Genomic DNA, 56,663 nt, shown 5'->3' on the forward strand with positions numbered 1-56,663 from the left:
GCTCTCGCTGGTCTCCGTCAAGAACTCCCGCAACAGATCATCCATGGGGTACGCCTTACTGAGCTGAACTTCGACGCCTGTGCCACGTCTGGAATCGGCGGAAGTCTTCGCTTTGGATCGTTAGACAACCCCTTTCACGGTCCCGTTAATTTCATCCTCCGTGCTAATACGGATATTGAAGAGAAGTTTGCGGTTCGACGGCATGCGCGAGCGCTTTTCGGCAAAACCCGCGCCGAGCCGTGACGGGAACGAGCGTTAGGTAAACGCGCCGATAACGGCAGGTCGATGCAAACGAAAAAAGTGCGTCCCTGAAGGGCGATACGCGCGGCCCGCGTGAAATCGAAGCCAATCACCCGCAATCGGATCGGCTCTCGCGACCACAACTTCGTGCACGGCCAGAAGCCGCACGGTCCGCATTTGCGGTAAACGAACGCTTACCTCGCCGCTGCTGCGGCCGGCGCCGCGCTAACCCATGCGCGAGGCCGCGGCAATGTCGTCGGGACGGTGCTCCGCGAGGCAATCGTTGATGGCGGCAAGAAGCGCGTGCGGCGTAAACGGCTTGCGCAGGCAGCGCGCCGCACCGAGCTCCAGTGCCATCCGCAGGAAATCGGGCGCAGGCGAATTCAGATTTGCAAAGGCGTAGCCGGACATAGCGACCAGCGGAATGGCGGGTGCCCTCTCGTGGAAGATCCTGATCGATTCGAACCCGCGCATGTGCGGCATGAAGATATCGATGATCATCAAATCGAACTGCCCGTGCTCGAGAGCGCGCAATCCTGCTTCACCTCCTTCGGCAATCGTCACTTGAAAATGGTTTCGCTGCAAATAGACATCGATGGCCATGCACACCATCGGGTCGTCGTCGACAACGAGAATATGGCGCAGATTTTCTGTCCCCGTTTGAGTTTCCCGTTTCGGCGATTCAATAATTGAATCGTGGGGCAAGCCTTTCTCCTCTGGTTGGGATCGAAGAATTGACGGTCGCGAGGGTCGGCGGGGGAACCAGCAAGGCGAAGGTGATGGACGCGAACTCTGCGGCCATGCGGCGCCATGGTTCGGAGCAATGACCGATCGCCGTAACCGCTCGTCCAACGAACGAGACTGCGCGACGTCCGATTGAGGCGCGGATCCAATGGTTCCGGCTCACGAGGCCCCCTTGCCACGTTTTCCCGCAAGCCTGTTGCAGGAGCGGCGCGCGAGTTCAGGAACGAATCGGCGCGCCGTTCTTAATTCCGCCGTAAATGCGACCGGCTGTCTGCCTCCCAACGGGTATATGGACGACACCACAACCTTTGAAATATAATTCTGCCGCCGTGCAACTGGATGACGAACCGGGCGCGGCGTCGATCATACGTCGCACATTTCGGATTGAGCCTGCATGACCGCGAGCGGCCACCCGTCCAACCAGCTGCTGCGAATGCTCGACGCGGCTGATCTCGATCTGCTGCGGCCTCATCTGGCGACGGTGGAAATGGTCAGGGAATCTGTCTTGGGCGAGGCCGGCACCCCGCTGAGATACGTCTACTTCCCGCACGGTGGAACCGTGTCGATCACGGTCGGCCTCTCGGAAGGACAAATGATCGAGGTGGCGATGCTGGGCCGCGATAGTGTCGTCGGTGGCGGCGCCGCGCTTGCCGACGGCTTCGCGTTGGCGGACGCGATCGTGCTGTTCCCCGGGACTGCTTCCATGCTCGAAATAGCGGCTTTCCGTGCCGTCGCTGCCGCGAGCATCTCGTTTCGCAGTCTGATGATCCGCCACGAGCAGGTCCTGCTCGCGCATGCGCAGCAATCATTACTCTGCAATACGCTGCACCCGGTCGAGGCACGCCTCGCGCGCTGGCTCCTGCGTGCTCGTGACCTGTCCGACAGCGATATCCTCCCGCTCACGCAGGAGGCGCTGGCGGAGATGATGGGCGTACGGCGCAACGCCATTTCCCTCGTCGCACATGCGCTCCAGCGCGGCGGCATCATCCATTACACCCGCGGGCAGATCGAAATCGTCGACCTGCCAGCGCTGCAGGCGACGTCCTGTGATTGCTATGCAGCAGTGAAGACCCACCACGCTGCGATACTCGGAATCCGGCAATGATGCCGACGCCAATGCGATGGGCTGCATGCCGCCATGCACACAATGCGGCGTCTGACGTAGTTGCCCGGATTACAATGTACCAATTGCCAATATATCCCGATGTGAACATGATGAAACTTACCCGCGCAGGGAATGAATTCGCTCGCCGCGCTGGACTGGCGCAGGAGACGGGAGGCAATTTTGGAAACGATGGTGCGTCCATCCAACGGTTTCCTGTCCGCGCTGTCGGCGGACGATTATGAATTGATCCGCCCATATCTGCGCACGATCGATCTGCCGCATGAAGCGGTGCTGGTCGAAACCGGCGAGACGCTCAAGCGTGCCTATTTTCCGCAACGCGGCGTCATCTCGCTGGTGGTGAAGCTCGCCAAGGGCGAGCATGTGCAGGTCGCCATGATCGGGCGCGACAGCCTGCTCGGAACGCTCTCGACCATGGGCGATGCCTGCGCGCTGAACACGGCGACCGTGCTGGTTCCCGGCGTCGCCTCCGTGATGGACCTCGACCGGCTGCGCGGTGCGGCCGACCAGAGCAACACCTTGCGGACCTTGCTCACACGCCATGGACTCGCGGTCTACGCGCAGGTTCAGCAGACCGCGGGCTGCAACGCCGCACATCCGGTGGAATCGCGACTGTCGCGCTGTTTGCTGCACACCCATGATCTGTCCGGCGACTATCGGCTGCTGCTGACCCAGGAGGCGATGGCGCAGATGATCGGCGCGCGGCGCAACAGCGTGTCGCTGGTCGCCAACACCTTGCAGCAGGCCAATTTCATCCATTACAGCCGCGGGCACATCCAGATCCTGAACCTGGAAGGCCTGCGCCAGACGGCGTGCGAGTGCTACGCCACCGTGAAGGCCCAGTACGACCGGCTGCTCGGCCAACACTGACCGGCGAGGTCGCGTGGTAAACCTGCGGCTAATGCCGGCCTGCAAACACAGATCGTCCTGCTACCGGAACTGAAATTCAAATGCCGTAGACACGAACGTGCCTCGCGCCGGGCGGGCCGCGCGACCAACGAGCCGTGACCAGGACAGGCAAACCCATGTTTGAAGTGACCGTCGCACCTGCGCAGAAGGTGCTCGATGCCGAACCCGCGCGCGAGCCAGGCGCATATGCGGCGCTCGTGCGCGAGATCGGCGAAGACGGCGCCGGTGAGGTGCGCACCGTGTTCTGGAGCGAAACCCGCACGCGGCTGCAACTGTTCCGTAGGCTTTCGCTCGCGCAGCATAACGCCAAAATCGCGCGCGAAGCGCATTCGCTGAAGAGCGCGGCCGCAACGTTCGGCTATGCCAGGCTCGCGGCGCTGGCGCTGCAGTTGGAGAAGTCCGCGGAGACGCTTCGAGAGGCCAAATTCCACGATCTGCTGGACCGGATGGACGCGGCCTTTGAGGCCGCGCGTGCGCAGGAACCGCAGACCTGACGGAGAGTGCGTGCAAAACCCGCCGTACTTCTACGGTTGGCGATTTTCACGGATGGCTAATCATGGGAGGCGATAGTCGCCGGAAACCAGGAGGGTTTCCATGTTCACCTACGAGACTGCGGACCAGAAAGAAGTCCGTCGCTTCCGCATCGCTCAATTCAACGGCCGCATGGCGACGGTGACGTCTGGCGAGGCGACGGTGACTGGCTTCGTGCGCTCGGTGCTGGAGCAGGAATCGAGCACTCCCCCGCGCTGGACCATCACGATCGTCCCGAACACGCCGAAGGAAGAGATCAAGCCGCTGCGGCCTTCGTCGCGCGCGCGTCCCTTCGCTGAAGACTATTTCTGAGCACGATCGGGGCCCGGAGTCTTCCGGGGTCTTGGCCTTCTAAGGTTTTGGGCGCGCCGCCGGTCGGCGGCGCAACAGAACAGCCTCAATCGATCGAATGCAGCAACGCCGCGCGGACAAGGTCCGCCGTATTGCGGGCACCGAGCTTGCGCATCGCCTCGGCACGATGGCTCTCGAACGTGCGCGGGCTGATCTGCATGCGAAGCGCGCCCTGCTTGTTCGAATAACCCTCGCTGATCAGCCGGAGCACCTCGCGTTCGCGCTTGGTCAGCCGCTTCTGGCCCGACAGGCCAACGAGCTCGGCGCTCTGCACATGCTGAGTTTGCTGTACGCGCGCGGCCTTCAATTCTGCGTCCTCGGCCCTGGACGCGAACGGCAAGCCACCGTTCTGGGGACCGGCGAGCTGCTTGACCAAGCCGCAAACGCGCTCGGTCTGCGCCAGCGCATTTTCCACCACCCGCTGCAAATAGACCCGATCGCCTGAGACGGGCGCGAGCTGGTCGCTGTGGTGCTTGATTTCGCCCATGTAGAGCAGGAGCGCAGTCAGGGGTCCGTTGAGCTCGCGGGCGATGGCGGCGGCCATTTCGTCGGCCGCCTTGGCACGGACGGCGTTCAGGCGGACGAAATCGAGCTCTTCAGCTGGAGCGGTGCTGCTGTCGTACCATTCCGACGGCCGCGAATCGGTGGCCGTATCATTCTGTGACCCCATGTGACCTGTTTAGCGGAACCAGGGCCGATCTGTGGTTAACTTTTTGCTCCGTAAGACTACGGTGATTTTGGCGGTTTTACGCTAAAAAATCGACATCGGCACAATTTATGCTTGCGCGGCGCCTCCGAGGAGCCCGCGGAGGTTGATAAACCTGCCCGCGCGGCGGGCAGCGGGACAGCTGCCCGGTTAACGGTCCAGTTACCAGCCCCGCCGACCATCCCCGGATTTTACGGATAAATTAACAATGACTTGCTTCTCTCAATCACGATTGAGAGCGCGCAAATGCCTCCATGCATCAGGCCTATAGGTCTTGCGGGAAACGCTGCGGAAGATTGCGTGCCATGAACGACATCGATCAGCTATCGGAATTCCTGCAGAGGCTGACCCCGCTGTCGCGCAGCTGTCTGCTCAGCGAGCTCGAGCGGCTCGAACTGTGCGGCGTCGACATGCCGGGCTCGTCCGGCGTTCAGGCCAAGCTTCGCGCCGAGTTTCGCAAGGACGGATCGACCCAGGCACGTGCCACCAATCCCTCACGCTACTTCTTTGCCCCGCTCGAGCTGTTGCTGATCGACGGCGCGCCCGAGCATGCCAATATGGGGCGGATCTCGCGCAACACGCTCACCCCGATCTGGGAGTGGATCTGCCGCGACCTGCTGCCGACCATGGCGCGCGACTACATCAAGGCGATCAACGACCAGGTCAACGCCAACAACCCCAAGGAAGTGCTGAAGACCGCATCGATCTTCCAGACCAAGGTCGTCAAGGTGCTCGAGAATACGCTGGCTTCAGCCGAGAGCGCTGAATTCGCCCGCGGCAAGCTCGCGCAGTACACCGCTTCGCGCACGGCCTTCGACGATGTGAGAAAGATGCAGCATGTGCTACGTGCCGGTGACGCGCTGCCGAAGTTCAACGAAAAACTGCCTGAGAAGATCGCGAAATTCGAGGACGGGCAGGTTGCCCAGATCACTGCTCAGCTCGACGCCTTCAAGAAATCCCGTCCCGATGCGCTGCCCTTCGCGCTGGCGCTTGTGGCGCGGCGCCTGAAGACGTCATGGCAATTGGTGCGCCTCGCCACCAAGCCCGCTGCCAGCAAGAGCGCGGCGGACATCGCCGCCACACGCTATGCCTGCGTCGTTCCCATGGTGCTCGACCGGCTCGACGACAAGCGGCTGGCTCTGAGGATCGCGCTGCGCCACAACCGGATCCTCATCGCGCGCGACCTGCTCGCCGATATCTACGACACCGAATACGCGCTCAAGGTCCGCATCGACGGCATCGAAAGTTGCGAATGGGGTATCCGGCTCCAGCAATTGATGGATGCGATCGCGGCGCTGGTCTCGGCAGAGGTCAGCCGCTTCCCTTCCAATGTCGGACACATCCTCGGCTCGCGCCGGCTGCGCAGCCACGACACGCTCGGCGGCAAGCTTTCCTATCTGGCCTGGAAGGGACGTGACGTTGTGCAGGATGGCGCGGCGGCGTTTCGCAAATTGATCGGGCAAACCTGATCCGGCGCTAGCGCGGCAGGCACAGGAAGCGATCGAGAAATCGCCCTGACAGCACGAATCTGAACCACCAATGCATCATTCGCCGCATCGACATAGCTGCAATCCTAAACAGCCCACCACCGGCTATCCGGACCAATAGCGCAGGTGCAGCAATACGCATGTGATGTGCTTCACACTCGCGCCATTGGGCCCGCGCGCATTGTCGCAGAACCGTCACGAGCGAAGACGAAACATGCGCGTATCGCGCGAAAATGAGTTCTTCGGCGAGGCGCCCGTCCCCTATTCTCCGATCCATCGCATGAGCATTGGGAAGGAGTTCACGATGAGATCGAACCGAAAGACATTGACGGTGGCGGCCTTGCTTGCGGGCGCGCTGGCGCTCACGTCGACGACGATGGCACAGACCTCGCCGCCGCAGGGAAATGCGGCGCCGACCGCCGACAACGCAGTCCTGCTCACCGTGTTCTTCAAGCACGACCAGTCCCGTCCGCTGAACGAGCTGAACGCGCAGCTCGAGAAGCAGGGCTACTACAAATCCTTCCCGCCGCCCGGAATCGAGGTCGTGAGCTGGTACGTGATGATGGGCATCGGCCAGGTGATTACGCTGCGCCTGCCGGCCTCGCGCTTACGCGAAGTCAATCGCATCGTCGAGGATACCGCGTGGGGTCCCTACCGCACCGAATTCTATCCGACCTACGACTACAAGGCCGTCGGCATGGCCCAACACGACAAGGCCACGGCCAATTGAGGAGTCCATTATTCAATTGGGCGAAGCGCAAACGGCTTCGTCCAATTACAGGACACGGGCGTGCGCGCCGCCAATCTGCGCACTGCGAAAATCGGGCGTGATTGTCGCACGCGCGTGCGCAACGCGCTGGCAGACGTAAAAACTTCTCGAAGGAGATCCGTACAATTTTAGAAATGATGCGTGCTTTAACGTTACCGAGATAATTCAACAATCGGCTGAAGCCCTCCATATTTGAAACTGCTCACGTCGCTAACACACCGAGACGGAACGGGAGTGGTTTGCGATGGACGATGCAATTATTGAACTCGCCGGACGGAGGCCAAAGACCTTCGGACGGCGAAAGGTGACGCCGCGCGCATGCGTGGCCGACGGCAAACGCCACTTGCGCGCCTTCATGAGCGAAGTGCTGGAGGATCTCGGTTTCGTCACCAGCGAATGCGCGAGCGCCGACGAGCTGCAGGCGATGCTGCCCAATGAGCTGCCGGATCTGATCCTGCTCGGCATCGCCGCCGATGGCATCGAGCCGGGAAAATTTTTGGAGATCCTGGTGCGCGAGGCCTTCGACGGCAAGGTTCTCGCGGTCGGCGCCCGCGAGTCGATCATCGTCAAGGCGGTGCAGCAGGTCGGCGAAGAATACGGCCTTGCGATGCTGCCGCCGCTGACCACGCCCTTCGCCGCGGAGACGCTGCGCGAGCGCGTCGCGATGCTGCTGCCGGAGGAGCCGGCGCCGAGCCCGGCCGTGCATGTCGGCGAAGCCTTGCATGCCGGCTGGCTCGAGCTTTGGTACCAGCCCAAGATCGACGCGCGCACGCTGGTCCGCAGCGGTGCCGAGGCCTTGGTGCGGATGCGGCACCCGACCTGGGGCGTGGTGCCTCCCGCTTATTTCATTCCCGAGGCGCACGATCCGCACTTCCGCGATCTCTCGGAATTCGTGATCGAGCGAGCCTTGCAGGACTGGCATTATCTCTTGGAGCGGCAGAGCCAGGTCGATCTCTCGATCAATTTGCCGGCGTCGTATCTGAAGGACCCGCAAGCCGTACACGATCTCTGCCGCCGCATGCCGACGCATCCTGCGTTCGGCGGGTTGACGATCGAGATCGACAGCGAGGAAGCGATCCGCGACCTCGATCTCCTTGTCGAGGTCGCACGCGAAATGAGCCTGCACAATATCGGCCTGTCGATCGACAATCTCGGCGCCAACTGGCCGGAGCTGATGGATTTGGGCAAGATTCCCTTCATCAAGCTCAAGGCCGACCGGCACTTCGTCACCGGCAGCGGCACCGATCGCCTCAAGCGCACGGTGTGCCGCCACATCGTCGAGCTTTCACATGGCTATGGCGTACGCGCCGTCGCCGAAGGCGTCGAGAGCCGCGCCGACCTCGTCGCCGCGAACGAGCTCGGCTTCGACTTCGTGCAAGGCTTTCTGTTCGGCAAGCCGATGCCGCTGAAGAAGTTTGCGCGGAGCACGCTGACGCGAACGGTAATGGACCCGGCCTGAGGCGCGCCGCCTCAGGCAAATCGCCGTGCGAAGAACACACAGACGACGACCAGCGCGGTCGCGGCGATCATGCTCCATGCGACCGGCTCGTGCAGCAGGAAGCCGGCGAGCGCGAGGCCCAGGAACGGCTGGAGCTGTTGCAACTGACCGACGCGGGCGATGCCGCCGATCGCGAGCCCGCGATACCAGAAGATGAAGCCGACGAACATGCTGAAGATCGAGACATAAGCGAGCCCGATCCAGGCGGGCACGCCGACGCCGCTCCATGTCGGCGGCCATGTCAGGATCACGACCGGCACCATCAGCGGCAGCGCCAGCAACAGCGCCCAGGAGATCACCTGCCAGCCGCCGAGGCGGCGCGACAGTGCCGCGCCTTCGGCATAGCCGAGCCCGCACAGCACGACCGCGGCAACCATCAGCAGGTCGCCTGTGAGCGATGCCGAACCATCGTTGGACAGGGCGAAGCCTACGACCGTTGCGCTGCCGAGGATCGCGAACAGCCAGAACAGCGGCTGCGGCCGCTCGCCGCCACGCAGCACCGCGAAGATCGCCGTCGACAATGGCAGCAGTCCGATGAAGACGATCGAATGCGCGGAGGTGATGTGCTGGAGCGCGAGCGCGGTCAGCAACGGGAAGCCGACCACGACGCCGATGGAAACGATGGCGAGCGAGATGAGATCCTTTCGTTCGGGCCGCGCCTGACGGAGCAGGCCGAGCACGGCCACACCGATCAGCGCCGCGATCACCGCGCGCACGGACGTCAGGAACAGCGCGGAGAAGCCGCCGACGGCCACACGCGTCGCCGGCAACGAGCCGCTGAAGATGATGACGCCGAGAAGCCCGTTGCCCCAGCCGCTGCCCGCAGATTGCATGTCCATCTCACTTTTCCTGGGCGCGGATACTCGGCCTTCTCAGGTGGCGCGACCAGTGACAATCCAGTACAATCCGGCAAAACTGTATGGGTATGGATGGTCATACACCTTGGAGATCGAAGCGCAATCGAAGGGACGAGGCGGAACACGAACCATCGACGTGATGAGCGCGATCCGCGCCAAGGTCGCCGGCCGCGCGCTCAGTGCCGGCGACCGCCTGCCGTCGATCCGCAGCCTTGCCGCGACGATGGGCGTTTCGCCCTCCACCGTGGTCGAAGCCTATGATCGCCTCGCCGCCGAAGGCCTGATCCGCGCCCGCCGCGGCTCGGGCTTCTATGTCTCGCCGACGGTCACGCCGCCGCTGGCGTTGACCGAAGCCGAACCGAGACGTGATCGTGAGGTCGATCCGTTCTGGGTCTCCAGGCAATCTCTCGACACGGACGATGCCGTGCCAAAACCCGGCTGCGGCTGGTTGCCGCCGGAGTGGATGCCGGGAGCGGCGCTGCGACGCGCCACCCGTGCGCTGGCCCGCTCTGATGCCAGCGTGCTGACGAATTACGGCTCGACGTCCGGCTCCCCTGGGCTGCGCCGGCTCCTGCTGACGCGCCTCGCCGAAGACGGGATCGAAACCTCGATCAACCAGCTGATGCTGACGGGCTCGGGCACGCAGGCAACCGATCTCATTTGCCGCTTCCTGCTCCGGCCCGGCGACACCGTGCTGGTCGACGATCCCTGCTACTTCAATTTTCGCGCGCTGCTGCGGGCGCATCAGGCCAGGATCGTCAGCGTGCCCTATACGCCGTCAGGCCCCGATGTCACTCGCTTCGAGCAGATTCTTGGCAGCGAGCGTCCCAGGCTCTACATCACCAATTCAGCGCTGCATAATCCGACGGGCGCGACAATCTCGCTCCAGACCGCGCACCGGCTGTTGACCGCAGCCGCCGCCCACGACCTCACCATCGTCGAGGACGACATTTTTGGTGACTTCGAGCCGGAGCGCTCGCCGCGCCTGGCCGCGCTCGACGGATTGAACCGCGTGATCCGCATCGGCAGCTTCTCCAAGACGCTGTCGGCCTCGGTGCGCTGCGGCTACATCGCTGCGCGGGCCGACTGGATCGAGCACCTCGTCGACCTCCAGGTCGCAACCAGCTTTGGCGGCCCGAGTCCGGTCGCGACCGAAATCATCGCCAAGGTTTTGGCCGGCGGCAGCTATCGCAAGCACATGGACGAACTCCGGCAAAAGCTCACGCGCACCCGCCGCGACGTCGCACGAAAACTTCAGGCGCTGGGCATCGAGCCTTGGCTGATGCCGCGCGGCGGCTTCTTCCTCTGGTGCCGCCTCGCCGACGGACAAGACGCCACAGCCGTTGCGCGCGCTGCGCTCGAAGAGGATGTGGTGCTGGCGCCGGGCAACGTGTTCAGCGTCTCGCAGACGGCGTCGAGCTTCATGCGGTTCAACGTGGCGCATATGAACGATCCGCGGATGTGGGATGTATTGCGGCGGGCGTTGAAGGCGAAGCCGATTGAGCGCTAGTACAACGGCTCCTCATATACCGGCTCGCCGTCGAGCAGCAGCCGCTTGATGGCGGCGCGGCCCGAGGGGAGCACGGCGGCGACGACGCGCAGCTTCTGCTGGTTGCGGGCCTGCTCGAGCTTCTTGCCCTCGCCTTCGGGCACGAAATAGCTTTCGAGACCGTATTTGATCTGGAGCTTGTCGCAGAAGGTGCGGCTGGTCGAGCCGCAGGAATAGGTGACGCGGCCGCGGATCAGGATTTCGGGAGCCGTGACCGTGACAGGCTCGGCGGACACCGAGACGGCCTCGTAAAGCCCGTTGGCATTGGGCGCGAGTTTGACGAACACGACGGGATTGCGCGTCTCGGCCGTCTTGCCGGAGAGCGCTCCGGCCGGCAGCTGCGAGATGTCGTAGCGGAGCACGACGTAATCGCCGCGCAGGAGATCGCGGGGATCGACCGGCTGCGTCTGCAAGGTCACCTCACGTCCCTCGCGCAGGATCTGCATCCGGTCGGCGACCATCAGGACCAGCAGCACGCATTGAAGCAGGACGGCGACGCCGAACAGCACGGCTTTCGGAATGCGTTGCCAGAATTTTGTAATGGACTCGATCATCGCTCAGCCCTCGGCAGCGCGCGGTTGAGCACGGTTGCGAATACGACGGCGATGATGCCGGCCACCGCGAGGAAGGCCGAACGACGCAGCAGCGAGCCCTTCACCGCCCAGGTGATGCCCGCAATGACGCCGGCGATCCCGAGCCAGCCGGCCACGATGCGCGGACGCACGTCGTCGAGCACGCCGGAAACGACGAGACACAGCATGGCGCAGAGCAACGCGGCATAGGCGAACCAGGGCTCGCCGGCCGCGGATGCCGGCCAGATCGGCGCCGCGAGCAGCACGAGCCCGATCGCGCATGCGGCCAGGATTTCACCTGCGCGCCTGGTGATGCCGGCGGACGCGAGCGCGAGGATCACGCCCGCAGCTCCGCACAGGATTGCCCAGAGCGGCTGGGCTGGCGCGGTGCCGGTCCGGAAGTGAATGAGATCGTCAACCGTCGTCACCTCCAGGAAGGCAACGATGGCTAGCGAAAACGCGCCGTAGATCGACAGAACGCTCCCGAGCAGAACCGCCCGCGGCGAGCGCGTTGCGGCGGTCGCAAGTCCGGCGCCGAACAGCAGGGCCGCGCCGTTCGCGAGCACGAAGGACGGCTGAAGGCCACCGAGGTCGAAGCGAAGCGAGGTCGCAATCCACCACGGCAACACCGCGATTGCGACGAGGTGGGCAGCGACTCGGGAATTCCACGCAAGCGCGAGAGCGGCGGCGATCAGCCACACCGCCACGAACGGAAGATGCACGACATCGGGCGCGTCATAGCTGCGCATGCAGGTCCAGATGCAGGCGGCGACGAGACCGACCGCGAGCGCGCCGCGCGAGCCGGTCAGCAGCGCGGCGGCGAACGCACCGATCGACCACAGCAGCATGCCGCCGGCAAAGTCGTCGCCGAGATGATACATCTGGCCGACCAGCGCGATGCCCGCGCCGAAGATGATGGCGCCGATGCTGGCGCCAAGGTCGGCAAGAACAGTGCGGCCCGTTGTAGCGAACCACGCGCCGAGGCCGCCGGCGGCCACCATGCCGGCAAGCAGGATCGCGAACCGCAACAGCCGCGCGATCTCGGTCCAGTGCGCAGCGACGAAGGCAAGGAATGCGGCCGCGATCAACAGGCCGCCGACGATACCGACCACCACCGCGATGTTGATGCCGGGCGACAACGGCGGCAGCACATTGCGGATGGAGAGGGCCGCGGCCGGCGCGATCACGCCGTCGGCTTCCCATTGTGCAAGGTCGGCTTCTAGGCGCTGCCGGTAGGCTTTGTCGAACATTGTCTTGAATGACCTGATTCCGTGCCCGCCGGCGGGCTGTTGCTAGGTCGGCCCCCACCTCTAACAGGTTCAACCTAACACCGCCTGCTAGCCGACCAAACTTCGTTCACGGATCGCCTGCGCGCCCGCCAAAATGCCGCGCTGAAGCGCACGTGCGGCCGGCGAAAGGTCGCGGCCGATGCGCCAGAGCAAATAAAGCTCGCGCTCGATGACGGGATCGACCAGCTTGCGCCAGGTGAGAACGGGATGATCGGCCTCCGGCCAGGCAAGACTCGGCAGCGGCGCAACGCCGACGCCGGCCTCGACCAGCGCCAGCAAGGTCGCCGGATGCTCGGCTTCGTGGATCGGCGTGCCCTGATTGAGGTCCGCGACGCCGCGCTCGATCTCGAGCCGGATGCCGGTGCCTGACGCCATCACCACGAGGCCTGCCTTCGACGCCTCCGTCCAACTGACGGCGTCTCGCGCGCTGAGCGGATGATCGCGGCGCATCACCAGCGCGAAATTGTCGACCAGCAGGCGCGAGGCATCGAGTTCGGGATCGTCGCCAGGCACATTGGCGATCCCGAGATCGACATCGCCGCCGCGCAGTGCTGCAAAAATCTGGTGCCGCGAAATCTCCTTCAGCGTCACCGCCACCATCGGATGCTCGCGCTGGAATGCGGCGAGCACGCGCGGCATCAGCCGCAGCGCCACCGACGGCACGCAGGCCACCGTGACGTGACCGCGGCGATGTTCGCGCAGGTCGCGCAGATCCTGGAGCTGGTGATCGAGATCGGCGAGCAGGCGCTGGATGCCCGGCATGAAATCCGCGCCGACCTTGCTGAGCTGAAGCTTTCGCGTGGTGCGATCGAGCAGCCGCACCCGCAAGCCATCCTCGAGTTGGCGCACCGCCTGGCTGACGGCGGATTGCGACATCCCGAGCGCACGCGCCGCCGCACTGAAGCTGCCGGTCTCGACGACACGGACGAAGGCGCGGAGCTGTTTCAGGTCGAGCTGATCTATCATTCTAGCTTATAAATATATCTCTCTATTCCGGATTGTTAATGAAAACCTCCAGTGCAAGGATTTTGAGCGAAGACCGGGAATGACCATCAATTAGGCAGAATAGGCGTAACCTACTGTTCTAACAAGCCAAAGGACTGGGACGTGATCAACAGACGCGACCTCATGAAATATTCGCTGCTGGGCGCGGCGGCGGCGCCGCTGGCCGGCCTCAGCACCCCGGGCTTCGCGGCCGGCGCCAAGGTGGCGATCGCCGAGGCGCTGCGGCTTGGCATGTACAACTCGCTTTATGTCGCCGCGGACAAGGGGCTGTTCGCCAAGCACGCCCTGGACGCCGACCTCACCACGGCCGGCGGCATCGCGCTGCCGGTGCCGATCCTGCTTTCGGGGCGCAGCCAGATCGGCGTGACCAGCCCTGGCATGTCGGTCAACGCGGTGCGCGAGGGCGGCAAGATCAAGAACATCGCAAAGATCGTCGGCGGCGTGTCGATGTGGGGCATCGCCAGGCCCGACAGCAAGATCAGGACGATCGATGATCTGCGCGGCAAGACCATCGCGACGCTGAAATTCCCCTCCTCGACCATCCAAGTGCCGACCTACGCGATCAAGACCATCGGCAAGTTCGATCCGAAGGAGGCCGGCGTCATCTTCCTCGAACTGCCGCCGGGCGCGCAGGCCGCCGCGGTGAAGGACGGCCGCGCCGACATCGCCACCGCCTTCGAATGGGACGTCAGCATCGCCGCCGAGCAATTTGGTCTCGTTCCGGTGCTGTCCTTTGCGGACGCGCTGGGCTCACTTTGCTTCACTACGGCGATGGCGACGGAAGAGACCATCGCGACCAACCCGGCCGCGGTGCAGGGTTTTTGCAACGCGATTGCGGAAGCGCAGAAGCTGATGCACGAGGACAACGGGGTCTTCACCGAGGTTGCGGAAAAGTATTTCCCGAAGGTCACGCCGTCGGTGGTCGCGAGCGCGACCAAGAACTTCTTCGGGTCGAAGACCGCGATCCCGCGCAACCCCACCATCTCCGCGGACGAATGGGACCGCGCGATGCAGCTCGAGCAGGGCGGCGGCGCGGTGCAGAGCGCGCTTCCCTACGCGCAGATGGTCGACAACCGTTTTGCCGAGCAGGCCACCAAGCAGTTCGGTCTCGCGTCATGACAGTGAACACCTCTCCCGCGCGCGAACAGCGCTACGTCACGCTGCCGGCGCGGCCCGAACCGCTTCGCCTCGCGGTCGACGAGACTGCGGTCATCGTCGTCGACATGCAGAACGCCTATGCCTCACAGAGCGGCTATCTCGATCTCGCCGGCTTCGACATATCGGGCGCCAAGGCGGCGATCACGGCGATCCAGGATGTACTCAGTGTCGCGCGCGGCGCCGGCGTTCCCGTGATTTTCTTCCAGAACGGCTGGGACGCCGACTACGTCGAGGCCGGCGGCCCGGGCTCGCCGAACTGGCACAAATCGAACGCGCTGAAGACGATGCGCAAGCGGCCCGAGCTGCAAGGCAAGCTGCTCGCCAAGGGCGGCTGGGACTATGCGCTGGTCGACGATCTCCAGCCGAAGCCCGGCGACATCGTGGTGCCCAAGACGCGCTACAGCGGCTTCTTCAACAGCCAGTTCGACAGCATTTTGCGCGCCCGCGGCATCCGCAACCTCGTGTTCTGCGGTATCGCCACCAATGTCTGCGTGGAATCGACGCTGCGCGACGGCTTTCACCTCGAATATTTCGGCGTGATGCTGGAGGACGCGACGCACCAGGCGGGCCCCGACTACATCCAGAAGGCCTCCATCTTCAACATCGAGACATTCTTCGGCTGGGTCTCGTCCGCGAGCGACTTCCGCCGCGCCTTTGCCCAGACCGAAGCCATTCCCACAGAAGAGGACACGCCATGACCGACCGCGCCATCATTCCAGCAGGCACCCACGCGCCCATCGCCCCGTTCTCGCCGGGCATGATGGCCGACAACGTCATCTACGTCTCGGGCACGCTGGCGTTCGATGCCAACAACGACGTCGTCCATGAGGGCGACGCCGCCGGCCAGACCCGACACATTCTCGAGACCATCAAGCGCGTACTGGAGACCGCGGGATCAAGTCTTGCGGACGTCACCTTCAACTCGATCTTCGTCACCGACTGGGCCAACTACGCCGCGGTCAACAAGGTCTATGCCGAATATTTTCCGGGCGAGAAACCGGCGCGCTTCTGCATCCAGTGCGGCCTCGTGAAGCCCGCATGCCTCGTCGAGATCGCCTCGATCGCACACAAGAGGCCGTGAAATGGCCGTTCTCGATGCTGGCCAAGCCGCGGTGACGGGCGCCCGCTTCAGGCTGCCGTCCGCACTGCGCATCGCGCTGCTCCAGATCGCGCTGCTGGTCGCGCTACTTGCGGCTTGGGAGCTTGCGATCCGCTTCGGCCTGATCGCGGTCTATCTCTACGGCCAGCCGAGCGGCATCATCGCAAAAGGAGCCAAGCTGATCGGCAGCGGTGAGCTGCTGCGCGACGCAGCCCTGACGGCGTGGGAAGCCATCGCCGGCTTCCTGATTGGAACGGTACTCGGCAGCGCGGCCGGGCTCGCGCTCTGGCTGGTCCCGACCGGCGCCGCGGTGCTGCGGCCCTATCTCATCGCCCTCAACGGGTTGCCGAAGATTGCGTTGGCGCCGCTGATCATCGTCTGGTTCGGCATCGGCCTCTCCTCGAAGATCGCGATTGCCGCGATCATCACTTTCATCGTCGCTGTCATCACGGCGCTGCAAGGGGCGAAGGAGGTCGACGCCGATCTCGTCAAGCTGCTGCGTTCGCTTGGTGCCAGCCGCGTGAAGACCTGGCGCACCGTGATCGTGCCCGGCGCGATGCCGTGGATCGTCGCGGCCTTCCGCCTCAATGTCGGCTTCGCCCTGATCGGCGCAGTCGTCGGCGAGTACATCGCCTCCAAGGAGGGCCTCGGCTACATGATCTACTACGCCGGCGTGCTCTACGACCTCAACGCAGTCTGGGTCGGCATTGCGACGCTGATGGTGGTGGCTCTGTTGATGTACGGCGCGATCGATTTGATCGAACGGCGACTGCGCTCCCGATCCTGAACGACATCAATCCAACAGCTGGGATACCATGGCTTTTGCACGCGGCGAGAACGCCGACATCTACTACGAAGTTCACGGACGCGGCACGCCGATCATGCTCTCGGCCGGCATGGGCGGCAGCGGCTCGTTCTGGGCGCCGCAGCTCGATGCGCTCGCGCAGCGCCATCAAGTCATCCTCTACGATCACGTCGGCACCGGCCGCAGCGCAGCCGGTAGCCGCAGCATCGCCGGCATGGCCGACGACATCGCTGGCGTGCTCGACCATGCCGGCATCGACGCCGCCCATGTGGTTGGCCACGCCATCGGCGGCATCGTCGGCATCGAGCTGGCGCTGCGTCATCCAAAGCGCCTGCGCAGCCTTGCTGTCGTCAACGGCTGGGGCCGCGCCGATCCGTTCCTGCGGCGCTGCTTCGAAATCCGCAAGGCACTGCTCAATCAATCCGGTCCCCAGGCCTATGTGCGGGCGCAGCCGCTATTCCTTTACCCGCCGCAATGGATCTCCGAGAACATCGCGCATCTCGACGAAGAGGAAGAGAGAATCCTGAAGCACTTCCCCTCCGTCGCGACCATGAACCAGCGCATCGACATGTTTCTGGCGTTCGAGGGCGGCAGGCGCCTCGCTGAAATTAACGTGCCGACGCTGATGTCTTCCGCCAGGGACGACGCGCTGGTGCCGGCTTATCTCACCCGCGAGCTCGCCGCCGCGATTCCGGGTGCGCGGGTGCACGAGGTCGATTGGGGCGCGCACGCCTTCAGCGTGGTCACGCCAAAAATCTTCAACGACACGCTGCTCGACTTCTGCAGGGAGGTGGACCGATGAATGCGCTCGCGCAGAACCTCACCGAGACCGCGCCAATCGTGCTGCGCGCGGAAAATGTCGGCGTCACCTTCGATGGGACGGGGCGGCCAGTCGAGGCGATCCGCAAAGTGGATTTCGAGCTGCGACGCGGCGAGACGCTGGCGATCGTCGGCCCCTCCGGCTGCGGCAAGTCCACGCTGTTCAACGCCATTGCCGGCCTGCTGCGGCCAACCCGTGGCCATGTCGAAGTCGGCGGCAAGCGCGTCGACGATGCCGCCGGCCATGTCGGCTACATGCTGCAAAAGGACCTGCTGCTGCCGTGGCGCAGCGTGCTCGACAACGTCATGCTCGGGCTGGAGATCCGGAAAGTCCCGAAGCCGCGTGCGCGCGAGATCGCGCTGGAGCTGATCCGGACTTACGGCCTCTCAGGCTTCGAGCATGCCAAGCCTGCGGCGCTCTCCGGCGGCATGCGCCAGCGCGTCGCCATCATGCGCACGCTCGCCTTCGATCCCGAAGTGATCCTGCTCGACGAGCCGTTCTCGGCGCTCGATTTCCAGACCCGCCTGCTGATGCAGGCCGACGTCTCCCGCATCATCGCCGAGCGCGGCAAGAGCGCCATTCTCGTCACCCACGACATCGGCGAGGCCATCGCCATGGCCGATCGCGTGCTGGTGCTGAGCGCGCGTCCGGCCATGGTGCGCGCGTGGCACGTCATCGACCTGCCGCGCGCCGGCCGCGACCCCGCGGGTTTGCGGACCGATCCGCAGTTTCAGGACCATTTTGCGAAGATCTGGGCTGATCTGGAGAAGCCGGTGGGCGTGACATAACCGTCCACCAAAAGCATCAAAAATTTAAACAGATGCAATCGGCAGGTCACGTCATCAAGGTTTTTCTGAATCGCCCGATCTGGCCGGCGAAAAACGACATCGCGATTGGACAGGTTTTGGCAACCGCGACATAGTCGGGCTCGTGGTGATGAGCCAAGGGGAGCTGCCATGGACGTGCCTACCTCAGGGAACGAGACTCCAGGCACACCCGAGGCAGACAAACCACCCGAACATGCGCACTCGGCGACGCGCGTGCCTGCGATCATCGTCTGCGTTGTTGCGGCAATCGTCGTCGGGCTTTCGACCTTCTATCTGTTGCGACCGGAGCCGCTGCTCGTGCAGGGCGAGGTCGACGCAACGCGGCTCGACATCGCGGCGCGCGTCGATGGACGCGTCAAGGAAATACCGGCCGAACGTGGCCGGAACGTCGCCGCGAACGCCGTCCTCGTCCGGATCGACAATCCGGAGACAGTGGCGAAGCAGGAGCAAGTGAAGGCCGCAAAGACGGTCGCGGATGCCCAGCTCGCGAACATCATGGTTGGCACGCGAGTGGAGGTCGTCACGGCCCGCAAGGCAGAGATGGACCGCGCGCAGGCGGCTCTGGTCCTGGCGCAGAAGACCTTCGACCGCACCCATACCCTGGCCGAGCAGGGCAACGCACCGCAGGCCCGCCTCGACCAGGCCACCGATGCCCTGCACGAAACCGAGCGCGCGGTCGATCAGGCCAAATCCGCCCATGAGCAGGCGGTCAACGGCTACACTAGGGAAGAGCGGGCGATCGCCAAGGCCAATGTCGAGAAGGCCGAGGCCGATATCCAGAGCGTGCAATCGATCATCGATCAGCTTGTGGTCTACGCGCCCGTCGCTTCGCAGGTCTATCAGCGCAACGTCGAGCCGGGCGAATACGTCTCGCCGGGCGTGCCGCTCGTGACCCTGATCGATCTGGCCGACGTCTGGGTCCATTTCGATCTTCGTGAAGATCTCATCAAGAACCTGAAGGTCGGCGACCGCTTCGACGTTCGTATTCCTGCTCTCGGCGACCGCAGCGTCGCTGTCGAGGTCAAGCTCATCGCCACCAAGGGTGAGTATGCGAGCTGGCGGGCGACGCGCACGTCAGGCGATTTCGACTTGCGGACGTTTTCGATCCGCGCCTATCCGGTGCAGCCGGTGCCCGAGCTGCGACCGGGAATGAGCGCCTATCTCGACTGGCGATCACGGCAATGAGGCTCGGCGCCAAGCCCGGATTTTTTCTGGTCGCGCTGCGAGAGTGCCGCTGGCTGTTTCGCGATCGTGTGGCGCTGCTGCTGATCTTCGGCGTGCCACTGTTCGCATTCGCAGTGCTCACGACCGTCTTCAGTCATCCGGTCATCCGCGGGCTCGGCGTGACCGTCGTGGACGAAGACAAATCGGACGCATCGCGCGCCGTCGCCGAATATGTCGCGGCATCACCGAGCTTGCGGATAGCCGACCGCTCCGGCAACCTGTCGTCGGCAGTCCAGGACATCCGGTCGGGCCGGTCGATCTCGGCGATCTATATCCCGCCCGACTTCGAACGTGACCTCAAGGCGCAGCGCCGGCCGCAAATCGTCGGGTTCTATAACCAGCAATTTCTCACGGCGGCCGGCATCGCCTCCTCGGGCCTGAACGATGCGCTGTCCGCTGCGGCCAACGTCGCGGCCCCTGCGACGCGCGCCGCACCCGGGCCGGCGTCGACGGGAACGCTGACGGCGGAGACCATCGCGCTGGTCAATCCGCAGAAGAACTACGCACAATTCCTGCTGCGCGCGCTGCTGCCGACGATCATCCACGTCGTGATCACGCTGGCCGCGAGCTATTCGGTCGGCTCCGAATTCCGCCGCCGCGACGCGCGAGCCTGGCTGGAGAGCGCGGGAGGCGATCCGCTCGTCGCGCTGGCCGGCAAGCTTGCGCCACTGTTCTGCATCTTCGTCGTGATCATGCTGGCTGAACCGCTGGTCCTGGAGGGCGTGCTGGAGATTCCCTTCAAGGGTGATTTGCCATTGATGGTCGCGGCCGGCTCGCTCCTGATCATTGCGTATCTCTCGCTCGGCGCGCTGTTACAACTCCTCACTCGTGACCTCGCGTCGGGGCTCGGGCTTGCAGGCCTCATTGCATCTCCCGCGTTCGGCTATGCCGGCGTCGGCTTTCCGACCATCGGCATGAACGCTTTCGCCCAAGCCTGGGGCGCCATCCTGCCGCTGCGCTGGTACATGGCCGTTTTGCTGGGACAGGCGGCGCGGGGATTGCCCGTCTCTGCATCCGCCGTTCCCTTCGCCGCACTCGCCGCCCTGGCAATGCTGTTCGCAGGCCTCGCCTGGTGGCGGATGGCGAGCCTCAACCGCAGTGGATGGTTTGCGGCGGCGCGGCCTGACGAACCGACCGAGACGGCTTCCGCGCCGCGCGGCATCGGCGGCGCCTTCACCGCGGAATGGCGGCGCGTGCTTGGAATGAAGAGCGCCTTCAGTGTGATGTTCCTGGCGCCGCTGGTTTACGGCATCTATTATCCGCAACCCTATCTGAACCAGATCCTGCGCAAGCTTCCGATCGCGGTGGTTGACAATGATCTCAGCGAGCTCAGCCGGCGGATCGTCGAGAATCTGGATGCGAGCGGTGCGCTGAGTGTCGTGGTTCGCGCCCGCACCGTTGCGGAGGCGCGCACCGCCATCGATCAGGGCAAGGCCTTTGCGGCCGTCGAAATCCCGGCAGACACCGAGCGCGACGTGCTGAAGGGCATCAATGCACATCTCCCGATCTACGCAGATGCCACTTACCTGTTCATGTTCAGGTCGACGGCGAGCGGCGTCGCCACCGCGATCGGTGCGTTGACATCCGAGCTGGTTTCGCGCGGCGCGCGCTCGGACGGCAGTCTCGTCAAGGCAAAGCTCGCGAGCGCGAGCCCGGCCAACGTTCTGCTGCAACCGATCTTCAACCCGGTCGGCGGCTATGCCAGCTACATTGTGCCGGCGGCGTTCATGCTGATCCTCCAGCAGACGCTGCTGATTGGTGCTGCGATGTTGACCGGGACGGCGCTGGCATCATCAGGCGGCGCAGTCGCCGGCGTGCTTGGACGCGGTGTCGCTCATTTGACGATCTATCTCCCGGTGCTTGCGCTCTATCTCATCGTGCTGCCGCGCATCTATGGTTTCTCGACCCTCGGCCATCTGCCGCAGATTTTCGCGCTCGCGACCATCTTCCTGCTGGCGACAAGTTTCATGGGGCAAGCCGTCGGGGCCTGGTTCACGCGGCCGGAGAACGCGACACTCCTCCTGTTGGCAACGAGCCTGCCGCAGTTCTTCACCGCGGGCTTCGCGTGGCCGCGCGAGGCGATTCCCGAGGCTGCCCGTGCGCTGGGGCAGCTATTCCCCGCCGATCACGCCATCGACGGCCTCGTCCGCATCAACCAGCTCGGCGCCGGCATTTGGGAAGTCGCCCACGACTGGCTCGGCCTGTGGTGCCTGGCGATCGGCTATTTCGCGCTCGCGGTGATCTCGGCATTTGCGACCAGGAGAGGACAGAGACATGGCTAGGCGTGCCGCCATCATCGGGGTTGCGCTCGTGCTCGTCGCTGGCGCCGTGGTCGCCACGGCGCGTCGTCCGGCGGCGCCGCCGGCCATCGTCGGCGTCGTGCGCGCGACTGAGGTGAGGGTCGAGCCGGAGGTGAATGGCCAGCTCGTGTCGATTGCGGTCGCAAAAGGCGCCCATGTGAAGGCTGGCGACGTCCTGGCAAAACTGTCGGCGGTGGAATTGACGGCGCAAGCCGATCAGGCGCGAGCCGCGCTGGCCGCGACCATTGCAACCCGCAACAATGTCTATGCCGGCGTTCGCCGGGAGCAGGTCGACGTTCTCAACGCTGCGATTTCCAAGGCCGGCGCGCGCCTGGAATATGTCCAGGCCCAGCTCACGCGGACCAGCACGCTGGCTCGCCAGAGCTTTGAATCACAGCAGGCGCTCGACCAGGCAGAAAACGACGTCGCAGCCGCGCAGGCTGATCTGGCGCAAGCCCAGGCCAATTACGATGCCGCAGTCGCAGGCCCGACCCGGGAAGAGCGCGCCATCGCCGATGCGCAGGTACAGGCCGCCGCCACCGCGGTCACGGTGCTGGAGCGGCGCCTCGACAAGATGATCCTGCGAGCTCCGGCCGACGGCGTGGTCAGCGTCGTCGCCGCCGAGATCGGCGAGAACGTTCGCGCCGGCCAGCCGATCCTGATGGTCGAGGCGGCAGGCCAACAATGGCTCTCGTTCAACGTCCGCGAAGACCATCTCGGCGCGCTCGCGATGGGAAAGACGGTGAACGTGCTGCGGAACGGTGGCGCAGCCGCCGTCAAATCCGTCATCACCGAACTGCGGCCGATCGGCATTTTCGCAACCTGGCAGGCCGAGCGTGTGGTCGGCGACCATGATCGCAACACGCTTCGCCTGCGTCTCGATGAAGACGGCCAGCAGAAAAACCTCGAGCCCGGCACGACGGTCTGGATCGAGTAGCTGCCTGCGCATCGTTTAATTCGCCTTGATGCCGGCCTCGCTGATGAGCTTGCCCCATTTCGTGCTTTCGCTCTGAATGAAGCGGCCGAACTGTTCGGGTGACGTGGGCGCAGGCTCGGCGCCGAGCGTCCTGATCTTCTCTGCCACCGACGGATCCTTCAGCGCCTTCGTGAAGGCCTCGTTCAGCCTGCCGATGACATCCGCCGACGTGCCGGAGGGAGCAACGAGCCCGAACCAGCCCACCGATTCGAAACCCGCGATGCCACTCTCGGCAAGGGTCGGCACATCGGGCAGGGACGGAAGACGCCGCGCCGAGGAAACGCCGATCGCGTTAAGCTTGCCTTCGAGGATCAATTGCCGCGACGCCGGAATATCCAGCACCGCAAACGGGACATGGCCCGCGAGGACATCGACCGTCGCCGGTGCGGTCCCGCGATAGGGAACCAGCTCCATCGCGATCCCGGTCTTCTGCGTGAACAGCGCGGCCGTCAGATGCATCGCAGTCGAATTGCCGCCATGCCCGATCGACAGCGCGCCCGGCTTTGCCTTGGCGAGCGCGATCGTCTCGGCCGCATTGTGCGCAGGAATATCCGTCGAGGCGACGAGCACGAAAGGAATTTCCGCAAGCAGCGTGATCGGCGTGAGATCCTTCGGATCGAACGGCATCGATGAATTGAGGTGCGGGTTCACCGTCAGCGCACCGGCGGGCGCGACGCCGAGCGTGTAGCCGTCGGGCTTGGCCTGCGCGACCGCAGCCATACCGATATTCCCACCAGCGCCTGCGCGGTTCTCGATCACCAGGCTCTGCTTGAGCTCGGCTGTGACCAGCGGCTCGAGCGCGCGGATGACGGTATCGGCGCTACCGCCGGGCGGAAACGTCACGATGATCTTGATCAATTGCTCCGGATAGGCCGCTTTGCCTGCCTCCAGCGGCAGCGCGGCGAAAGTCGCGGCCGTCAGCACGGCCAGAATGCGGCGCCTCGCAACGTGAAACAATTTTTCCTCCCTGGTTTTGTTATGAGTTGCTTACGCCGCCGCGCCGCTGAGACGCGCCAACAAGGCTTGCGGATGTTCCGGCGCGGCCTGCCCGCGCCAGGCGATGTGCTGATCGGGGCGCACCAGCACGAGCTTCTCGGCATAGGCACCATTCGCTTCGTCCGGCGCGATGTCGATCAGCGCCAGCGGAATGCGACTCGCCTCTGCAGCGGACTGCAATTGCGCCACATCGATCGCCGGATCGAACCGCAGCAGGTTGTAGCCTGTCCCAAATATGTCGTAGAGCGACCGACCGTCGCGCAAAAACAGGTGCGGCGCGCGGGCGCCCGGCACGGTGGAGGGCGTGAAGCTGCCCATTGCATAAGCCGGCGGGGTTTCGCCGTCATAGGCGATGATCGGCGAGGCGTCGTAGTAGTAGCCGAAGTTCAATCCGGCGCAGCAATATTGCTGCACGTTGAGATCATAGGCCGCTCTCGCAAGCGTTGCGCGCGCCGCGTGGCCGCGCGGCGTGTCGTCCTCGATCTCCGCGGACACGCCGCCGCGCTGCGCCATCATCTTCATCGCGTGGTCCATCGCAAAGCGCGACACCTGGTCGGTGATGGGCTGACGCTCCGCCTCATAGGCATCGAGGATCGCAGCCGGCGCCCAGCCGTTCAGATGCGCGGCCAATTGCCAGCAGAGATCGACGGCGTCGGCAATGCCCGCATTCATGCCGTAGCCGGCATAGGGCATCCACAGATGCGCGGCGTCGCCGCAGATGAAGACCCTGCGTTCGCGAAAGCGATCGGCCACGAGGCGACGCCCGACCCAGTCCTCCTTGCTGAGGATCTTGTATTCGAAGCGCTCGTCAACGCCCAAGATCGCACGGATCGACCAGTCGCGATCGACCGAGTCGAACTCCGGCTCATCGGGCTTGAGGTGATTGTGAATCAGCCAGCGGTCGTGACCGTCGATCGCAACCGTGGTGCCGGAGCGGCGCGGGTTGAGCGAGAGCACCATCCAGGCCGGCTTGTGCGCCCCCATCAACTCTTTCAGCTGTGGCGCTTCGATGAACGTCGATTGCACGCGCTGGATCACCGGCGTGCCGGACAGACTGGCGCCGATCGATTTGCGAACGAGCGAGCGACTGCCGTCGCATCCGATCACGTAGCTGGCTTCGATACGAAGCGTGTCTCCGCTGTCGAGGTTGCGCGCCAACGCGGACACATGATCGCCGTCCTGCTCGATATCGGTGATTTCCGTGCGCGCCAAAATGGTGATGCGCGGCTGGGCGGCGGCGTGGCTGAACAGGATCGGCTCGAGATAGACTTGGTTGATCCGGTGCGGCGGCTCCGGTGTCGGCCACCAAGTGTCGGGGCCGCCGGTGGCGCTGTAGCGACGCGCGCGGGAGGGAATGTCGATGCGGCAGAGCTCAATGCCGGTCGCCGTGGTCCGATAGGAGCAATCATTCGGGAAGTCCGCGGGCAGGCCGGCATCGCGCAGCTTTGCGGCGAGGCCGAGCCGGCGAAAGACTTCCATCGAGCGGGCCGAGACGTGATTGCATTTGACGCTGGGCGGATCGCCGGCATGGCGGATCTCCGCGACGACGACGTCGATCCCGCGCGAGGCAAGGTCCATGGCCGCGGTCAATCCCACGGGCCCGGCGCCCACGACCAGCACCTGTGTCCTCATGCTCTCTCCATCCCTGGCATCGCTGCGGATTCGTTGCCCGCGCAGCATGCATTTTAATGCAGGATCGCTTATGAGATAAGATGGAAAGAACTCATCAATTCATGAGCTTTACCTATGAATGTCACCTTGCGGCAATTGCAGGCCTTCACCGGCGTCTACCGGACGCGCAGCATCACACGGGCCGCGCGCGAGCTCGGGATCACGCAATCGGCGGCGAGCCTGTTGATCCAGCAGCTCGAGGTCCAGCTCGGCGTCAAGCTTTTCGACCGCTCCACGCGCTCGGTGCAGCCGACGCTGGCCGCCGACGAGGCGTTCCGAGCCGCCGAACGGATGCTGGGCGATGCACAGGGATTGTCACGGCGCATGCACGACCTCGCGCAAGCGCGCGCCGGCCGCGTCGTGTTTCTGGCATCAGCCGGCGCCGCCTCGGCGCTGATGCCTCTCGTGCTCGCGAAATTCCGCGCGGCCCATCCCGGCATCGAGATCGACATGCGCGATGTTGCCGCCGACGATCTCGTTCCGCGCCTGGGCACGATCGATACCGAGTTCGCGATCGGCAGCGTGGAGGGTGAATTCGCGGAGATGACGGTGGAGACGCTGACCCGCGGACGCCTGAGCGCCATCGGCCGCCGCACCGCCGACTTCGCCGCGCGGCGTTCCCTGACATGGGACGAGCTCGCGCAGCAGCCGACCATCGCGATGCGCCGCGAGACGCGAATTCGCATGCAGATCGATCAGGCGCTCGGCGCGCAAGGCAAGCACCTCAATCCGACCTATGAAGTGACACTGATCAACACCGCCCTCGCCATGACGGCCCAGGGCCTCGGCCTCGCTATCCTCCCAGCAACGATGCTGCCGGCCGATCAGTTTCCAACGCTGATCGCGAGGCCTCTGGTGCGCCCCGCCATCACCAGGCCGGTATCGCTGCTGCAGCGGCAGGGTCGAACGCTATCGCCGGCGGCGCAGGCATTTGTGGCGACGGCGCGGGCGGTGCTGGCAGGGGCAGTCCGGGCGGACATCGGCAGAATAAAGCTGCTTCTGGCAGAGTGAACAGCAACGCTACTCCGCCAGATTGTGCTGCTGCCAGCGCAGCAGATAGGCCTGCAATCGCCAGATCAACGCGGATAACGCAACGCCGACCAGCATCAGCACGATGACGGCGACCATCATTCCCGATGCCTCCGCTCGCGCCTCGGACTCGATGATCAGGCGACCGATCCCTCGTTCCGCGCCGATGAACTCGCCGACGATCACCCCGATCAAGGCAAATGAAATTGCAGGTGTCAGCGAGGCGAAGACCCAGGCCATGGTCGAGGGGATGACCACCGTGCGGGTGATCTGCCACTCGCTGGCGCCGAGCAGCCGCGCCGCGTTGACAAAGCCCTCGTCGATCGAGCGCGCCCCTTCGAACGTATTGAAGAACACGAGGAAGACGACCACGATCCACGACGTGACGATCTTCGAAGTATCTCCGATGCCGAAAGCCAGTACGATGATCGGCGCCAGCGCGATGCGGGGGATCGAATTCACCGCCGTGATGAACGGCTGGAAAATCGCACTCAGCCGGTCCGAACGGCCGAGCACGAGGCCCGCGGCAAAACCGCTGCTGACGCCGGTCACGAAGCCGAAGAAGGTGTTCTTCAGGGTGACGGCTGTCGCGATCCAGAGATTGTTCTCGGATCGCGCCATGCAGCGGGCGAATTCGCCGTTGAACCAGCCGTTGAACATTCCGAGCTTGGACTTGAGGCAGCTCAGGATCAGGAAATGCTCGAAGATGTCCGAAGGTTTTGACACGAAATAGGGGTCGAGCAGATCCGGCACCAGCCATGGCAGACGGCCGTGCAGATCGTATCCCCACTGCCAGATCGACAGGAAGCAGACGCAGATCCACGCCTGCCATGCCAATGTTCTGCCGGGCTGACGCGCTCGCCTCATGTACTGCGGCCCTTGATGAATTCTTCGCCGAGCGAGTGCCAGATCAGCTGAAACAGCTCGGCATAACGCGGCGTCTCCCGGATCTTCACGGCGTTTCGCGGGCGGGCAAAATCCACCTCGAAGATGTCCTTGATCCGGCCGGGCCGCGCCGAGAACAGAATGATGCGGTCCGCCAGCGTCAGGGCCTCGCCGAGATCATGGGTCACGAACAACACGGTCTGCTGCTCGCGTTCCCAGATGCGAAGCAGCACATCGTGCATGTCGATCTTGGTGTGGGTGTCGAGCGCGCCGAACGGCTCGTCCATCAGCAGGACCTGCGGTTCGACGACCAGAGTTCGCATCAGGGCGGCGCGCTGGCGCATGCCGCCCGACAATGCGGAAGGGTAGGCATTTTCGAAGCCGTCCAGCCCGGCTTGCGTCAGGCAGGCACGGACACGATCCTTTCGCTCCGCCACCGGCACACCCGCCAGCTCAAGGCCGTAGCCGATATTGTCGGCGACGGTGCGCCAGGGAAACAGGGTATCGCGCTGGAACACATAGCCGACGTCAGGCGACGCCTGTCCTGCTACAATGGGCGTTCCGTCAATCAGGATCTGACCGCTGGTCGGCTTGATCAGTGTCGCGATCATGTTGAGGACGGTGCTCTTGCCCGAACCGGAGGGCCCCAGCAGCGCGACGAATTCGCCGCGCCGGACCTTGAAGGAGACGTCGCGCACCGCTTCGATGGCCGTCCCCGCCAGTTGGAAGGTCTTGCACAATCCGCGCACGTCGATGCGCTGCATCTCGGGCGATGCAACGGGCCGCGACGCGTGCAGGGCCTGCATTGTCAAGCCGGATAGGCCTTGCGTGCCGCTTCGATGAAGCTGGTGTTGACAACGTCGGCCATCGCGAGCGGCTTGATGCCGGTCATTTCACGAAACCAGACCTTCTGTCCGCGCGCGAAGCTCTCCGCATCGATGATGCAGTCGTAATCGGTGACCTTCTTCATGATCGCGATATCAAAGATGTTCGCATCGCGCGACGTGCTCCCGACATAAGGCTCGATCGCATCGTAGATCTCTTCGGGAGAGTGCCCCTTGATCCACTGGGTCGCGCGCCAAAGCGCCGTGACGAACGCCTGCATCTTCTGCGGGTCTTTGTCGATGGTCGATTGCAGGGTGAAATGAGACGTCACCGGGACCTTGCCGCCGATGTACTTGGCCCAGACGGTCTCGTCCGTTCCGTCGAACAACAGCGCGCCCCAGCCCTGCTCGATCGAATCCTTCAGGATCGACGGCGAGTTGATGAGAACATCGACCTGTTTCGTTTTCAACGTGCCCATCATGGTGTCGACATTACCGGTGCCGATCCAGGTCACCTTGTCGTCCAAGCCCATGGTTTCCATGTAATAGGAGGCCCAGACGTGGTTGGTGCCGCCCAGCGACGACACCGACACGATCGGCTTGCGTCCGTCGGGCCGTTTCCACTTCGCCAGCGCCTCCAGGGTGGTGATGCCCTGATCGAACAGGTCCTTGCGGATGATGAAGATCGCGGCGTTGCTGCGGGTATCGACCGGCATCAGGACGCGCGCACTGCGGCCATGGTTGCTGAGCTGCATCGGGTGGGTGATATCGCCGATGCCGATGTCGCCCTGGGACGAGGCGATGATCTCGCGCGTCTTCACGCCGCTGCCACCCTGGATCAGCTTGCAATCGAGGCCGGCCTCCTTGAAGAACCCGGCCCGGTCGGCGACGAATTGAGACTGATAGACCGGAATGGCGACCGGATAGATCACGCGGCCCGACGGGGTATCCGCCCATACCCGTCCTGCCGCCATCGACGCACCGGCACCGGCGACAATCGTCAGCGCGGCCCGTCTGGTGACCCCTGTCCTCATCACGCGTGCTCCCTCTCCCTGCCGACGACTTTATCGAGCGCGTTCAGCACCGCATCGCCCATCTCTTGGGTCGAAAGTCTTTTTGCGCCGGGTTCGGCGATATCGGCCGTTCTTGCGCCGGCGGCGAGCGCCGTATCCACGGCCTTCTCCAGCAGCGTCGCATCATCGGGCCGATTGAGGGTGATGCGCAACATCATTGCGACGCTGAGGATCGAGCCGAGCGGGTTGGCAATGCCCTTGCCTGCGATGTCAGGTGCGCTGCCGTGAACCGGTTCATAGAGCGCCTTGCGGCGTCCCAGCCGGTCCGGCGGGCCGAGCGAGACCGACGGCAGCATGCCGAGCGAGCCCGACGCCATCGCGGCGCAATCGGAGAGAATGTCGCCGAAAATATTGCAGGTCACCATGACGTCGAACTGCGACGGCGCCCGCACGATCTGCATGGCGGCGTTGTCGACATAGAGGTGCGTCAGCTCGACATCGGAAAATTCCGCTTCGTGCAGCGCGATGACCTCCTCGCGCCACAACACGCTGGTTTCCAGCACATTGGCCTTGTCGACCGAGCAGACCCGGCCCTTGCGCGTCCGCGCCAGCTCGAACGCGGTGCGCGCCACCCGCCGGATCTGGCTGGTGGTGTATTGCTGGGTGTTGAAGCCGCGGCGCTGGCCGTCGGGCAGCGTTTCGATGCCGCGCGGCTCGCCGAAATAGATGCCGCTGGTGAGCTCGCGGATGATGATGAAGTCGACGTCTTTCAGCACCGAGGCCTTGAGCGGCGCGGAATCCGCCAGCGCCGGATTGGCGACGATGGGCCGGAGATTGGCATAGAGATCGTATTTGCTGCGCAGCGACAGCAGGCTTCCCGCCTTGCGCGCTGCCGGAGGCACCTCCTTGGTTTCCGGGCCGCCGGTCGCGCCCCAGAGAATGGCGTCGGCCTCCTCCATCGCCGCGACGGTGTCATCGGGCAACACCTTGCCGGTCGCGAGATAGGGGATGAGGCCGTATTGCGCTTCGCGCAGAACCATTGGTGCGCCGCGCCGGTCCGAAAACCATTTGAGAATGCGATGGGACTGGTCGGTCACCTCTGGACCGATGCCTTCACCACCGACCACAGCCACCTTGATCGTGTTCGAGAGCGTGTTCATGCCTGATGTGTCCTGACGATTATCTTGCCCATTATCCTGCAAAGTGAATCCACGGCCGCGCGGTGCGGTCGGAGGCCTGGAATGCGCGGATCTCGTGGTCGCGCCGCAGCGTCAACGAAATCTCATCTAAGCCTTCGAGCAGACCCGCACGCCGGCGCGGATCGATCTCGAAAGTGTGCCGCACGCCCGATGGCGAGGTGACCGTCTGCTCCTGCAGATCGACATTGACGCTGCCTGCGCCCTGGCTCGCCTCGATCTCCGCGGCGAGGCTGTCGATGACGGCTTTGTCCAGCACCACCGGCAAAATGCCGTTCTGGAAGCAGTTGGCGAAGAAGATGTCGCCGAAGCCGGACCCGATGATGGCGCGGATGCCCATTTCCTGGAGCGCCCACACCGCCGCCTCGCGCGACGAGCCGCAGCCGAAATTCGGACCCGTGACCAGGATTTCCGCGGCGCGATAAGGCTCGCGATTGAGGATGAACGCGGGATTGTCCGAACCGTCGGGCAAATAGCGCAGCGATCCGAACGCCCATTTGCCGAGATGGCCGCGGACGGAATTTCCGATCATGCGGTTGATGCTGATGATGACATCGGTGTCGACATTGACGCGCATGATCGGCGCGGCGGTCGCGGTCAGCTTGGTGAAGGCTTGCGCCATCTAGCGCTCCATGGTTCGGACGTCGGCGATGGCACCGGACACCGCCGCTGCGACGGCCATGGCCGGGCTTGCCAGATGGGTGCGGGCACGCGGCCCCTGCCGGCCGATGAAATTCCGGTTTGACGTCGAGACCGAGCGCTGGCCGGGCGGCACGGTTTCGCCGTTGGCGGCAAGGCACATCGAGCATCCGGGCTCGCGCCATTCGAAGCCCGCGTCGATGAAGATCTTGTCGAGCCCTTCGGCGATCGCGTCGCGCTTGACGGTCTCCGAGCCCGGCACGACCCAGGCCCGCACGCCCGGCGCAACCTTGCGGCCACGCGCGACCTCGGCCGCGGCGCGCAGGTCGCTGAGGCGGCTGTTGGTGCAGGAACCGATGAAGACCCAATCCACCTTCGTGCCGGCGATCGGCGCACCCGGCTTCAGGCCCATATAGTCGAGCGCGATCTCGATGGCGCCGCGGCGCGCGGGATCGGCGATATCAGCGGGATCGGGAATGCGGCCGTCGACACCAAGGACATGTTCGGGGCTGGTACCCCAAGTGATCTGGGGAATGATCGTGCTGACATCGATCGACACCTCGCGATCGAACATTGCATCGCTGTCGCTCCGCAGCTGCCGCCACGCCGCGACGGCACGCTCCCACATCTCGCCTTGCGGCGCGTAGGGACGGCCGCGGATATACGCGAACGTCGTGTCGTCAGGCGCGATCAGGCCCATCTTGGCGCCGAGCTCGACCGACAGATTGCAGATGGTGAGCCGCCCTTCGATCGGCATGTCCCTGATCGCACTGCCGGCGTATTCGACGGCATAGCCGGTGCCACCGGCGGCGCCGACATGGCCGATCAAGGCGAGGATGAGATCTTTTGCCGTTACGCCGAACGGCAGCTTGCCGTCGAAGGTCACGCGCATGGTTTTCGGCCGGCGCTGGATGATGGTCTGGGTCGCCAGCACGTGCGTGAGCTCGCTGGAGCCGATGCCGAAGGCGAGAGCGCCGAGCCCGCCATGGGTGCAGGTATGGCTGTCGCCGCAGACGATCAGGCAGCCGGGCAGGCTGAGACCAAGCTCCGGACCGATGACATGGACGATGCCCTGCCCCGGCTGGTCGAGGTCGAACAGCCGGATGTTGCTGGCCGATGTCTCGGTCCGCAGCGCCGCCAGCAGCTCCCAGCCGGTCTTGATGGTGCCGGCACGCCCCGCCGCGGTCGAAATCGCATGATCCGGCGTCGCAAAGGTCAGTTCGGGATTGTGGACCGGAAGGTCGCGGCCTTTGAGGTCGATCAGGCCGCGGGAGCCGCCGAGGTCGTGCAGCAGATGGCGATCCACATGCAGCAGATCGGTGTCGTCGCTGAGCTGAGCGACGACATGCTGGTCCCAGATTTTGGCCAGCAACGTGCGACCACGCGTGTCCACGATCCGTCCTCCCCTGTTCGGCATCTGATGTGCCGTGTTGCCGCCGATCATGCCGACCGGCAGCAGTGTTGGGAAGCAGGATAGAAGTCCGTCGCGGAAATGTGCAGTGACGGTTTGGCAGCCGGCCATCGCGGCTGGCGATGGCAGGCCGTCCGCGCGATGTCAGCCCCGGCTGCGCATGACCGTCAGCCGGTCGGAGACGCTGCTCGCGGTGAGCCCCGCATCATCATGGGTTCGCAAATGGTCCACCAGCAGCTTCGTCACCGGCGGCAGCGACTTGTAATCGCGCACGCCCATGACCAGCTCGCGCCGCGCCCAGGACTCATCGAGCGGGACGGTGACGAGGCTGTCGACGCCGTAGCGGCCGCGAACGATCTCCAGCGGCACGATGCCGACGCCCATCCTGGCGTCGATGACGCGGAACAGCGCATCGAAACTGCTGACGCGGATGCGCACCTTCATGTGCTGCCCGAGAGAAGCGGCGGCCCTGACACATAGCGTCTCGATCGAGCTGCCTTTCTCGAGGCTGACGAAGTCGAAATCGACCAGCTCGCGAAAGCGAACGCTGCTGCGGCCCGCCAGCGGGTGGTCGCGCGTGACCAGTGCGACCAGGCTGTCGCTGCGATAGGACAGCAGCTCCAGATCCTGCCCGTCGATGTTGCCGCCGAAGATGCCGATGTCGGCGCGGTTCTCCATCACCGCGCGCACGATCGCGGGGCTCAAATCCTCCTCGATGTCGATATGGACCAGCGGATGCCGCTCCAGGAACAGGCTGAGCTCGTCTGCGAGGGCTTCGAGGATCGCGGATTTGTTGGCGCAGACCCGGATCAGCCCGCGCTTGCCCTGCCGGTATCCCGTCAGTTCGGTCTCGAGCTTGCTCAAATTTCCCAGAATGATGCGCGCGTGCTCGAGCAGCGCAAAGCCGGCAGGTGTCGGCTCGATCCCTTTGGAATGACGATGCAGGAGCTCGACCTTGAAGAGGTCCTCGATATCCGAGATACGGCGGCTGACCGCGGACGCGGCGATGTTCTTCTTCTCCGCCGCCTTCGCGATACTCTGCTCCTCGACGATCGCCACGAACAGCTGCAGCGTCAGGAGATCGATTTTTGCCGTCATCGGGAAGGTCCTTGGGCGGGGTCGTGACGAGGAGGCAGTATAGCTTCTTTCAGGCGTAGCCGGCGGCCGATGGCTCAGTCCCGCGAGCGACTTCCATGGCCGGTCAAACAAAAATGTCGAAAACAACCCCATGCACAGTAGCTGGCAGATGCAAAATCAATGACTTACGCGAGGCAGAGTGCGCGGAGTGATCGTAGATCTGCGTCGGCGCTGGAGCGCGTTGTTGCCGACAACTGCATTCCAGACACGCTTCGGCGGTCGGCCGCGATCCCCAGCATCGATCGACTTCGGATAAACGAAATTGCCGATTGACTCGTCGGGCAAAACAGGAGCATGATGTCATCATTGCAGGAGGTCCGATAAGCGGGTTTTGGGTGGCCTCTCGAAGGTGACCGAGTTGCACGGTCGACGCCTGTTCGGACTTTTGCTTACCTCGACGTCCGCCGCCAGACAGGGTTTATTCACTGTCGCGTAACACAATTTCGAATAGTGTGATGGCGACGTGTCTGGTCTTAGCTATCTAGACTCTCGCCACAATCATCAACCGCAACGTGTGACACTCTTCAAGCCTCCCCGTAAGCCGCGTGAAGATGCTGGTGAAGCGCTTCAATGCCGGGGAATTCGTCACGTCCACGAAGATTACCAAGATCACACGCAAGACAAATGCCTATGTCCCTTTGAGACATATAATTTGCATGGATCAGAGCTTCACGTATTTGATCACCGGCCTCGGAATACTCGCGCTCGTCTGGGTCGTAGCTCTTGAGCAGAAACTCTTGATAACATCTTTCAATAACCGGTTTCGAATGCGCTTGGATCTCGTTCACGACGCGGAGGCTTTCCGCGATCTTGATGTTTACCGCGGCTTGGGTGCTGAAATAGATGTTGCCATTTGGATGCGCAGAGTTGTTGCGATCATCCACCAGTTTGGCGTAGGTGCCAATCTTTCCATTGTCGCAGGCGATAAGCTTTAGAAAGCGCAACATCGTACGTTCTGGGACAATGCTGAACGCAAACGGCGAGGTAGCTTCAACCAAGGCTTTCTCGTCGCGGCCAAATCCAATAAGCCCTTTCTCGAAATCGCCCGGTTCAGTCTGCTTGATCTGCCATATATTGAAGTAAACGAAGCTCATCGTGAGCATATGATAAGCAAGGAAGGCGAACTGATATTTGCCGTTTGCGTAATTCATGTCGAAAGTATCCCAGAGGAACTCAATGTATTCTTGCTCCTTTGGTGTCTTGAACGAGAGCGGCAAATAATTAGAAAGTTCGGCTGCCTCCTCCATGACTTAAGCCTCCCCAGCGGCCGGCTCTTCCGCGCCCCAGACGCGGGATAAAGTCAGTAAGGTTTTTTTCTTGAATCGACCAATCAATGTTTTGTTGGCGGTCACCAGCTCTCGCTCCGCCTCAATGTCCGCTACGATAGCTTGCTGTATCGCGAGAGGCGGGAGCGGAATTCGTTGCTCTCGAACAAAGGAAAGATTCGCCATGCGAAATTTCCCTTCGCCTAATTTAAGGAATTCTGGATAAAGCCTCTGCGAGGCATAAAATAGGTAGGTGGGATCTAGCACCTGCAGAGATTTTGGATACAAGCCCGCAATATTCTGATTTGTCGTGGACTCAAATTTCAAGAGCCCCGTCTTTCCAATCGTAGCACCAACCAGCGCTATCAACGTAGTGTCTTTGGGAAAGAGTTTTGCGGCCGAATTGTCCAGCCCCTTTTTCGTGATAAATTCCTCCGCACTGACAACCTCGCCATCTTTGCAAACAGTCGAGCCCACCCACGGAATGGAGCCTTGCCAATAATCGGCCTCCGACCGACTCGGCGTTCCTCCCGACCTTATTTCGCAAACTTCACCAAGCTCGACCGTCGGCCAATCTGATTTCACCGAAATCTGGGGACGGTAATGATTAAGGACAGCAAGAGCGCCATCAATTACTTTCTGATAGCCATCGATCTCTTCCACTATCTCCCTTTGCACATCCAACGGTGGAACCGGGATTTTGTGCTCTTTGAGTTTTGAATAATGTCTTTGATAACCATCGCTCTCTAAGGGGCGGGCGCGAAGAACGTGGAAAAGGAAGCGCGGGTCGAGGATTTCCCTCGTTTGGAGAATCTTAATGCCGTCTGCTCCCTGCGCGAACGGCGTTTCAACCAGCTTGATTGCACACGTGTGGTCGCCAAAAATAACTAACGGTTTGCTCGGACGGACCAGAATTGATTCATCGTCAGTCCATCCCGCGATTGCGTCCTGCGATTGGTCTATAATTGGAAATCGTCCGGCAGCTCCAAAAGCGGTCTTCTGAACCTTGAATGGTGGAGTGATCGTCTCGACCAGTAGATCTATCGACATCCAGGGAAAAGCTGCTGATCTCTCGGCGTTCTCGCGATATCGTTCACCACTTAGATTGAAATCGCTATTTGCCGAGATCTTCTCTTTCGACACTATCAGGCCACAGGTCGGCTTGAGCTCCGTGATAGCTTGCTGCGATCTGAGCGCGTCAAGATAGGCACTAAGTTCGAGCTTGATTTGCGGAAGATCGCTTCCGCCGATGGCGCGACGCTGGGCACCGAGACCGAAGCCATCGTTCTCAACTTTGAAAAAAGCGATGGTATCGCATCGTCGGGCTACCGATTTGTCGAGAATCAGGATGCTGGTTTTCACTCCGGAATAGGGATTGAAACAGCCGGCTGGCAGTGAGACAACCGCAACCAGCGAATTCTCGACAAGCATTCGCCGCAACTCGGTGTAGGCAGTTTGGCTCTGAAAAATGACACCCTCGGGGACGATTATGCCAGCGCGCCCATTGGGCGTGAGATGCTCGGCAATATAATCTACAAATAGAACCTCACTGCGCTTGGCCTGAATGGAGAAGCGACGGTGAGGCTTGATTCCACCCTTCGGAGACATGAAGGGCGGGTTGGCGAGGATAACGTCGGCAAATTCGTTCCAGCGCTCTTCCGACGTGAGGGTGTCGTATTCGTAGATATGCGGATCGGTGAATCCGTGAAGATAAAGATTCGCCAGTGAAAGGCGCACCATGTCAGGTGAGATATCGTAGCCCTTGAAGTTGACGGCTAATTTTCCGCGCTCGTCTGGCGTGAGCAAGTCGCCACGGGATGCGGGAATCCTGGAGGAGTCTAGCGCCGCCTTGTCGGTTTCGTCGATCTTGTTCGAACCAACTGCATCGGCGGAGCTGTTCGTTTTCAGGATATGTTTGTAGGCTGAGATCAAAAAGCCAGCTGTACCACAGGCTGGATCGAGAATGCTCTCGCTCTTTTTCGGATCGAGTATTTCAACGATAAAATCAATGATGTGACGCGGCGTACGGAATTGCCCTGCGTCTCCCTGCGAACCTAGGACGGAGAGGAGGTATTCGAAGGCATCGCCAAGGCGTTCACTATGGTCGTAGATGAACTCGTCGATAATCTTTAAGAACGCCTTGAGCGTCTCGGGGTCGCGGTACGGCAGATAAGCATTCTTGAAGATGTCCCGGAACAGCGGTGGTATGCCGGGATTCTCCGGCATTTTGGCAATGCCTTCGGCATACAGACCGAGCATTTCGTGACCGCCAAGGCCAGCGCGCATCAGTTGGGCCCAGCCGTAACGAGCGAAATCTCCGGTAAAAAACTTGCGCTTGCCTCCAAGCTCCTCGGCCTCAGCGTCCATATCGTCCATGAACTTGTAGATGAGAGCGATAGTGATCTGTTCGACTTGGGATTTGGGATCCGGGACCTTGCCCACAAGGATGTCGCGCGCTGTGTCGATGCGCCGTTTGGTATCAGTGTCGAGCATTAGGATTCCTAGGTGACGAACTGGTTCAAGGAGACGTAGTCCTTGACGTATTCAGGGATGAGTTTCCGGTATTTCTCGGGTACGGCCTTAAATTCCCTCGTCGAGAAAATAGGGTTCGTGGCTAAATCAGTTAAGTGGCCAGACTCAATGATGTGACGAATCTGATCGCTCACAGCATAAGCCTTAAAATAGTTCTTGATGGCCGGAATAGCCTCGGCTTCTTCAGGCTTGTAGTCAGCCACAAACTTCGAGAACTCCTCCTCCAGAAGATCATCCTTGGATTTGAAACGCGGAATGAGACCAAAGATCTTTTCGAGGATTTCGCGGAGTGTGAGGCGCCGATCCACGCCGGCAGCTCTCCGTAGTTTCTCGATGGAATAGTATTCACTCGGCTTGTCGAAAATTTCCTCGTTGAGGTAATCGATAACGCGATCCCACTCACCAGCTTCGACGCTGGCCGCGACGAAGGCATTCTCACGCACAACATTCTCGAACTTGGCGTAAAATTCTCGATCAATCCTCATGCCACCGTGACCAATATCCTCCTCTTTGAGCGTAAGAAGAACGTCATCGTCGAGGTGCTCGTAGATAGCGCCCGTCGGGCCGCCACCCCCGGCTTCTCCGTCTCCTTCTTCGGTCCCAGATTTCGATTTTGGAAGCTTGATGACCTGGTCGTAGTCGAATTTGTCTTCGAAATATTCGCAGTTAGCGAAGAAGTCGAACAGCTTAAATCCCGATTTCTGCGGCTCCTTCACACTCTCCCTTATCGCCTCGTCAAAAAGCTGCTCCCGGAAGTCGTGCTTGCGGGTTCCGCGCCCCTTAATTTGAATGAACTCTGTTGGGGAGAAGATCGGACGAAAAAGGCCCAAATTGAGGATGTCCGGGCAATCATACCCGGTGGTCATCATGCCGACGGTAATGCAAGCGCGGGCCTTACTGGTTTTATAAGTAGGGATGAAATTCGCTGATCCGAGCAGATTATTGTTTGCGAAGTTGATAGTGTACTGCTGCGCGCCGTCAACATGCGACGTGACCTGAACAGCGAAGTCAGATTGATATTTGCCAGGGAATACACGGTCTACCATCCCGTTAAGAATTTGCGCGAGCTTGGCCGCGTGATTCTGGCTCACAGCAAAGATGATCGACTTACCAATCTCGCCGCTGACAGGATCGCGCAGAGCATTTTCGAGAAAGGCCTTGCAAAAAAGTTGATTGGTGGCAGGCGAGAAGAACCGCTTCTCAAATTCTCTTTGCTTGTATGTCTCCTTCTGGTCCTCCCCCTCCTCATCCTTAAACTCGACGACAAAGCCTCCGTCTGACAGAAGCTGAGTAGTTACCTCGCTACGCGCATCTACGACGGTCGGATTGACGAGATATCCATCTTTCACACCATCAAGGAGCGAATACCGGAAAGTGGGTTGGCCATCCTCGCAGCCAAAAGTTCGATAGGTATCGAGCAGGAGGCGGCGCTCAAACTCGCGAGGATCCCTGCTCGTAGATTTGTCTTTGACTAACTTCTTGAGATAGTCGCGTGGCGTCGCTGTAAGGCCAAGTTTGTAGCCTATGAAGTAATCGAATACGGCGCGGGCATTACCACCGATGGATCGGTGCGCTTCATCAGAGATGACGAGATCGAAATCAGTGGGCGAAAAGAGCTCGCGGTACTTGTTGTTAAAGAGGAGTGATTGGACGGTAGAGACAACGATCTCCGCGTGGCGCCAGTCGTCGCGGTTCTCCTTATAGATCACGCTCTTGTAGTCGTTCGCGAGAACCTTCCTGAAAGCCTTTAACGCTTGGTCTTCAAGCTCGAGCCGGTCTACCAGGAAGAGCACACGGCGCGCGTTGCCGGTCCGAAGAAAAAGCTTGATGATTGCAGCTGACGTAAGTGTTTTTCCCGTTCCAGTGGCCATCTCCAGAAGAAAGCGATCGCCGCCTTTCATCACCGTCTGCTGGATCGAAACTATGGCTCGCTTCTGGTACGGGCGAAGAAAGCGAAGCCCGTTCAACTCGATGTACCGCGGGCGCTCTACCTCGCTCTTCCAAGCGGCCTCAGAAACATAGTTGGGCCGCTGCGTAAGGACGACATAGTCGTCTCCGACTATTTCCTCGATTAGGCGTTTTGGGTCCGGCACGTTTTTCTGGTACCCGGCGACGGACGCTGGCGTCGGAAAACTCGTGATGATGTAAGGGTTGCCGCGTTCTAGATCCCAAAAATAGTGAAGGTTTCCGTTGGAAAGGATAACGAAGCGACAGTTTTGCGACTTCGCATATTTCCGCGCTTGCTCCTTGCCAACGAGTGGATTTTTATCTTCTGCCTTCGCTTCCAGGACGATGAACGGAAAGCCTTTCTCGTTGAGCAGCAGAAAATCAATGAAGCCTTTGGAAGCTTTCTCAAAATTCTCGCCAAGGTCGTCGAGCGCATGTTTTGTGAGTGCGACACTGGGTTCGAGCTGAATGTTGGCTGGCCCGTGCGAGTCAGTAAAAAAGCGCCACTGTGCTGCTTCGAGCAGCTTGTTTATCTTGATACGGGCAGTAGCCTCTTTCATTGCGATTTCTCGACAATCTGCGGTCGGACGACAACTCTTGGACGAGTCGGAGACCAATTGATCGTCTATAGATTTGGATAGCAAGGCCAACTGCTACTAATTGGACATAGACGAAGGTTGACCATAGACCAACGCCCCCCATCGCTCGGTGCAACGGCCAAACGGTTCACCAAAGTCTAATGGGACTGCCTTTTTGGGGATGCCGCTCAGAGGCAACCGTAAACGCAGATATGGAGGTTCTACGAAACCTAGTTCGTCCATTATGGCGGAGAGGGAGGGATTCGAACCCCCGATAGGCTTGCACCTATGCCGCATTTCGAGTGCGGTACAATCAACCACTCTGCCACCTCTCCTAGGCGCCAAATCGGGGGCGGGCCCCCGTGGTTGGAGGCGTTAATAGGCGAGGATGGCGGGCCAGACAAGGCGCGAAAGGGGAAAATCCGCTGCCTCTTTCAGCCCCGCACCAGCTGAGAGCCCCGTTTCGGTGGGAATGGGACTCCAGGGATTGTTGTTTTGACGCGTTTTCTCGGACGCGAACCGGCGTCCGCTTCGCTTGAAAACGCGCTTGCCCGGAGGAACTGCCGTGGAGCACCTGACCATCAAGGCCAATGGCGCCGATTTCCATCTGGTCCGCGCCGGCCACGGCAAACCGCTGCTTTTGCTGCATGGCTGGCCGGAATTCTGGCTGACCTGGGAGCCGGTGATGGCGCGGCTGGCCGACCGGTTCATGCTGATCGCGCCCGATCTGCGCGGTTTTGGCGAGAGCGACAAGGCGGATGGCCCTTATGGGCCGGACGGCCACGCGGCGGACATGCTGGCGCTGATGGAGGCGCTCGGCATCGACCGATTCGGCGTGGTCGGTCATGATGTCGGCGGCGCCGTGATGCAGCCGCTGGCCCGGCAGGCGCCCGAGCGGGTGGCCGGGCTGTTCTTCTTCGATTTCGTCTATCCCGGGATCGGGCCGCGCATGGCGGCGCCCGATCGGCTCAATCACATCTGGTATCAGTCGTTTCACCAGATGGAGATGGCGCCCGCGCTCGTTGGCGCGAGCCGCGACAGCTGCCGGCTCTATATCGGCCACTTCCTGAAAGACTGGGCGCATCGCAAGAACGCCTTCGACGATGCCCTCGATGCCTTCGCCGACAATTTCTTCAAACACGGCAACCTCGCCGGCGGCTTTGCGCATTATCGCGCCTCGCATGCCGGGCGTATCGCGATGATCAGGGGCGAAGCACCGCAGCTGGCGCCGATCAATTTGCCGACCTGCGTGCGCTGGGCCGAGCACGATCCGCTGTTTCCCTATGCCTGGACCGATCGGCTGGGCGAGACCTTTGGCGAGCTTGATCTCGCGATGTTTCCGGGGGTCGGACACTTCCCGCATCGGGAGGATCCCGACCGCGCAGCGGCCGAGATCGCGACCTTCTTTCAGCGCATCGGCTGGAACTGAGCGCGCGGCGAGAAGCAGGCGGTGTCAGCTGCCGAACACGACCAGGGCCGTGAACAGAACCGGCAAGCTCCCCAGCGCGACCACGATAATGCGAAACATGAGATCGTTGCCCATGGCAGCCATCTTAGGCGCGAGAGCGCGGCCGCATAGTGCAGTTTGTGCCAGGACGGCGTCTCGAAGGATGGGCCGCAGAGAAACGGCCTTGAAGGGGTGGGACCGCCAGACGCGGTAAACACTGGCGGTCCCGTGCCGCTCATTGAAATACTGGCTGGGAAGGGCGGCTTCGCCGGCCAGGTGAGGCGACAATTCGACCGTAGCGTGCGGCCTGTGCGCCGCAACGCAAACCGGTCCTTAACCTAACCAGTCAAGGTTACTCCTTGTCGTTCTTACCTTTTTTCTTGCCGTTCCCCGTGGAATCCCCGTCTTTGCCGTTGTCCTTGCGGCGGTTGGTGAAGCGGGCGTTGCCGAGACCGGTGCCGATGGTGAGCACGCCCCAGCGATCGACGTCCTGCATGAACGGCACCTCGGAGAGGCCCTGAACCACGCCGTCATTGTGCATCAGGATCGCGGTGTCGTGCTCGCCGATGGACGGGATGCCCTCGAGCAGGCTCCCCGGCAGGTTGAACTTGCTGCTCTCCCAATTGCCCGGCAGGTTCTGCGCGCCCTTCTCGATCGAGCCGTCCTCGTTGATCACGCCGGGACAGGCGATGCCGATGAAGGGCGCGAGCTTGTAGCCGTCTGTCTCGGCCTCGGTGATCAGCCCCTTCAGCATCTTGGTGAGCCGCTTCACCGCGCCTTCGCGGGTCGGCTCGTCGTCGGCGTGACGCCACAGCTCGGATGTCACGACCTTGGCCTTCGACAGGTCTTTTGCCTTTTTCCAGCTGGTCTCTACGAGGCCGCAGCGGATGTTGGTGCCGCCGATATCGACGGCGAGGATGCTGTCGTGAGCTTCGAAGATCCAGGACGGCGCCAGATGCAGCGCGCCGATCAGGCCAGCTTCATCCGGATGATGGCGGATCGGCACCATGTCGATCTTGAACTCCTCGGATTTCAGGATGATCTCGGTGCGCGCGATCGCGAGCTCGCCGAGCCTTGAATCGCGGAATCCGCCGCCGACCACGATGCGCTCGGTCTTGGCCCAGGCCTTGGTCTTGAGGAAGCGGCGGGTGACATAGGCAAGCTCCTGGGCAAAATCCTCGATCGCGCTATGCACCACGGCCCAGGCCTCGGTGTCGTCGCCGATCAGGATGGCGTCCAGCGTCTTCTTGCTGATCTCATCCGACGGCTCCTTGCCGAACGGGTCCTCGCCGGACTTGCGCAGCGGCTTGCGCCAGCGCTCGAGGATTTCGCGGAACGCACCCTTGCTGGCGCGGTCGCCGAGAAAACCGTCCTCGTCCTTGATCTCGATGTTGAAGCTGTCGATGTCCACCGACGGCAGCCGCGCCGCGCCATGGGTGGCGATACCCGTCGTGGTCTTGACCAGTTCGTCTGTTGCCATGGTAGCCCCTTGCCCGTGTGACTTAATTCGCGGGGACAACGGCGGGGGAACCCGTTGGTTGCGGCGCGGTCTGAAATTCAGCTGCGGGTCCGGAGTTGGCCCAAATCCTTCAAATCCGGGCCGTTTTCGCCCGCTTTTCCTTGACTCTCGGCGGTCGGCGGCTATAAGTCCCACAACCGGCGCGGGGCGTTTCTCGCGCCGCTTGTTTTTGCGTGGGTTTTCAAAGGGATAATCCCCGCCCGCACAAAACTCGCAATAAACCCATAGCGACTGACAAAAAGCCGGCCCGGACGATTCTCGTCGCGAGGCCGGGATTTGAACACGGAGAAAAAACGATGTTCGCAGTCATCAAAACCGGCGGCCGGCAGTACCGCGTCGTTCCGGATGATGTTCTCGAAGTAGGCAAGATCGAAGGCGAAGTCGGCTCGATCATACAGTTGAACGAAGTTCTGTTGGTCGGCGGCGACACGCCGATCCTGGGCCTGCCCACGGTTGCGGGTGCGTCCGTTGCGGTCGAGGTGCTCGACCACAAGCGCGGACCCAAGGTCATCGCGTTCAAGAAGCGCCGCCGCAAGAATTCGCGCCGCAAGCGCGGCTATCGCGACGAGATCACGGTGCTGCGCATCTCCGAGATCCTGACGGACGGCGCCAAGCCCACCAAGGGCCCGCGTCCGAAGCGGGAGAAGGTGGCGAAGCCGGAGACCACGTCCGAAGAAGCCGCCGCATAAATTGATCACGCGCAATCACGAATTGATGCGTGAGAAATTGTGAAATGATTCCGTCAAGGAATTGATCTAGAAATACTCAGGATTTCGGAGACGAGCCATGGCTCACAAAAAAGCAGGCGGTTCATCGCGCAACGGTCGCGATTCCAAAGGCAAGCGCCTCGGTATCAAGGCGTTCGGCGGGGAAGTTGTGATTCCCGGCAACATCATTGCGCGTCAGCGCGGCACCACCTGGCACCCCGGCCTTAATGTCGGCATGGGTACCGACCACACTTTGTTCGCCAAGATCGAGGGTCGCGTCACGTTCCAGGCCAAAGCCAATGGCCGCACCTTCATCTCGGTACTTCCGGTCGCAGAGGCGGCTGAATAGACGGTGGATCAAATTTGGAGTCCGCCGGGTCCTACCAAACCGGCGGAGTTCAGAGATCGAAAGATCGAAGGCTCCAGGGGAGGCAGGGAAACCGGCCTCCCCTTTCGTTTGACGAGTTCACTTTTCACTTAGTGACTTTGACGGAGCCGGACATGTTGCAGGATTTCTCGAGCGTGACCGTGCAGGAGGCGAGACCGAGCGTCGTCGCCACCGAGCGGCTGACCTTGCGGCGGCCGACCCTCGCCGACGTCAGGACCATCGCCCTTCTCGCCAACGACCGCCGTGTCGCGGACAACACCCGCCGCCTCCCGCATCCCTATTCGCAGGACGACGCCGTCGCATTCATCCGCGCCACCTCCACGCTCGGCAGCGAGACCGTGTTCCTGATCGAGCACGACAGCGGGCCGGTCGGCATGGTCGGCATCGATCGCTCCACGCCCGGCAATGCCGAGCTCGGCTACTGGCTCGGCGTAGAGCATTGGGGCCGGGGTTATGCAACCGAAGCCGCGCGCGGCGCGATCGACTTCTTCTTCGAGGAATTCGAGGACGATCATCTTTATGCGGGCGCGCGCGTCACCAATCCGACGTCGCGCAACGTGCTGGAGAAGTGCGGCTTCCAGTGGAGCGGCGTGCAGCTGCACCGCTTCCTGGCGCTAGGCTCATCCACGCCGGTCGATTGCTTCCGCCTCTCGCGCGGGGTGTGGTCGTCGCTGAAGAGCTGGAGCAGCGCGCGAAGGATGAGGTAGCGCGTCGACGCTTACCCTCCCCTGGAGGGGGAGGGTCGATCGCGCATAGCGCGAGCGGGGTGGGGTGATCTCTCCACTCGGGCAGCGTTCGATGCGGAGAGACCGTCACCCCGCCCCGTCTCACATTTCGCTGCGCTCAATGTGAGCCGACCCTCCCCCTCCAGGGGAGGGTAAGGGTCAGGCCGGCGGATTCACGTCCACGGTCACGCGCCCGAGATCGCGCTCGCGCAGGTAAATATAGAACCCGGCGCCGATGATGATGGCGGCGCCGACGATAGTGGCGATTTCGGGCACGTCGCCGAACACGATGAAGCCGAAGATCACGGCCCAGACGATCATCGAATATTGATACGGCACGACCACACTCGCCGGCGCGAGTTTTAGCGAGCGGTTGACGCAGAACAGCGCGGTCACCGAGATGACCCCCGCCAGCGCAAAGATCACGAGGCTGCCCGGGCTCGGCGGCACCCAGTGAAATGCCGACAGCACCGCACCCAGCAGGAACGTGCCGATGAATTGCGAGGACGCCATCACGATGTCAGGCGTCTTGCGCAGGCTGCGGGTGATCAGCATCAGGGTTGCGAATGACAGGCTGCCGCCGAGCGCGATCAGCGCCGGCAGGCTGATCGTCTGCGCCGACGGCCGCAGCGCAATCAATACGCCGCAGAAGCCGATCAGAATCGCGGTCCAGCGCCGCCAGCCGACCTTCTCGCGCAGAAAGACCGCCGACATCGCGGTGACGAAGATGGGACCGGCAAGATAATAGGTGATGACGTCGGCAAGCGGCAGATAGACCGTCGCAATGAAGAAGGCGGCGACCTCCAGCGTCGACAGCGTGACGCGAATGAGCTGCAACCACGGCCGCTCCATGTGAACGAAGTCCTGGCGCTGCCGCCAGATGATCGGCAGCAGCAGCAACAGCGCCGCGCAGGCGCGCAGGAACAGCAGCTGTCCGACCGAATAGGTCCCGACCAGGAACTTGCCCATGGCGTCGCCGAACGAGAACATGAAGATCGACAGCACCATGAGCCCGATGCCGGCGAGGCGCGCCGATCGGTCGTCATAGGCGGAGAGGTTCTTGAAGAAGGGCATTGATACGAATGTGAGTTCGGGGGCTCGTCGTTGCGAGGAGCTCTTGCGACGAAGCAATCCAGTCGCGGAGAGAGCGCAGCAGACAGGCGACTAGAGTCGCTTGGGGCCGTTTTAATGGCGTGAGCGCCCGGGACAAGCCCGCCCTCGCCGAATTGAACGGATTGTCGCACTCTTCGCGGCGCGGTAGCGATAGGTGCCGCACCGACAAGATGAGCCAAGACATGACCGACTTCGATCCAACCCAGCATCGCATGATCCTCACGCAACGCTGGTTTGAGGATTTCGTGGTCGGTGAGCGCTTCGTGATCCCGAGCCGGACCCAGACCAATGCGGTATTCGCGGCGTTCCAGACCGCGAGCGGCGATACCCATCCTGTCCATTACGATGTGGAGTATTGCCGCAGCCGCGGCATGCCGCATCTGCTCGCCCACGGCTTCCAGACCCTGATCCACACCGCGCCGGGCGCAGGCCTGTTTCCGTTCATGGTCGAGGACTCCCTGGTCGGCTTCCTCGAGCAGTCGAGCCGGTTCCTCAAGCCCGTGTTCGCCGACGACACCATCTATCCCGCGCTCGAGGTCACCGAGCTCGTGCCGGGCCGCACGACCGGTACAGTCACGCTCAAAAGCACCGTGTTCAACCAGCGCAAGGAGCTGGTGCTGGAGGGGATGCAGAAATTCCTGATCCGGCGCCGTCCGGCTGGTTAATCACGGCCTCAAAATCGCGGAATTTCGGCCGATTCAGGGATAAGTCCGGGTTGCCGGGCGTGCCCGGCTGGCCTACCTATGCCCCATGAAATTCCTCGACGAAGCAAAGGTCTATATCCGCTCCGGTGACGGCGGAAACGGCTGCGTGGCGTTCCGCCGCGAAAAATTCATTGAATTCGGCGGCCCCTCCGGCGGCAATGGCGGCCGCGGCGGCAATGTCATCATCGAGGTCGCCGATGGCCTCAACACGCTGATCGACTATCGCTACCAGCAGCACTTCAAGGCCCAGAAGGGCGAGAACGGCTCGGGCTCGGACCGCCACGGCGCCAACGGCAAGAACATCGTGCTGAAGGTGCCCGTGGGCACGCAGATTTTTGACGAAGACCGCGAGACCCTGATCCACGACTTCACCAATGTCGGCGAAAAGTTCGTTCTCGCCGAGGGCGGCAATGGCGGCTTCGGCAACGCGCATTTCAAAACCTCGACCAACCGCGCGCCGCGCAACGCCAATCCCGGCCAGACCGGCGAGGAACGCTGGATCTGGCTGAAGCTGAAGCTGATCGCCGATGCCGGCCTCGTCGGCCTGCCCAATGCCGGCAAGTCGACCTTCCTCTCCAAGGTCAGCGCAGCGCGGCCGAAGATCGCCGACTATCCCTTCACAACGCTGCATCCGCAGCTTGGTGTCGTGAACGCCGACGGCCGCGAATTCGTGCTGGCCGACATCCCCGGCCTGATCGAAGGCGCGCATGAAGGCGTGGGCCTCGGCGACCGTTTCCTCGCCCATGTCGAGCGTTGCCGCGTGCTGCTGCACCTCATCGATGCAACCTGCGAGCATGCCGGCAAGGCCTACAAGACGGTGCGAGCGGAGCTCGATGCGTATGGCGGGCTGCTCACCGACAAGATCGAGATCGTCGCGCTGAACAAGATCGACGCGGTCGAGCCGGACGAGTTGAAGAAGCAGAAGGACCGGCTGAAGCGCGCCGCCAAGAAGACACCGCTGCTGCTCTCGGGCATCACCGGCGATGGCGTCAAGGAAGCGCTGCGCACGCTCGCCGACGTGATCGGCGAGGCCCCGGTGTCCAACAAGGCCAAGAGCGCGGCCGAAGCAGAGCCCTGGTCGGTTTGATCCGGTCGGCCCAAGGGCCCGCCGCTTGCCTTGGCCGGCGCGATAGCGCAGCCTCAAAAATCAAGAAACGACAGGGGCGAGGCATGGCGCGCGCGAAGAACGTTCTCTGGATCATGTGCGACCAGCTTCGCTATGATTATCTCGGCTGCACCGGCCATCCCACGCTGAAGACGCCGAACATCGACGCCATGGCCAAGCGCGGCGTGCTGTTCAGCAAGGCGTATGTGCAGTCGCCGATCTGCGGACCATCGCGGATGTCGTTCTACACTGGGCGCTACATGCGCTCGCACGGCTCGCACTGGAACGGCTGGCCTTTGCGCGTCGGCGAGCCCACACTCGGCGATCATCTGAAGAAAATCGGCGTGCGCAACGTGCTGGTCGGCAAGACCCACATGGCGCCCGATCTCGAAGGCATGAAGGCGCTCGGCATCCCGCCGGAATCGATGATCGGCGTGCACGTCGCCGAATGCGGTTTTGAGCCGTATGAGCGCGACGACGGCCTGCATCCGACCGGTCGGCCGCGCCCGAAATACGATGAGTATCTGCGCCAGCAGGGCTTTGAAGCCACCAATCCCTGGGAGCATTGGGCGAATTCTGGCGCGGCGGAAGACGGCTCCTTGCAGAACGGCTGGCTGCTGGTGCATGCCGACAAGGCCGCGCGCGTGCCGGATGAGCATTCCGAAACGCCTTACATGACGCGGCGCGCGATGGATTTCATCAGCGAAGCCGAGACCGACGGCCGGCCGTGGTGCCTGCATCTGTCCTACATCAAGCCGCATTGGCCCTATATCGCGCCAAAACCCTACGACAGCATGTATTCGACGGCGGACATGATTCCGGCGATCCGCTCCGAGCGCGAGCGGCAAAATCCGCATCCGGTGTTCGGCGCCTACATGGACATGCGCTACTCCCGCAACATGGCGCGCGACGAGGCCCGCGAGAAGGTGATCCCCACCTATATGGGCCTGATCACGCAGATCGACGACCAGATGGGCGTGCTGATGAAGTTTCTGGAGGCGCGCGACCTCCTTGAGACGACCATGATCGTGTTCACCTCCGATCACGGCGATTATCTCGGCGACCACTGGATGGGCGAGAAGGACCTGTTCCACGAACAGTCGGCGAAGATTCCGCTGATCGTCATCGATCCCTCGAAAGAGGCCGACGCCACGCGCGGCACGCGCAGCGATGCGCTGGTCGAGGGCATCGATCTCGCGCCGACCTTCGTCGATTATTTCGGCGGCAAGGTGCCGGGTCATATTCTCGAAGGACGCTCGCTGCTGCCGCTGCTGCGCGGGCCGACGCCGCCGGATTGGCGCAAGGTGGCGTTCTCCGAATACGATTACGCGATGCAAGACGTGCGGCTGAAACTGAACCAGCCGATCGAGCGCTGCCGCCTGTTCATGGTGTTCGACGGCCGCTGGAAATACATCCACGCCTCCGGCTTCCGCCCGATGCTGTATGACCTCGAAACCGATCCGGAAGAGTTTCTGGATCGCGGCGACGCCCCTGATTGCGCCGGCGTCGTCGCGCGGTTGCAGGCCGAGCTGTTCGACTGGGCGCTGCATCCGAACGACCACATCACCACGCCGCGCGAGAAGATCGCGAATTATGCGGACAACCAGCTCCAGGTGAAGGGTGGGGTTTTGATCGGCATCTGGGACGAAGCCGAACTGGCGTCGATCAAGGACGGCATCGCGCAGCGCGCGATGATGTAGGGCGTTCTTCGCCTCTCCCCGCTTGCGGGGAGAGGGAGACGGCTCAATTCTCGATCTTGTATCCCGTCGCCTTGACGATCGGCTGCCAGAACGCCGTGTTCGCGGCGAGCTCCTTCGACAATCCATCCGTATTGCTGCCGACCGGAATCAGCCCGATCGCGGTGAGCTTCTCCTTCACCTCGGGCTTGGCGAGCGCGGCACTTGCGGCCGCACCTAACTTGCTCGCAAACTCCGGCGGGCTGCCGGCGGGGAGCCACATGCCGTACCAGGCGTCGGCGACGAGATCGATGCCGCTTTCCTTCAGCGTTGGAACGTCGGGCGCGAACGGCGAACGCTCCGCGCTACTGACTGCGACGATCTTCACGCCCTTGGCACGATGCTGCGGCAGCGCATCGGCGAGCGTGGTGATCCCAAAGGAAATGTGCCCACCGATGATGTCGTTGAGGATCGGCGCGCTGCCGCGATAGGGCACGCGGGTCAGCGGAATGCCGAGATCCTTCTCGAGCTTGGAGCCCATGAAATGCGGAATGGTGCCGTTGCTCGGCACGCCGAACGACGTCTTGTCCGGATGCGCCTTCAGCCAGGCGACAAATCCGTTGAAATCGGCGGCGTCGATCCCCGGGCCGATCACGACGGCGAATTCGAATCGCGCCAGCAGCGACACCGGCAAGAAATCCTTCGCCGTGTCGAAGCTCGGCGCCGTCTCCACCATCGGCAGCAGGTACATGGTCGGGCCCGTCGTCACCAGCACCATGCTGCCATCGGGGCTTGCGCCCTTCACCGCCTTGATGCCGATCAGGCCGTCGCCGCCGGTGCGGTTCTCGACCACGATGGTTCGTTGCAGCACCGGCGCCATCTCCTGCGCAATGAGCCGGCACAGCGTGTCGCCACCGGCGCCCGCCGCAAACGGGAAGATAATCTTGCTCAGCCCGGCCTGCGCTTCCGCCTCGCCCGCCTGTGCAAGTAGCGGCAGGCCAAGAGATCCGGCCATACAACCGGCCATGAATTTGCGGCGATCCATTCGTTTCCTCTTTCAGCCCATTATTGGTTGGCGGCATTAGAGCCGGGCCAGCGCTTAAGACAAGACCGACCTTCGCCGTTTACCATTCCGGCCGCCTTGCGCCGGCCATCGTCCTGCTGCAAAAGCAGGCCTTAGCGACACAGCCGTTTCGCTCCGCCGCTTCCCGAGCAATTCGTCACACGCGCCAACACATACACACATGGCCAGCCCCGAACTCAGTCAATTCCGCCGCATCGTCGTCAAGGTCGGCTCCGCGCTGCTGGTCGATTCCGACAAGGGCGAAGTGCGGGCGTCATGGCTCGCCGCACTCGCCGACGATATGGCCGAGCTGCACCGCGAGGGCCGCGACGTGCTGGTCGTGTCCTCGGGCTCGATCGCGCTCGGCCGCAGCCGGCTGAAGCTGCCGCGCGGCCCGCTGAAGCTGGAAGAGAGCCAGGCCGCCGCCGCGGTCGGCCAGATCGCGCTGGCGCGAATCTGGTCGGAGGTGCTGGGCGCGCACGGCATCGGCGCCGGGCAGATCCTGGTCACGCTTCAGGACACCGAAGAGCGCCGCCGCTATCTCAACGCCCGCTCCACCATCGGCAAGCTGCTGGAGTGGCGCGCGATCCCCGTGATCAACGAGAACGACACGGTCGCCACCAACGAGATCCGCTACGGCGACAATGACCGCCTCGCCGCGCGCGTCGCCACCATGGCGAGCGCCGATCTGCTGGTGCTGCTGTCCGACATCGACGGACTCTACGACGCCCCGCCGAAGAACAACCCGAACGCAAAGCTCATTCCCGTCGTCGACAGCATCTCCTCCGAGATCGAGGCGGTGGCGGGAGACGCCGAATCCGAACTGTCGCGCGGCGGCATGCGCACCAAGGTCGAGGCCGCCAAGATCGCAACCACCGGCGGCACACATATGCTGATCGCCTCCGGCAAGATCGAGCATCCGTTGCAGGCGATCGCCGATGGCGGCCGCTGCACCTGGTTCCTGACCCCGGCCAACCCCATCACCTCGCGAAAACGCTGGATCGCGGGCACGCTGGAGCCAAAGGGCACGCTGACCATCGATGCCGGCGCGGTGACGGCGCTGCGCGCCGGCGCCAGCCTGCTGCCGGCCGGCGTGATCAAGGTCGAGGGCCAGTTCGCCCGCGGCGACGCCGTGATCGTCCGCGGCCCCGATACCAGCGAGATCGGCCGCGGCCTGATCGCCTACGACGCCGAGGTCGCCGAGCGGATCAAGGGCCGCTCCTCCCCGGACGTGATGGCCATCCTCGGCATCAGCGGCAGGTCGGAGATGATCCACCGCGATGATCTGGTGATGGGCGGGTAAGCGACAAAACGGCAGGCGCGGAATTAAAGTAAGGTCAAACCTTTTTGCCACGCTTCTGAGCGGCCAACCGTTCGCGTCCCCGAGCCTTGATACCTTCGAACCACTCCGCGCCGACCTCTTCCATCGGCCCGCTGTCAAAGCCCTTCTGGATTTCGGCCCGCAGTGCTTCCAGCTTGACCTTGCGCCTCTCCTCACGCTCTTCGACAAGGCGAAGGCCTTCACGCATCACCTCGCTGGCGCTGGCGTAGCGGCCGCTCTCGACCAGATTGTCGATCAAGTCCTCAAAATGCTTGCCAATGCTGTAGCTGGTCGGCATCGCAGGCTCCGTTATTAAGTATTGATATTCCGCGATATTTTGACGGCCCGCAAGGATCCGTCCGGCCTCCGCCTAACCCGGCCATTGGCCTACCTCACGGCGCGGACCGGGCCCCTGCCATACCCTCCCCGCCCTTCGCAAAAGTGGGATTTCCGTGCTAGGACACTGCCTTAGCAGAAGGTTGAACTCCCCATGGCCGCCCCCCTCAAAGCCGTTGACGGCAATGCCGATCTTCAGGCGCTGATGACCGATCTCGCCAGCCGTGCTCGCGCTGCCGCGCGCGTGCTGGCGCTGGCGTCGCCGGAGCAGAAGAACCGGGCGCTCGAGGCCATGGAGCGGGCGATCCGCGCGAATGCTGCGGCGATCCTCGCCGCCAATGCCGAGGATGTCGCCGAGGCCCGCGCCTCCAGCAACATGACGGGGTCCTTCATCGACCGCCTGACGCTGACGCCGGCGCGTGTCGAGTCGATGGCCGAGGGCGTCGGCATCGTGCGCGGCATCGCTGATCCCGTCGGCATCATCACCGAGAGCTGGCAGCGCCCGAACGGCATGACCATCGAGCGCGTGCGCGTGCCGCTCGGCGTCGTCGGCGTGATCTTCGAGAGCCGGCCGAACGTTGCGGCGGACGCCGGCGTGCTGTGCCTGAAGTCGGGCAATGCCGTGATCCTGCGCGGCGGCTCGGACAGTTTTCGGTCCTGCCGCGCCATCCATGAATGCCTGGTGCAGGGCCTGCGCGAAGCGGGCCTGCCCGAGGCCGCAATCACGCTGGTGCCGACGCGCGACCGCGCGGCGGTCGGCATGATGCTGTCAGGGTTGAACGGCGCCGTCGACGTGATCGTGCCGCGCGGCGGCAAGAGCCTCGTGGCGCGCGTCGAGCAGGAGGCGCGCGTGCCTGTGTTCGCGCATCTCGAAGGCGTCAATCACGTCTATGTCGATGCCAGCGCCGACCTCGCCATGGCGAAGTCGATCGTGCTCAATGCCAAGATGCGCCGCACCGGCGTCTGCGGTGCCGCCGAGACGCTGCTGGTCGATCGCGCCGCTGCCAGCAAGAACCTGAAGCCGCTGATCGAGATGCTGATCGAGGCCGGCTGCGAAGTGCGCGGCGACGCGGCTGTGCAAGGAACGGATGCGCGCGTAAAACCGGCCAGCGAAGACGATTGGGACACCGAATATCTCGACGCGATCATCGCGGCGAGGGTGGTCGACGGCGTCGACGGCGCGATTGCCCACATCCAGACCCACGGCTCGCATCACACCGACGCGATCGTGAGCGCGGATGAGGTGGCTGCGAAGAAATTCCTGAGCGAGGTCGATTCCGCAATCGTGCTGCACAACGCCTCGACGCAGTTCGCCGACGGCGGCGAATTCGGCTTCGGCGCCGAGATCGGCATCGCCACCGGCCGCTTCCACGCGCGCGGCCCGGTCGGCGCCGAGCAGTTGACGAGCTTCAAATATCGCGTTCACGGCACCGGGCAAACGCGGCCGTAAAGTCGTGAGGCGCGGGCATTGAGTAACAATTTCGTCGCGCCGCGTTTCTTCGCGCAGGCCATACCACCCTACACCGAAGGCATGCGCGTCGGCCTGCTCGGCGGCTCGTTCAATCCGCCGCACCAGGCCCATCGCGCAATCAGCCAGTTCGCGCTGAAACGCCTCCAGCTCGATCGCGTGTGGTGGCTGGTGACCCCCGGCAATCCGCTGAAGGAGAACGGCAATCTGCATGAGCTCGGCGAGCGCATGCAGGCCGCGCGCGACGTCGCCAACGATTCCAGGATCGAGGTGAGCTGTCTCGAATCCGTCATTCGTACCCGCTATACTATCGACACGATCAACACCTTGCGCCGCCGCCTCTCGGGCTTGCGCTTTGTCTGGATTATGGGCGCCGACAATCTCGCTCAATTCCACCGTTGGCAGCACTGGCGGCGCATCGCCGACCAGGTGCCGATTGCGGTCATCGATCGCCCGCCGCAGAGTTTTCGCGCCCTCGCCTCTCCCGCCGCCCAGGCACTCGCGCGCTACCGCTTGCCCGAGAATAAGGCAGCATTGCTCGCGGATCAGCCGGCACCGGCCTGGGTCTTCCTGACGGGAATGAAGTTGAATCTCTCTTCGACCGGCTTACGGAACCCGGACGGAAGCTGGAAAGGTACGAAGTGAGTCAGACTGTACGGAAACGGGGCTCTCTGGCATATTGAAACCCTTAACCCCACATGATGTAGTGTAACCAGTGAGCGCTGGATTCGGCGTTCGCGATACAGTGAAAGGAATGGTCCCTGACCACATCTGTATTGTCCAAGTCAGCTTCGACGAAGTCTGTTTTACCCAAGGTTGCCAAGCCTACGCGTAAAACACCGACCAAAGCTGCGGCCTTGATGGCGCAACCCGACGCCGACAAGACCCTGAGCCTGATCCTCTCCCGCCTCGACGACATGAAGGCGGAAGAGACGGTCACCATCGACCTTCGCGGCAAATCGGCTTACTCCGACTACATGATCGTCACCACCGGCCGTGCGAACCGGCACGTCGGCGCGATCGCGGAGAACGTCGCCAAGGGTCTCAAGGAAAACGGCATCAAGAACATCCACGTCGAGGGCTTGCCCAATTGCGACTGGGTGCTGATCGATTCCGGCGATGTGATCGTGCACGTGTTCAGGCCCGAGGTGCGTGAGTTCTACAGCCTCGAGCGGTTGTACACGCAGGGCCCAGGCGCGGCGAAGGCGATCCAGGCGACTTGAGCCGATTTCGAATCGGCTGACGCGCATGCTAGCGTCGTGCGCGCGCAATTTGCGCGCGGTCTTGAAAACGCGACTCCGAAAATATCATGCGTGTTGCTGTCATTGCGGTGGGCCGGCTGAAGCAGGGCCCCGAACGGGAGCTTGCCGACCGCTATTTCGAGCGGTTCGACGAAGCCGGCCGCAAGCTTGGATTCCGCGAGCTCTCGATCCACGAAATCTCCGAAAGCCGCGCGCGCGACACCGCGACGCGGATGGCCGAGGAAGCCGCGGCGATCTCCGCGCACATCCCGGAAAAATCGATCCTGGTGGCGCTGGACGAGCGCGGCCAGAATCTCGATTCCACCGTATTCGCACGGCACCTCGGGCGCTGGCGCGACGAGGGGGCCGGACATACTATCTTCGTAATCGGAGGGGCGGACGGACTTTCGCCCGAATTGCGCCGTAAGGCCAAGCTCGCGATCGCGTTCGGCTCTGCGACCTGGCCGCACCAAATGGTCCGCGTCATGCTTCTGGAACAGCTTTATCGGGCCGCCACCATTCTGGCCGGCCATCCCTATCACCGCGCGTGATGCGCGCCACAACGAGCACCTTTGTCTAAAGCGATGCGAGCGCCCGTCCTCAACCTGCTGCTGATCGCGAGCGTCTCAGGCGCAAGCCTCGCGCAAGCTCAGTCGCCGGCGCCTCAGACCGCAGCCGTCTCGCCTGACGCGATCAAGCAGCGCGAGCAGGAGCTGGAAGCCGCGCGCGCGAGCAAGAAGAGCGCGGAAGAGGCGCAGGCCAAGCTGAAGTCGGAGATCTCTTCCCTCGGCCAGGACCGCACCCAGCTCAATCAGCAATTGATCGACACCGCCGCCAATGTGCGCACCGTCGAGACCAAGATCGACGAAGCCGAAGTGCGGCTGAAGTCGCTGAACGGCCGCGAGCAGGCGATGCGCTCTTCGCTTGATTCGCGCCGCGCCGACATCGTCGAGGTGCTGGCGGCCCTGCAGCGCGCCGGCCGGCGCACGCCGCCGGCGCTGCTGGTGCGTCCCGAAGACGCGCTGCAATCCCTGCGCACCGCGATGCTGCTCGGCGCGGTCGTGCCTGAATTGCGCGGCCGCGCGGAAAAGATCGCGGGCGAGCTCGGCGAACTCGTGGCCCTGCGCAAGACCATCGCCGGCGAACGCGACCAGCTCGCCTCCGATCGCGACAAGGTCCGCAACGACCAGACACGTCTGACCGCCCTGGTCGACGAGCGGCAGCGCCAGCAGGCCTCGCGGGAAAAAGACCTCGACGCCGAGAACTCGCGCGCCATCGCGCTGTCAAGGCAGGTCGGCGATCTCCAGGGGCTGATCGCCAAGATGGAGCAGGACCTGCAAAGCGCCGCCAAGGCTGCCGAGAAGGCGGCCGAGGCCGCGAGGCAGGCCGAGGCCAAGGCAGCTGCAAACGCGGCCGCCAACGTCAAACCCGGCCCTGGCGCTTTCAAGGACCGGTCCCGGACCACCCCGGCGATCGCCTTTGCCGCGGCCAAGGGGCTCCTGCCGCTTCCAGTTAACGGTAACAAGATCAGGGACTTTGGCGGTTCCGACGGCGTCGGCGGGGTCCAGAAGGGCATTTCGCTGGCAAGCCGGCCCGGCTCCCAGGTCACGACGCCGTGTGATGGCTGGGTGGTCTATTCGGGACCGTTCCGTAGCTATGGACAACTCTTGATCCTCAATGCCGGTGGCGGGTATCATGTCCTGATCGCCGGGATGGAGCGCATTTCGGTCAACATCGGTCAGTTTGTGCTCACGGGGGAGCCGGTGGCGACGATGGGGTCGACCTCTCAAGTCGCTTCCATTCTCGCCACGAACGCGAGTCAACCTGTGCTGTATGTCGAGTTCCGTAAGGACGGCACTCCAATCGATCCAGGCCCATGGTGGGCCGC

The 56,663-nt window shown here is 62.8% G+C and carries 54 protein-coding genes and 1 tRNA gene (1 of these 55 running past the window's edge); 32 read left to right on the forward strand and 23 right to left on the reverse strand.

The window, feature by feature from the left end:
* A partial coding sequence (locus IVB29_RS02590; protein ID WP_247501836.1) for a hypothetical protein occupies window positions 1-243 on the forward strand: 243 nt, incomplete at its 5' end.
* 222 nt (window positions 244-465) lie between these two features.
* Here the strand turns inward: IVB29_RS02590 and IVB29_RS02595 are convergent.
* A complete protein-coding gene (locus IVB29_RS02595; protein ID WP_247501837.1) occupies window positions 466-945 on the reverse strand; it encodes a response regulator in 480 nt (159 codons plus the stop codon).
* Window positions 946-1,378: 433 nt separating this feature from the next.
* On the opposite strand from IVB29_RS02595, the gene IVB29_RS02600 reads away from it, so the two are divergent.
* The 4 genes from IVB29_RS02600 to IVB29_RS02615 all read left to right on the forward strand — a co-directional run bounded on the left by IVB29_RS02600 (window position 1,379) and on the right by IVB29_RS02615 (window position 3,859).
* Window positions 1,379-2,089 (forward strand): Crp/Fnr family transcriptional regulator, encoded by a 711-nt coding sequence (locus IVB29_RS02600; RefSeq protein WP_247501838.1) that lies wholly within the window; start codon window positions 1,379-1,381, stop codon window positions 2,087-2,089.
* Between the two features lie 189 nt (window positions 2,090-2,278).
* Window positions 2,279-2,977 carry a Crp/Fnr family transcriptional regulator gene (locus IVB29_RS02605; RefSeq protein ID WP_247501839.1) on the forward strand — a complete coding sequence of 233 codons (699 nt, stop codon included), beginning with the start codon at window positions 2,279-2,281 and terminating at the stop codon, window positions 2,975-2,977.
* Window positions 2,978-3,132: 155 nt separating this feature from the next.
* The gene (locus IVB29_RS02610; protein WP_247502335.1) at window positions 3,133-3,510 is read left to right on the forward strand and encodes an Hpt domain-containing protein; all 378 of its coding nucleotides are present in this window, start codon (window positions 3,133-3,135) and stop codon (window positions 3,508-3,510) included.
* A gap of 100 nt (window positions 3,511-3,610) precedes the next feature.
* Window positions 3,611-3,859, forward strand: coding sequence for a hypothetical protein (locus IVB29_RS02615; protein WP_247501840.1), 249 nt, complete (start codon window positions 3,611-3,613; stop codon window positions 3,857-3,859).
* Window positions 3,860-3,944: 85 nt separating this feature from the next.
* Here IVB29_RS02615 and IVB29_RS02620 read toward each other — a convergent pair whose 3' ends face one another.
* Entirely contained in the window at window positions 3,945-4,568 is a 624-nt protein-coding gene (locus IVB29_RS02620; RefSeq protein ID WP_247501841.1) for a helix-turn-helix transcriptional regulator, read from the reverse strand.
* Window positions 4,569-4,909: 341 nt separating this feature from the next.
* Between IVB29_RS02620 and IVB29_RS02625 the strand changes: the two genes are divergently transcribed.
* From IVB29_RS02625 to IVB29_RS02635, 3 genes are all read left to right on the forward strand, one after another.
* Window positions 4,910-6,073 carry a hypothetical protein gene (locus IVB29_RS02625; protein ID WP_247501842.1) on the forward strand — a complete coding sequence of 388 codons (1,164 nt, stop codon included), beginning with the start codon at window positions 4,910-4,912 and terminating at the stop codon, window positions 6,071-6,073.
* A 322-nt stretch (window positions 6,074-6,395) separates the two neighbouring features.
* Window positions 6,396-6,821, forward strand: a complete 426-nt coding sequence (locus IVB29_RS02630) for a hypothetical protein (RefSeq protein ID WP_247501843.1) — start codon at window positions 6,396-6,398, stop codon at window positions 6,819-6,821.
* Window positions 6,822-7,104: 283 nt separating this feature from the next.
* On the forward strand, window positions 7,105-8,319 hold the full coding sequence (locus IVB29_RS02635) for an EAL domain-containing response regulator (protein WP_247501844.1): 1,215 nt from the start codon (window positions 7,105-7,107) through the stop codon (window positions 8,317-8,319).
* An 11-nt stretch (window positions 8,320-8,330) separates the two neighbouring features.
* On the opposite strand, the gene IVB29_RS02640 is transcribed toward IVB29_RS02635, so the two are convergent.
* Window positions 8,331-9,191 carry a DMT family transporter gene (locus IVB29_RS02640; protein ID WP_247502336.1) on the reverse strand — a complete coding sequence of 287 codons (861 nt, stop codon included), beginning with the start codon at window positions 9,189-9,191 and terminating at the stop codon, window positions 8,331-8,333.
* A gap of 163 nt (window positions 9,192-9,354) precedes the next feature.
* Here IVB29_RS02640 and IVB29_RS02645 point away from each other — a divergent pair, with 163 nt between their 5' ends.
* Window positions 9,355-10,725: a PLP-dependent aminotransferase family protein gene (locus tag IVB29_RS02645; protein ID WP_247501845.1), complete on the forward strand. Its 1,371-nt coding sequence runs from the start codon at window positions 9,355-9,357 to the stop codon at window positions 10,723-10,725.
* Here the strand turns inward: IVB29_RS02645 and IVB29_RS02650 are convergent.
* From IVB29_RS02650 to IVB29_RS02660, 3 genes are all read right to left on the reverse strand, one after another.
* Complete coding sequence (locus tag IVB29_RS02650; protein WP_247501846.1) at window positions 10,722-11,318, reverse strand: GDYXXLXY domain-containing protein; 597 nt, start codon at window positions 11,316-11,318, stop codon at window positions 10,722-10,724. The genes IVB29_RS02645 and IVB29_RS02650 overlap by 4 nt on opposite strands.
* On the reverse strand, window positions 11,315-12,586 hold the full coding sequence (locus IVB29_RS02655) for a DUF2157 domain-containing protein (RefSeq protein WP_247501847.1): 1,272 nt from the start codon (window positions 12,584-12,586) through the stop codon (window positions 11,315-11,317). The genes IVB29_RS02650 and IVB29_RS02655 overlap by 4 nt, the downstream gene beginning before the upstream one ends.
* Window positions 12,587-12,673: 87 nt before the next feature.
* A complete protein-coding gene (locus tag IVB29_RS02660) occupies window positions 12,674-13,591 on the reverse strand; it encodes a LysR family transcriptional regulator (protein WP_247501848.1) in 918 nt (305 codons plus the stop codon).
* 141 nt (window positions 13,592-13,732) lie between these two features.
* On the opposite strand from IVB29_RS02660, the gene IVB29_RS02665 reads away from it, so the two are divergent.
* From IVB29_RS02665 to IVB29_RS02705, 9 genes are all read left to right on the forward strand, one after another.
* Window positions 13,733-14,749 (forward strand): ABC transporter substrate-binding protein, encoded by a 1,017-nt coding sequence (locus tag IVB29_RS02665; RefSeq protein ID WP_247501849.1) that lies wholly within the window; start codon window positions 13,733-13,735, stop codon window positions 14,747-14,749.
* Complete coding sequence (rutB, locus tag IVB29_RS02670; RefSeq protein WP_247501850.1) at window positions 14,746-15,486, forward strand: pyrimidine utilization protein B; 741 nt, start codon at window positions 14,746-14,748, stop codon at window positions 15,484-15,486. The genes IVB29_RS02665 and rutB overlap by 4 nt, the downstream gene beginning before the upstream one ends.
* Window positions 15,483-15,869 (forward strand): pyrimidine utilization protein C, encoded by a 387-nt coding sequence (gene rutC / locus IVB29_RS02675; RefSeq protein ID WP_247501851.1) that lies wholly within the window; start codon window positions 15,483-15,485, stop codon window positions 15,867-15,869. Before rutB ends, rutC begins: the two co-directional genes overlap by 4 nt.
* 1 nt (window position 15,870) lies before the next feature.
* Window positions 15,871-16,674, forward strand: a complete 804-nt coding sequence (locus tag IVB29_RS02680) for an ABC transporter permease (RefSeq protein ID WP_247501852.1) — start codon at window positions 15,871-15,873, stop codon at window positions 16,672-16,674.
* A 28-nt stretch (window positions 16,675-16,702) separates the two neighbouring features.
* A complete protein-coding gene (gene rutD, locus IVB29_RS02685) occupies window positions 16,703-17,494 on the forward strand; it encodes a pyrimidine utilization protein D (RefSeq protein WP_247501853.1) in 792 nt (263 codons plus the stop codon).
* On the forward strand, window positions 17,491-18,300 hold the full coding sequence (locus IVB29_RS02690) for an ABC transporter ATP-binding protein (RefSeq protein WP_247501854.1): 810 nt from the start codon (window positions 17,491-17,493) through the stop codon (window positions 18,298-18,300). Before rutD ends, IVB29_RS02690 begins: the two co-directional genes overlap by 4 nt.
* Window positions 18,301-18,552: 252 nt before the next feature.
* The gene (locus IVB29_RS02695) at window positions 18,553-19,524 is read left to right on the forward strand and encodes an efflux RND transporter periplasmic adaptor subunit (protein WP_247501855.1); all 972 of its coding nucleotides are present in this window, start codon (window positions 18,553-18,555) and stop codon (window positions 19,522-19,524) included.
* Window positions 19,521-21,845: an ABC transporter permease gene (locus tag IVB29_RS02700; protein WP_247501856.1), complete on the forward strand. Its 2,325-nt coding sequence runs from the start codon at window positions 19,521-19,523 to the stop codon at window positions 21,843-21,845. The genes IVB29_RS02695 and IVB29_RS02700 overlap by 4 nt, the downstream gene beginning before the upstream one ends.
* Complete coding sequence (locus IVB29_RS02705; protein WP_247501857.1) at window positions 21,838-22,800, forward strand: biotin/lipoyl-binding protein; 963 nt, start codon at window positions 21,838-21,840, stop codon at window positions 22,798-22,800. The genes IVB29_RS02700 and IVB29_RS02705 overlap by 8 nt, the downstream gene beginning before the upstream one ends.
* Window positions 22,801-22,815: 15 nt before the next feature.
* On the opposite strand, the gene IVB29_RS02710 is transcribed toward IVB29_RS02705, so the two are convergent.
* Both IVB29_RS02710 and IVB29_RS02715 read right to left on the reverse strand, forming a co-directional pair.
* Window positions 22,816-23,796 carry a tripartite tricarboxylate transporter substrate binding protein gene (locus tag IVB29_RS02710; RefSeq protein WP_247501858.1) on the reverse strand — a complete coding sequence of 327 codons (981 nt, stop codon included), beginning with the start codon at window positions 23,794-23,796 and terminating at the stop codon, window positions 22,816-22,818.
* Between the two features lie 30 nt (window positions 23,797-23,826).
* Window positions 23,827-25,467 (reverse strand): FAD-dependent oxidoreductase, encoded by a 1,641-nt coding sequence (locus IVB29_RS02715; protein WP_247501859.1) that lies wholly within the window; start codon window positions 25,465-25,467, stop codon window positions 23,827-23,829.
* Between the two features lie 114 nt (window positions 25,468-25,581).
* Between IVB29_RS02715 and IVB29_RS02720 the strand changes: the two genes are divergently transcribed.
* Complete coding sequence (locus tag IVB29_RS02720; protein WP_247501860.1) at window positions 25,582-26,517, forward strand: LysR family transcriptional regulator; 936 nt, start codon at window positions 25,582-25,584, stop codon at window positions 26,515-26,517.
* Between the two features lie 9 nt (window positions 26,518-26,526).
* Here IVB29_RS02720 and IVB29_RS02725 read toward each other — a convergent pair whose 3' ends face one another.
* The 11 genes from IVB29_RS02725 to IVB29_RS02775 all read right to left on the reverse strand — a co-directional run bounded on the left by IVB29_RS02725 (window position 26,527) and on the right by IVB29_RS02775 (window position 40,297).
* Window positions 26,527-27,402 (reverse strand): ABC transporter permease, encoded by an 876-nt coding sequence (locus IVB29_RS02725; RefSeq protein ID WP_247501861.1) that lies wholly within the window; start codon window positions 27,400-27,402, stop codon window positions 26,527-26,529.
* Window positions 27,399-28,226 carry an ABC transporter ATP-binding protein gene (locus IVB29_RS02730; protein ID WP_247501862.1) on the reverse strand — a complete coding sequence of 276 codons (828 nt, stop codon included), beginning with the start codon at window positions 28,224-28,226 and terminating at the stop codon, window positions 27,399-27,401. Before IVB29_RS02730 ends, IVB29_RS02725 begins: the two co-directional genes overlap by 4 nt.
* Before the next feature lie 2 nt (window positions 28,227-28,228).
* On the reverse strand, window positions 28,229-29,278 hold the full coding sequence (locus tag IVB29_RS02735; protein ID WP_247501863.1) for an ABC transporter substrate-binding protein: 1,050 nt from the start codon (window positions 29,276-29,278) through the stop codon (window positions 28,229-28,231).
* On the reverse strand, window positions 29,278-30,417 hold the full coding sequence (gene leuB, locus IVB29_RS02740; protein WP_247501864.1) for a 3-isopropylmalate dehydrogenase: 1,140 nt from the start codon (window positions 30,415-30,417) through the stop codon (window positions 29,278-29,280). Before leuB ends, IVB29_RS02735 begins: the two co-directional genes overlap by 1 nt.
* 31 nt (window positions 30,418-30,448) lie before the next feature.
* Entirely contained in the window at window positions 30,449-31,075 is a 627-nt protein-coding gene (gene leuD, locus IVB29_RS02745) for a 3-isopropylmalate dehydratase small subunit (RefSeq protein ID WP_247501865.1), read from the reverse strand.
* Window positions 31,076-32,488 carry a 3-isopropylmalate dehydratase large subunit gene (gene leuC, locus IVB29_RS02750; protein WP_247502337.1) on the reverse strand — a complete coding sequence of 471 codons (1,413 nt, stop codon included), beginning with the start codon at window positions 32,486-32,488 and terminating at the stop codon, window positions 31,076-31,078.
* Between the two features lie 159 nt (window positions 32,489-32,647).
* Window positions 32,648-33,601 (reverse strand): LysR family transcriptional regulator, encoded by a 954-nt coding sequence (locus IVB29_RS02755; protein ID WP_247501866.1) that lies wholly within the window; start codon window positions 33,599-33,601, stop codon window positions 32,648-32,650.
* 563 nt (window positions 33,602-34,164) lie between these two features.
* Complete coding sequence (locus tag IVB29_RS02760; RefSeq protein WP_247501867.1) at window positions 34,165-34,887, reverse strand: hypothetical protein; 723 nt, start codon at window positions 34,885-34,887, stop codon at window positions 34,165-34,167.
* A 3-nt stretch (window positions 34,888-34,890) separates the two neighbouring features.
* Window positions 34,891-37,398, reverse strand: a complete 2,508-nt coding sequence (locus IVB29_RS02765) for an N-6 DNA methylase (protein WP_247501868.1) — start codon at window positions 37,396-37,398, stop codon at window positions 34,891-34,893.
* 8 nt (window positions 37,399-37,406) lie between these two features.
* Window positions 37,407-39,944: a DEAD/DEAH box helicase family protein gene (locus IVB29_RS02770; RefSeq protein ID WP_247501869.1), complete on the reverse strand. Its 2,538-nt coding sequence runs from the start codon at window positions 39,942-39,944 to the stop codon at window positions 37,407-37,409.
* A gap of 263 nt (window positions 39,945-40,207) precedes the next feature.
* Window positions 40,208-40,297: transfer RNA gene (locus tag IVB29_RS02775), tRNA-Ser, on the reverse strand.
* A 230-nt stretch (window positions 40,298-40,527) separates the two neighbouring features.
* Between IVB29_RS02775 and IVB29_RS02780 the strand changes: the two genes are divergently transcribed.
* Complete coding sequence (locus IVB29_RS02780; RefSeq protein WP_247501870.1) at window positions 40,528-41,391, forward strand: alpha/beta hydrolase; 864 nt, start codon at window positions 40,528-40,530, stop codon at window positions 41,389-41,391.
* 370 nt (window positions 41,392-41,761) lie between these two features.
* Here the strand turns inward: IVB29_RS02780 and IVB29_RS02785 are convergent, their stop codons facing one another.
* Window positions 41,762-42,889 carry an ROK family protein gene (locus IVB29_RS02785; protein WP_247501871.1) on the reverse strand — a complete coding sequence of 376 codons (1,128 nt, stop codon included), beginning with the start codon at window positions 42,887-42,889 and terminating at the stop codon, window positions 41,762-41,764.
* 335 nt (window positions 42,890-43,224) lie between these two features.
* Here IVB29_RS02785 and rplU point away from each other — a divergent pair, with 335 nt between their 5' ends.
* The 3 genes from rplU (at window position 43,225) to IVB29_RS02800 (ending at window position 44,730) form a co-directional block, all read left to right on the forward strand.
* Window positions 43,225-43,617 (forward strand): 50S ribosomal protein L21, encoded by a 393-nt coding sequence (rplU, locus tag IVB29_RS02790; RefSeq protein ID WP_247501872.1) that lies wholly within the window; start codon window positions 43,225-43,227, stop codon window positions 43,615-43,617.
* Window positions 43,618-43,714: 97 nt separating this feature from the next.
* Window positions 43,715-43,984, forward strand: a complete 270-nt coding sequence (gene rpmA, locus IVB29_RS02795; protein ID WP_092028004.1) for a 50S ribosomal protein L27 — start codon at window positions 43,715-43,717, stop codon at window positions 43,982-43,984.
* A gap of 152 nt (window positions 43,985-44,136) precedes the next feature.
* The gene (locus IVB29_RS02800; protein WP_247501873.1) at window positions 44,137-44,730 is read left to right on the forward strand and encodes a GNAT family N-acetyltransferase; all 594 of its coding nucleotides are present in this window, start codon (window positions 44,137-44,139) and stop codon (window positions 44,728-44,730) included.
* 177 nt (window positions 44,731-44,907) lie between these two features.
* Here the strand turns inward: IVB29_RS02800 and IVB29_RS02805 are convergent, their stop codons facing one another.
* Complete coding sequence (locus tag IVB29_RS02805) at window positions 44,908-45,822, reverse strand: DMT family transporter (RefSeq protein ID WP_247501874.1); 915 nt, start codon at window positions 45,820-45,822, stop codon at window positions 44,908-44,910.
* A 221-nt stretch (window positions 45,823-46,043) separates the two neighbouring features.
* Between IVB29_RS02805 and IVB29_RS02810 the strand changes: the two genes are divergently transcribed.
* The 3 genes from IVB29_RS02810 (at window position 46,044) to IVB29_RS02820 (ending at window position 49,370) form a co-directional block, all read left to right on the forward strand.
* Window positions 46,044-46,526 (forward strand): MaoC family dehydratase, encoded by a 483-nt coding sequence (locus IVB29_RS02810; protein WP_247501875.1) that lies wholly within the window; start codon window positions 46,044-46,046, stop codon window positions 46,524-46,526.
* 85 nt (window positions 46,527-46,611) lie between these two features.
* A complete protein-coding gene (gene obgE / locus IVB29_RS02815; RefSeq protein WP_247501876.1) occupies window positions 46,612-47,652 on the forward strand; it encodes a GTPase ObgE in 1,041 nt (346 codons plus the stop codon).
* An 83-nt stretch (window positions 47,653-47,735) separates the two neighbouring features.
* Complete coding sequence (locus IVB29_RS02820; protein WP_247501877.1) at window positions 47,736-49,370, forward strand: alkaline phosphatase family protein; 1,635 nt, start codon at window positions 47,736-47,738, stop codon at window positions 49,368-49,370.
* 43 nt (window positions 49,371-49,413) lie between these two features.
* Here the strand turns inward: IVB29_RS02820 and IVB29_RS02825 are convergent, their stop codons facing one another.
* A complete protein-coding gene (locus IVB29_RS02825) occupies window positions 49,414-50,391 on the reverse strand; it encodes a Bug family tripartite tricarboxylate transporter substrate binding protein (protein ID WP_247501878.1) in 978 nt (325 codons plus the stop codon).
* Window positions 50,392-50,590: 199 nt separating this feature from the next.
* On the opposite strand from IVB29_RS02825, the gene proB reads away from it, so the two are divergent.
* Window positions 50,591-51,712: a glutamate 5-kinase gene (gene proB / locus IVB29_RS02830; RefSeq protein ID WP_247501879.1), complete on the forward strand. Its 1,122-nt coding sequence runs from the start codon at window positions 50,591-50,593 to the stop codon at window positions 51,710-51,712.
* 34 nt (window positions 51,713-51,746) lie between these two features.
* Here proB and IVB29_RS02835 read toward each other — a convergent pair whose 3' ends face one another.
* Entirely contained in the window at window positions 51,747-52,028 is a 282-nt protein-coding gene (locus IVB29_RS02835; RefSeq protein WP_247501880.1) for a type II toxin-antitoxin system ParD family antitoxin, read from the reverse strand.
* A 192-nt stretch (window positions 52,029-52,220) separates the two neighbouring features.
* On the opposite strand from IVB29_RS02835, the gene IVB29_RS02840 reads away from it, so the two are divergent.
* From IVB29_RS02840 to IVB29_RS02860, 5 genes are all read left to right on the forward strand, one after another.
* The gene (locus tag IVB29_RS02840; RefSeq protein WP_247501881.1) at window positions 52,221-53,516 is read left to right on the forward strand and encodes a glutamate-5-semialdehyde dehydrogenase; all 1,296 of its coding nucleotides are present in this window, start codon (window positions 52,221-52,223) and stop codon (window positions 53,514-53,516) included.
* 18 nt (window positions 53,517-53,534) lie between these two features.
* Entirely contained in the window at window positions 53,535-54,179 is a 645-nt protein-coding gene (locus IVB29_RS02845; protein WP_092027993.1) for a nicotinate-nucleotide adenylyltransferase, read from the forward strand.
* A 212-nt stretch (window positions 54,180-54,391) separates the two neighbouring features.
* Window positions 54,392-54,757: a ribosome silencing factor gene (rsfS, locus tag IVB29_RS02850; protein WP_247501882.1), complete on the forward strand. Its 366-nt coding sequence runs from the start codon at window positions 54,392-54,394 to the stop codon at window positions 54,755-54,757.
* Between the two features lie 86 nt (window positions 54,758-54,843).
* Complete coding sequence (gene rlmH / locus IVB29_RS02855; protein ID WP_247501883.1) at window positions 54,844-55,326, forward strand: 23S rRNA (pseudouridine(1915)-N(3))-methyltransferase RlmH; 483 nt, start codon at window positions 54,844-54,846, stop codon at window positions 55,324-55,326.
* A gap of 33 nt (window positions 55,327-55,359) precedes the next feature.
* On the forward strand, window positions 55,360-56,663 hold the 5' portion of the coding sequence (locus IVB29_RS02860; RefSeq protein WP_247501884.1) for a peptidoglycan DD-metalloendopeptidase family protein. It continues 28 nt past the right edge of the window; 1,304 of the gene's 1,332 nt are visible here — the first part of the coding sequence; it begins with the start codon at window positions 55,360-55,362; its stop codon lies beyond the right edge, outside the window.

This window comes from Bradyrhizobium sp. 1, assembly GCF_023073315.1.
GTDB lineage: Bacteria > Pseudomonadota > Alphaproteobacteria > Rhizobiales > Xanthobacteraceae > Bradyrhizobium.

Coding starts and splice junctions, on each gene's coding strand:
- IVB29_RS02600 (WP_247501838.1), top strand. CDS start 1,379: ATGACCGCGAGCGGCCACCCGTCCAACCAGCTGCTGCGAATGCTCGAC.
- IVB29_RS02605 (WP_247501839.1), top strand. CDS start 2,279: ATGGTGCGTCCATCCAACGGTTTCCTGTCCGCGCTGTCGGCGGACGAT.
- IVB29_RS02610 (WP_247502335.1), top strand. CDS start 3,133: ATGTTTGAAGTGACCGTCGCACCTGCGCAGAAGGTGCTCGATGCCGAA.
- IVB29_RS02615 (WP_247501840.1), top strand. CDS start 3,611: ATGTTCACCTACGAGACTGCGGACCAGAAAGAAGTCCGTCGCTTCCGC.
- IVB29_RS02620 (WP_247501841.1), bottom strand. CDS start 4,568: ATGGGGTCACAGAATGATACGGCCACCGATTCGCGGCCGTCGGAATGG.
- IVB29_RS02625 (WP_247501842.1), top strand. CDS start 4,910: ATGAACGACATCGATCAGCTATCGGAATTCCTGCAGAGGCTGACCCCG.
- IVB29_RS02630 (WP_247501843.1), top strand. CDS start 6,396: ATGAGATCGAACCGAAAGACATTGACGGTGGCGGCCTTGCTTGCGGGC.
- IVB29_RS02635 (WP_247501844.1), top strand. CDS start 7,105: ATGGACGATGCAATTATTGAACTCGCCGGACGGAGGCCAAAGACCTTC.
- IVB29_RS02640 (WP_247502336.1), bottom strand. CDS start 9,191: ATGCAATCTGCGGGCAGCGGCTGGGGCAACGGGCTTCTCGGCGTCATC.
- IVB29_RS02645 (WP_247501845.1), top strand. CDS start 9,355: ATGAGCGCGATCCGCGCCAAGGTCGCCGGCCGCGCGCTCAGTGCCGGC.
- IVB29_RS02650 (WP_247501846.1), bottom strand. CDS start 11,318: ATGATCGAGTCCATTACAAAATTCTGGCAACGCATTCCGAAAGCCGTG.
- IVB29_RS02655 (WP_247501847.1), bottom strand. CDS start 12,586: ATGTTCGACAAAGCCTACCGGCAGCGCCTAGAAGCCGACCTTGCACAA.
- IVB29_RS02660 (WP_247501848.1), bottom strand. CDS start 13,591: ATGATAGATCAGCTCGACCTGAAACAGCTCCGCGCCTTCGTCCGTGTC.
- rutB (WP_247501850.1), top strand. CDS start 14,746: ATGACAGTGAACACCTCTCCCGCGCGCGAACAGCGCTACGTCACGCTG.
- rutC (WP_247501851.1), top strand. CDS start 15,483: ATGACCGACCGCGCCATCATTCCAGCAGGCACCCACGCGCCCATCGCC.
- IVB29_RS02680 (WP_247501852.1), top strand. CDS start 15,871: ATGGCCGTTCTCGATGCTGGCCAAGCCGCGGTGACGGGCGCCCGCTTC.
- rutD (WP_247501853.1), top strand. CDS start 16,703: ATGGCTTTTGCACGCGGCGAGAACGCCGACATCTACTACGAAGTTCAC.
- IVB29_RS02690 (WP_247501854.1), top strand. CDS start 17,491: ATGAATGCGCTCGCGCAGAACCTCACCGAGACCGCGCCAATCGTGCTG.
- IVB29_RS02700 (WP_247501856.1), top strand. CDS start 19,521: ATGAGGCTCGGCGCCAAGCCCGGATTTTTTCTGGTCGCGCTGCGAGAG.
- IVB29_RS02705 (WP_247501857.1), top strand. CDS start 21,838: ATGGCTAGGCGTGCCGCCATCATCGGGGTTGCGCTCGTGCTCGTCGCT.
- IVB29_RS02715 (WP_247501859.1), bottom strand. CDS start 25,467: ATGAGGACACAGGTGCTGGTCGTGGGCGCCGGGCCCGTGGGATTGACC.
- IVB29_RS02720 (WP_247501860.1), top strand. CDS start 25,582: ATGAATGTCACCTTGCGGCAATTGCAGGCCTTCACCGGCGTCTACCGG.
- IVB29_RS02725 (WP_247501861.1), bottom strand. CDS start 27,402: ATGAGGCGAGCGCGTCAGCCCGGCAGAACATTGGCATGGCAGGCGTGG.
- IVB29_RS02730 (WP_247501862.1), bottom strand. CDS start 28,226: ATGCAGGCCCTGCACGCGTCGCGGCCCGTTGCATCGCCCGAGATGCAG.
- IVB29_RS02735 (WP_247501863.1), bottom strand. CDS start 29,278: ATGAGGACAGGGGTCACCAGACGGGCCGCGCTGACGATTGTCGCCGGT.
- leuB (WP_247501864.1), bottom strand. CDS start 30,417: ATGAACACGCTCTCGAACACGATCAAGGTGGCTGTGGTCGGTGGTGAA.
- leuD (WP_247501865.1), bottom strand. CDS start 31,075: ATGGCGCAAGCCTTCACCAAGCTGACCGCGACCGCCGCGCCGATCATG.
- IVB29_RS02755 (WP_247501866.1), bottom strand. CDS start 33,601: ATGACGGCAAAAATCGATCTCCTGACGCTGCAGCTGTTCGTGGCGATC.
- IVB29_RS02760 (WP_247501867.1), bottom strand. CDS start 34,887: ATGGAGGAGGCAGCCGAACTTTCTAATTATTTGCCGCTCTCGTTCAAG.
- IVB29_RS02765 (WP_247501868.1), bottom strand. CDS start 37,398: ATGCTCGACACTGATACCAAACGGCGCATCGACACAGCGCGCGACATC.
- IVB29_RS02770 (WP_247501869.1), bottom strand. CDS start 39,944: ATGAAAGAGGCTACTGCCCGTATCAAGATAAACAAGCTGCTCGAAGCA.
- IVB29_RS02785 (WP_247501871.1), bottom strand. CDS start 42,889: ATGGCAACAGACGAACTGGTCAAGACCACGACGGGTATCGCCACCCAT.
- rplU (WP_247501872.1), top strand. CDS start 43,225: ATGTTCGCAGTCATCAAAACCGGCGGCCGGCAGTACCGCGTCGTTCCG.
- rpmA (WP_092028004.1), top strand. CDS start 43,715: ATGGCTCACAAAAAAGCAGGCGGTTCATCGCGCAACGGTCGCGATTCC.
- IVB29_RS02800 (WP_247501873.1), top strand. CDS start 44,137: ATGTTGCAGGATTTCTCGAGCGTGACCGTGCAGGAGGCGAGACCGAGC.
- IVB29_RS02805 (WP_247501874.1), bottom strand. CDS start 45,822: ATGCCCTTCTTCAAGAACCTCTCCGCCTATGACGACCGATCGGCGCGC.
- IVB29_RS02810 (WP_247501875.1), top strand. CDS start 46,044: ATGACCGACTTCGATCCAACCCAGCATCGCATGATCCTCACGCAACGC.
- obgE (WP_247501876.1), top strand. CDS start 46,612: ATGAAATTCCTCGACGAAGCAAAGGTCTATATCCGCTCCGGTGACGGC.
- IVB29_RS02820 (WP_247501877.1), top strand. CDS start 47,736: ATGGCGCGCGCGAAGAACGTTCTCTGGATCATGTGCGACCAGCTTCGC.
- IVB29_RS02825 (WP_247501878.1), bottom strand. CDS start 50,391: ATGGATCGCCGCAAATTCATGGCCGGTTGTATGGCCGGATCTCTTGGC.
- proB (WP_247501879.1), top strand. CDS start 50,591: ATGGCCAGCCCCGAACTCAGTCAATTCCGCCGCATCGTCGTCAAGGTC.
- IVB29_RS02835 (WP_247501880.1), bottom strand. CDS start 52,028: ATGCCGACCAGCTACAGCATTGGCAAGCATTTTGAGGACTTGATCGAC.
- IVB29_RS02840 (WP_247501881.1), top strand. CDS start 52,221: ATGGCCGCCCCCCTCAAAGCCGTTGACGGCAATGCCGATCTTCAGGCG.
- rlmH (WP_247501883.1), top strand. CDS start 54,844: ATGCGTGTTGCTGTCATTGCGGTGGGCCGGCTGAAGCAGGGCCCCGAA.